This window comes from Streptomyces cinereoruber, from assembly GCF_009299385.1.
GTDB lineage: Bacteria > Actinomycetota > Actinomycetes > Streptomycetales > Streptomycetaceae > Streptomyces > Streptomyces bikiniensis.
The window spans coordinates 401110-457161 of the sequence record NZ_CP023693.1; the positions used below are offsets into that span (position 1 = coordinate 401110).

51 protein-coding genes and 3 pseudogenes (1 of these 54 only partly in view) are annotated in these 56052 nt (G+C 72.9%); 22 read left to right on the forward strand and 32 right to left on the reverse strand.

Features of this window, described 5'->3' with window-relative positions; translation table 11 throughout:
* Positions 1-165, reverse strand: the 5' end (the start) of a protein-coding gene (gene cseB, locus CP977_RS01865) for a two-component system response regulator CseB (protein ID WP_152369485.1). 558 nt of this gene lie to the left of the window's left edge; 165 of the gene's 723 nt are visible here — the first part of the coding sequence; it begins with the start codon at positions 163-165; the stop codon falls past the left edge of the window.
* A gap of 597 nt (positions 166-762) precedes the next feature.
* On the opposite strand from cseB, the gene CP977_RS01870 reads away from it, so the two are divergent.
* The 4 genes and pseudogenes from CP977_RS01870 to CP977_RS34680 all read left to right on the forward strand — a co-directional run bounded on the left by CP977_RS01870 (position 763) and on the right by CP977_RS34680 (position 4441).
* Positions 763-1992, forward strand: coding sequence for a cytochrome P450 family protein (locus CP977_RS01870; RefSeq protein ID WP_152369486.1), 1230 nt, complete (start codon positions 763-765; stop codon positions 1990-1992).
* 738 nt (positions 1993-2730) lie between these two features.
* Complete coding sequence (locus CP977_RS01875) at positions 2731-3003, forward strand: hypothetical protein (protein ID WP_062760991.1); 273 nt, start codon at positions 2731-2733, stop codon at positions 3001-3003.
* A gap of 201 nt (positions 3004-3204) precedes the next feature.
* A pseudogene (locus tag CP977_RS35635) lies at positions 3205-3373 on the forward strand (IS21-like element helper ATPase IstB); the annotation flags it as partial.
* Between the two features lie 180 nt (positions 3374-3553).
* Complete coding sequence (locus CP977_RS34680; protein ID WP_229991506.1) at positions 3554-4441, forward strand: hypothetical protein; 888 nt, start codon at positions 3554-3556, stop codon at positions 4439-4441.
* Positions 4442-4582: 141 nt separating this feature from the next.
* Here the strand turns inward: CP977_RS34680 and CP977_RS01885 are convergent, their stop codons facing one another.
* Both CP977_RS01885 and CP977_RS01890 read right to left on the reverse strand, forming a co-directional pair.
* Positions 4583-5476 carry a DUF1963 domain-containing protein gene (locus tag CP977_RS01885; protein ID WP_152369487.1) on the reverse strand — a complete coding sequence of 298 codons (894 nt, stop codon included), beginning with the start codon at positions 5474-5476 and terminating at the stop codon, positions 4583-4585.
* A gap of 690 nt (positions 5477-6166) precedes the next feature.
* Entirely contained in the window at positions 6167-6886 is a 720-nt protein-coding gene (locus tag CP977_RS01890) for an ATP-binding protein (RefSeq protein WP_079131645.1), read from the reverse strand.
* A 318-nt stretch (positions 6887-7204) separates the two neighbouring features.
* On the opposite strand from CP977_RS01890, the gene CP977_RS01895 reads away from it, so the two are divergent.
* Positions 7205-7558: a hypothetical protein gene (locus CP977_RS01895; RefSeq protein WP_208421841.1), complete on the forward strand. Its 354-nt coding sequence runs from the start codon at positions 7205-7207 to the stop codon at positions 7556-7558.
* A gap of 112 nt (positions 7559-7670) precedes the next feature.
* Here the strand turns inward: CP977_RS01895 and CP977_RS01900 are convergent, their stop codons facing one another.
* Positions 7671-8540, reverse strand: a complete 870-nt coding sequence (locus CP977_RS01900; RefSeq protein WP_062760993.1) for an alpha/beta fold hydrolase — start codon at positions 8538-8540, stop codon at positions 7671-7673.
* 246 nt (positions 8541-8786) lie between these two features.
* On the opposite strand from CP977_RS01900, the gene CP977_RS01905 reads away from it, so the two are divergent.
* Positions 8787-9431: a VOC family protein gene (locus tag CP977_RS01905; protein ID WP_062761265.1), complete on the forward strand. Its 645-nt coding sequence runs from the start codon at positions 8787-8789 to the stop codon at positions 9429-9431.
* 286 nt (positions 9432-9717) lie between these two features.
* Positions 9718-10365: a DUF6518 family protein gene (locus tag CP977_RS34685; protein ID WP_221331369.1), complete on the forward strand. Its 648-nt coding sequence runs from the start codon at positions 9718-9720 to the stop codon at positions 10363-10365.
* Between the two features lie 62 nt (positions 10366-10427).
* Here the strand turns inward: CP977_RS34685 and CP977_RS01915 are convergent, their stop codons facing one another.
* Positions 10428-11069, reverse strand: coding sequence for a 4'-phosphopantetheinyl transferase family protein (locus tag CP977_RS01915; RefSeq protein ID WP_152369488.1), 642 nt, complete (start codon positions 11067-11069; stop codon positions 10428-10430).
* A gap of 160 nt (positions 11070-11229) precedes the next feature.
* Positions 11230-11892: a DUF4097 family beta strand repeat-containing protein gene (locus tag CP977_RS01920; RefSeq protein ID WP_062760997.1), complete on the reverse strand. Its 663-nt coding sequence runs from the start codon at positions 11890-11892 to the stop codon at positions 11230-11232.
* Positions 11893-12134: 242 nt separating this feature from the next.
* Here CP977_RS01920 and CP977_RS01925 point away from each other — a divergent pair, with 242 nt between their 5' ends.
* The 4 genes from CP977_RS01925 (at position 12135) to CP977_RS01940 (ending at position 16048) form a co-directional block, all read left to right on the forward strand.
* Positions 12135-12899: a helix-turn-helix domain-containing protein gene (locus tag CP977_RS01925; protein ID WP_152369489.1), complete on the forward strand. Its 765-nt coding sequence runs from the start codon at positions 12135-12137 to the stop codon at positions 12897-12899.
* Positions 12900-13514: 615 nt separating this feature from the next.
* On the forward strand, positions 13515-14186 hold the full coding sequence (locus CP977_RS01930; RefSeq protein ID WP_152369490.1) for a DUF4097 family beta strand repeat-containing protein: 672 nt from the start codon (positions 13515-13517) through the stop codon (positions 14184-14186).
* 33 nt (positions 14187-14219) lie between these two features.
* On the forward strand, positions 14220-15263 hold the full coding sequence (locus CP977_RS01935) for an ATP-binding cassette domain-containing protein (protein WP_152369491.1): 1044 nt from the start codon (positions 14220-14222) through the stop codon (positions 15261-15263).
* Positions 15260-16048 (forward strand): ABC transporter permease, encoded by a 789-nt coding sequence (locus CP977_RS01940; RefSeq protein ID WP_062761006.1) that lies wholly within the window; start codon positions 15260-15262, stop codon positions 16046-16048. The genes CP977_RS01935 and CP977_RS01940 overlap by 4 nt, the downstream gene beginning before the upstream one ends.
* 101 nt (positions 16049-16149) lie before the next feature.
* Here CP977_RS01940 and CP977_RS01945 read toward each other — a convergent pair whose 3' ends face one another.
* From CP977_RS01945 to CP977_RS01965, 5 genes and pseudogenes are all read right to left on the reverse strand, one after another.
* Entirely contained in the window at positions 16150-16332 is a 183-nt protein-coding gene (locus CP977_RS01945) for a DUF5302 domain-containing protein (protein ID WP_062761009.1), read from the reverse strand.
* 32 nt (positions 16333-16364) lie between these two features.
* Positions 16365-17690 (reverse strand): annotated as a pseudogene (gene hflX, locus CP977_RS01950) (GTPase HflX); the annotation flags it as partial.
* Positions 17691-17910: 220 nt separating this feature from the next.
* The gene (gene abc-f / locus CP977_RS01955; protein ID WP_063915326.1) at positions 17911-19602 is read right to left on the reverse strand and encodes a ribosomal protection-like ABC-F family protein; all 1692 of its coding nucleotides are present in this window, start codon (positions 19600-19602) and stop codon (positions 17911-17913) included.
* Between the two features lie 217 nt (positions 19603-19819).
* Positions 19820-20654: pseudogene (locus CP977_RS01960) on the reverse strand (AfsR/SARP family transcriptional regulator).
* Between the two features lie 191 nt (positions 20655-20845).
* Positions 20846-21466, reverse strand: a complete 621-nt coding sequence (locus CP977_RS01965; RefSeq protein ID WP_062761013.1) for a ScbR family autoregulator-binding transcription factor — start codon at positions 21464-21466, stop codon at positions 20846-20848.
* Positions 21467-21778: 312 nt separating this feature from the next.
* On the opposite strand from CP977_RS01965, the gene CP977_RS01970 reads away from it, so the two are divergent.
* Positions 21779-22435, forward strand: a complete 657-nt coding sequence (locus tag CP977_RS01970) for a ScbR family autoregulator-binding transcription factor (RefSeq protein ID WP_062761015.1) — start codon at positions 21779-21781, stop codon at positions 22433-22435.
* A gap of 80 nt (positions 22436-22515) precedes the next feature.
* Here CP977_RS01970 and CP977_RS01975 read toward each other — a convergent pair whose 3' ends face one another.
* A complete protein-coding gene (locus CP977_RS01975) occupies positions 22516-23439 on the reverse strand; it encodes a serine hydrolase (protein WP_152369493.1) in 924 nt (307 codons plus the stop codon).
* A 209-nt stretch (positions 23440-23648) separates the two neighbouring features.
* Positions 23649-23945 (reverse strand): hypothetical protein, encoded by a 297-nt coding sequence (locus tag CP977_RS34415; RefSeq protein WP_183953291.1) that lies wholly within the window; start codon positions 23943-23945, stop codon positions 23649-23651.
* Positions 23946-23989: 44 nt separating this feature from the next.
* Between CP977_RS34415 and CP977_RS01985 the strand changes: the two genes are divergently transcribed.
* Together CP977_RS01985 and CP977_RS01990 are read left to right on the forward strand one after the other, a co-directional pair.
* Positions 23990-25195, forward strand: coding sequence for a cupin domain-containing protein (locus CP977_RS01985; RefSeq protein ID WP_152369494.1), 1206 nt, complete (start codon positions 23990-23992; stop codon positions 25193-25195).
* Between the two features lie 10 nt (positions 25196-25205).
* Positions 25206-26102, forward strand: coding sequence for a sucrase ferredoxin (locus CP977_RS01990; RefSeq protein ID WP_062761023.1), 897 nt, complete (start codon positions 25206-25208; stop codon positions 26100-26102).
* Positions 26103-26235: 133 nt separating this feature from the next.
* Here the strand turns inward: CP977_RS01990 and CP977_RS01995 are convergent, their stop codons facing one another.
* Positions 26236-27546, reverse strand: coding sequence for a hypothetical protein (locus CP977_RS01995; protein ID WP_062761025.1), 1311 nt, complete (start codon positions 27544-27546; stop codon positions 26236-26238).
* A gap of 232 nt (positions 27547-27778) precedes the next feature.
* On the opposite strand from CP977_RS01995, the gene CP977_RS02000 reads away from it, so the two are divergent.
* On the forward strand, positions 27779-28210 hold the full coding sequence (locus tag CP977_RS02000) for a DUF6003 family protein (RefSeq protein ID WP_109186635.1): 432 nt from the start codon (positions 27779-27781) through the stop codon (positions 28208-28210).
* A 28-nt stretch (positions 28211-28238) separates the two neighbouring features.
* Here CP977_RS02000 and xdhC read toward each other — a convergent pair whose 3' ends face one another.
* The 8 genes from xdhC to CP977_RS02040 form a co-directional block, all read right to left on the reverse strand.
* Positions 28239-29048: a xanthine dehydrogenase accessory protein XdhC gene (xdhC, locus tag CP977_RS02005; protein WP_062761027.1), complete on the reverse strand. Its 810-nt coding sequence runs from the start codon at positions 29046-29048 to the stop codon at positions 28239-28241.
* 1 nt (position 29049) lies between these two features.
* The gene (xdhB, locus tag CP977_RS02010) at positions 29050-31440 is read right to left on the reverse strand and encodes a xanthine dehydrogenase molybdopterin binding subunit (protein ID WP_062761029.1); all 2391 of its coding nucleotides are present in this window, start codon (positions 31438-31440) and stop codon (positions 29050-29052) included.
* Complete coding sequence (locus CP977_RS02015; protein WP_152369495.1) at positions 31437-32960, reverse strand: xanthine dehydrogenase small subunit; 1524 nt, start codon at positions 32958-32960, stop codon at positions 31437-31439. Before CP977_RS02015 ends, xdhB begins: the two co-directional genes overlap by 4 nt.
* A gap of 526 nt (positions 32961-33486) precedes the next feature.
* On the reverse strand, positions 33487-33804 hold the full coding sequence (locus tag CP977_RS02020) for a hypothetical protein (RefSeq protein ID WP_229991505.1): 318 nt from the start codon (positions 33802-33804) through the stop codon (positions 33487-33489).
* Entirely contained in the window at positions 33801-34427 is a 627-nt protein-coding gene (locus tag CP977_RS02025; RefSeq protein WP_109186254.1) for an RNA polymerase sigma factor, read from the reverse strand. The genes CP977_RS02020 and CP977_RS02025 overlap by 4 nt, the downstream gene beginning before the upstream one ends.
* Positions 34428-34663: 236 nt before the next feature.
* Positions 34664-35236, reverse strand: a complete 573-nt coding sequence (locus CP977_RS02030) for an antibiotic biosynthesis monooxygenase (protein ID WP_062761033.1) — start codon at positions 35234-35236, stop codon at positions 34664-34666.
* A gap of 212 nt (positions 35237-35448) precedes the next feature.
* A complete protein-coding gene (locus CP977_RS02035; protein WP_152369496.1) occupies positions 35449-36351 on the reverse strand; it encodes a serine hydrolase in 903 nt (300 codons plus the stop codon).
* Complete coding sequence (locus tag CP977_RS02040) at positions 36333-37307, reverse strand: LysR family transcriptional regulator (RefSeq protein WP_063915311.1); 975 nt, start codon at positions 37305-37307, stop codon at positions 36333-36335. Before CP977_RS02040 ends, CP977_RS02035 begins: the two co-directional genes overlap by 19 nt.
* A 197-nt stretch (positions 37308-37504) precedes the next feature.
* Between CP977_RS02040 and bla the strand changes: the two genes are divergently transcribed.
* Positions 37505-38446 (forward strand): class A beta-lactamase, encoded by a 942-nt coding sequence (gene bla / locus CP977_RS02045; RefSeq protein WP_152369497.1) that lies wholly within the window; start codon positions 37505-37507, stop codon positions 38444-38446.
* Between the two features lie 72 nt (positions 38447-38518).
* On the opposite strand, the gene CP977_RS02050 is transcribed toward bla, so the two are convergent.
* The 3 genes from CP977_RS02050 to CP977_RS02060 form a co-directional block, all read right to left on the reverse strand.
* Positions 38519-38914: a VOC family protein gene (locus tag CP977_RS02050; protein ID WP_062761039.1), complete on the reverse strand. Its 396-nt coding sequence runs from the start codon at positions 38912-38914 to the stop codon at positions 38519-38521.
* A gap of 85 nt (positions 38915-38999) precedes the next feature.
* Complete coding sequence (locus CP977_RS02055; RefSeq protein ID WP_229991504.1) at positions 39000-39710, reverse strand: YoaK family protein; 711 nt, start codon at positions 39708-39710, stop codon at positions 39000-39002.
* A gap of 381 nt (positions 39711-40091) precedes the next feature.
* The gene (locus tag CP977_RS02060) at positions 40092-40775 is read right to left on the reverse strand and encodes an NAD(P)H oxidoreductase (RefSeq protein ID WP_109186258.1); all 684 of its coding nucleotides are present in this window, start codon (positions 40773-40775) and stop codon (positions 40092-40094) included.
* 123 nt (positions 40776-40898) lie between these two features.
* Between CP977_RS02060 and CP977_RS02065 the strand changes: the two genes are divergently transcribed.
* Entirely contained in the window at positions 40899-41828 is a 930-nt protein-coding gene (locus CP977_RS02065; RefSeq protein WP_062761043.1) for an AraC family transcriptional regulator, read from the forward strand.
* Between the two features lie 46 nt (positions 41829-41874).
* Here CP977_RS02065 and CP977_RS02070 read toward each other — a convergent pair whose 3' ends face one another.
* Positions 41875-42696 carry an IclR family transcriptional regulator gene (locus CP977_RS02070; RefSeq protein WP_152369498.1) on the reverse strand — a complete coding sequence of 274 codons (822 nt, stop codon included), beginning with the start codon at positions 42694-42696 and terminating at the stop codon, positions 41875-41877.
* A gap of 50 nt (positions 42697-42746) precedes the next feature.
* Complete coding sequence (locus CP977_RS02075) at positions 42747-42974, reverse strand: hypothetical protein (RefSeq protein ID WP_152369499.1); 228 nt, start codon at positions 42972-42974, stop codon at positions 42747-42749.
* A gap of 425 nt (positions 42975-43399) precedes the next feature.
* Between CP977_RS02075 and CP977_RS02080 the strand changes: the two genes are divergently transcribed.
* Complete coding sequence (locus CP977_RS02080) at positions 43400-44101, forward strand: helix-turn-helix domain-containing protein (RefSeq protein WP_062761049.1); 702 nt, start codon at positions 43400-43402, stop codon at positions 44099-44101.
* A gap of 226 nt (positions 44102-44327) precedes the next feature.
* Here CP977_RS02080 and CP977_RS02085 read toward each other — a convergent pair whose 3' ends face one another.
* The 4 genes from CP977_RS02085 to CP977_RS02100 form a co-directional block, all read right to left on the reverse strand.
* Positions 44328-45254, reverse strand: a complete 927-nt coding sequence (locus tag CP977_RS02085) for a squalene/phytoene synthase family protein (RefSeq protein WP_152369500.1) — start codon at positions 45252-45254, stop codon at positions 44328-44330.
* Positions 45255-45266: 12 nt separating this feature from the next.
* A complete protein-coding gene (locus CP977_RS02090; RefSeq protein ID WP_183953293.1) occupies positions 45267-46562 on the reverse strand; it encodes an FAD-dependent monooxygenase in 1296 nt (431 codons plus the stop codon).
* Positions 46563-46653: 91 nt separating this feature from the next.
* On the reverse strand, positions 46654-47937 hold the full coding sequence (locus tag CP977_RS02095; protein WP_062761055.1) for an MAB_1171c family putative transporter: 1284 nt from the start codon (positions 47935-47937) through the stop codon (positions 46654-46656).
* Complete coding sequence (locus CP977_RS02100) at positions 47930-48517, reverse strand: hypothetical protein (protein WP_062761057.1); 588 nt, start codon at positions 48515-48517, stop codon at positions 47930-47932. Before CP977_RS02100 ends, CP977_RS02095 begins: the two co-directional genes overlap by 8 nt.
* 387 nt (positions 48518-48904) lie before the next feature.
* Here CP977_RS02100 and CP977_RS02105 point away from each other — a divergent pair, with 387 nt between their 5' ends.
* The 4 genes from CP977_RS02105 (at position 48905) to CP977_RS02120 (ending at position 55025) form a co-directional block, all read left to right on the forward strand.
* Positions 48905-49885 carry a helix-turn-helix transcriptional regulator gene (locus tag CP977_RS02105; protein ID WP_152369502.1) on the forward strand — a complete coding sequence of 327 codons (981 nt, stop codon included), beginning with the start codon at positions 48905-48907 and terminating at the stop codon, positions 49883-49885.
* Between the two features lie 200 nt (positions 49886-50085).
* Entirely contained in the window at positions 50086-50619 is a 534-nt protein-coding gene (locus CP977_RS02110) for a DoxX family membrane protein (protein WP_062761061.1), read from the forward strand.
* Positions 50620-50759: 140 nt separating this feature from the next.
* Entirely contained in the window at positions 50760-51332 is a 573-nt protein-coding gene (locus CP977_RS02115; RefSeq protein WP_152369503.1) for an excalibur calcium-binding protein, read from the forward strand.
* A 96-nt stretch (positions 51333-51428) separates the two neighbouring features.
* Positions 51429-55025: a hypothetical protein gene (locus tag CP977_RS02120; protein ID WP_152369504.1), complete on the forward strand. Its 3597-nt coding sequence runs from the start codon at positions 51429-51431 to the stop codon at positions 55023-55025.
* A gap of 31 nt (positions 55026-55056) precedes the next feature.
* Here CP977_RS02120 and CP977_RS02125 read toward each other — a convergent pair whose 3' ends face one another.
* Positions 55057-55941, reverse strand: coding sequence for an aldo/keto reductase (locus tag CP977_RS02125; protein WP_062761068.1), 885 nt, complete (start codon positions 55939-55941; stop codon positions 55057-55059).
* Between the last annotated feature and the right edge of the window lie 111 nt (positions 55942-56052).

The window sequence follows — 56052 nt, forward strand, 5'->3', positions numbered from 1 at the left end:
CCCCTCTCGGAAGAGTTCGAGCCCGGTCAGCCCGTCGGCGGCGGCGAGCACGCGGTAGCCGTAGCGTTCCAGGGCCATCGCGACGGACCGCCGGATCACCTCGTCGTCCTCGACGAGCAGGACCGTCACAGGCGCCGGCGCGGGCGCCGACACGGAATCAGGCATCTACTTTCCTCGGGCACGGGACCGGGCGGGCCCTCCATCATGCCTCATCACCACCGCGCCCCCGGCGGCCCCGGAACACCGTCGGCACGCCCGTGACCTGAGGCGATACACGTCTGATACGCCAGTGCGCGATGGCCGACACACACCCGAGCCGGTACAGACAGGAAGACAGCGGAGGCCTCAGGACGCAGGCGTAGGCGTCGTTCAGGCCGGCGCGGTAGCGGATCGCGGAGTCATCGGCCGGGGGCTCCTGGACGAGCCCGGCGCCCGGGGCGCGAACTCGACTAGGGTGTGTCCGACCCTGATCCGCCGACAGGCCCTAGACCTCAGCGATCGTCGACGCCGCCTCGGTGCGGGCGAAAAGGGGGAGCCCTTCTCATGAATGAGCGGTTCCGGGAGGTCATGGGCTCCCGCCGGACCGCCACTGTCGAATAGAGGGCGCGGCCCGGATGCGTCAAGGCTCCCGAATGCGCCAGCTGTGATCCAAATCCCTTACTCGCCAAATGAGTTGACCTATCACTTGGCCCCTTTCACCGTGTTCCTATTCGGCTTCCGGTCGTCTCCTCCGTCACTGACACAATCTGAAGGAGCCCGCTCATGACGCACCTGCCCAGCACCCCGATCGTCCTTGACCCCGCCGGCGCGGACCGTCACGCCGAGAGCGTCCTGCTGCGCTCCCACGGCGCGGCGGTCCCTGTCGACGTCCTGGGAGTGCAGGCCTGGTCCGTCACCGATCCCGACGTGCTGAAGAAGCTGCTGAACAGCCCGGACGTGTCCAAGGACGCCCGCGCGCACTGGCCGCGGTTCGCCGAGGTCGTACAGACCTGGCCGCTGGCCTTGTGGGTCGCGGTGGAGAACATGTTCACCGCCTACGGCGCCGACCACCGCCGACTGCGGCGGATGATCTCCCCCGCGTTCACCGCGCGCCGTATCGCGGGCCTGTCCGAGGTGATCGACACCATCGTCACCACGCTCCTCGACGACCTCGACGCCCGCCCTGCCGACGAGAGCATCGACCTGCGCGAGCACTTCGCCCATCCCCTGCCGATCGCCGTCATCGGCCACCTCATGGGCATCCCCGACCATCAGCAGGCCGACTTCCGCAAGGTCGTGGACGGGGTGTTCGACACCACTCTCACCGCCGAACAGGCCGGTGCCAATACCGCCACGCTGTACACGGTCCTCGGCCGACTCATCGCCGAGAAGCGGCGTGAACCCGGCGACGACATGACCTCGCTGCTCATCGCCACCCACGACGAGGACGGCGGCACCCTGTCCGACGCCGAGCTGCGCGACACCCTCCTGCTGGTCATCAGCGCCGGCTACCAGACCACCGTCGACACCATCGACCAGGGGATCGTGCTGCTGGCCACCCACCGCGACCAGCTCGCCCACGTCCGCGCCGGACGCGCCACCTGGACCGACGCGGTCGAGGAGACACTGCGCCTCGAACCGGCCGTCGCGCACCTGCCCCTGCGCTACGCCGTCAACGACATCGCCCTGCCCGACGGCCAGGTCATCGTCAAGGGCGAGGCGATCCTCGCCTCCTACGCCGCCGCCAACCGTCATCCCCGCTGGCACGGCGAGAGCGCCGACGCCTTCGACGTCACCCGCCTCTCCAAGGAGCACCTCGCCTTCGGTCACGGCGTCCACTACTGCCTCGGTGCGCCTCTCGCCCGCATGGAGGGCACCACTGCGTTGCAGGGCCTGTTCGACCGTTTCCCCGACCTCGAGCTGGTCGTCCCCGCCGAGGAGCTGGAACCGGCGGGCTCGCTGATCAGCAACGGCCACAAGGCCCTGCGTGTCCGCCTGCGCCCCAACGCATAGCGGGCCTGCGTCACCGTGCCGCGTGAGCGGTGGCGTGATCTCGCCGAGGCCGACGAGGACACCTCGTCCCGGCGCACTCACCCTTGTCTGCCGTGACCTCCAGACGCCCTGGACCGAGACCGTCCGCTCGAGCGAGTCGTGGGCGCGACAGGTCGTGGGGGTTGTCGAGCGGCTGGTGCCGGATGAGCTGTGGGAGCTGTTCCAGGGGGTCGTGCCGGAGGCGCGGGTGCGGGCCGAGCGCCACCGCGTGGTGCTCGACGGGCGCGGTCCCCGCGGCAAGCCGGACCGGCCCCGCTGCGCGATCGGCTCGGCGAACATGCGAGCCCTGGAAAAGGAGGACCTGACAGGCCCGATTCCTGTGGACCGGGGCGAGTACGGTCCGAACTCGGCATCTCTGTTCTCGTGCCCGGTACCTGTTCCTGAAGGCTTTCCGATCTTGAACAAACTTTCGGGTAGGGTGGCGCGACAGTTCGCAGGGGGACGGATGACGAAGCGGCAAGTGCTGCGAGCGGCGGCCGTGGTGGGTCTGTCAGGGGCAGTCATCACGGGATGCAGCGGTTCCGAAGGGGCGGATCGTACGGATCAGTCCTCGGCTTCCTCCTCCCCCTCCGTCGAGCCGGTCTCGGCGAAGGCGCAGGCTGCCCAGAAGGTGAAGCTCGTCGTTGAGGAGCGCATCTCGGTGGATGAAGGACAGTTCGGTTCGGGCACGAACTCGCCCTGCTCGACGTCGTCGCCCCAATGTTCACCGCGAAGTGCAAGGTGGCAGCCGCTGCCACCTCCGAGGCTGCCGATCTGGCCTTGCGCGAGATCAATGGGCGCCGGGGATTCGCGACGCTCGATTCCGTCGCCCGGAAGCTCCAGGACGCGGTTCGAACCTACGGGATCCTCGGATGTGCCACGAGCCCGACGGCAGCGGACACGCGCAAGGCATGCCTGGAGCCGGCCGCTGTCATCGCGCAGGGGTTCCCGGACCTGCGGAGCGGGGCCAATTTGGGGCTGGCGGGCAAGTAGCCCCGGCAGAGACGCGGGGAACCGCCGGTCAGCGGATCCCGGGCCGAGGTGGTCCGGGGGACGGAACACTGCATCTCGCGGATGAACTCTCGCGGATGAACATGGAATCCGTCGGGCTGTGCGGCGGAATCAGGAACTGCGAGTCCGGCCCGGGACCTCCGTTGTCGCTCCCTTCCACCCCGTCCAGGAGTGGTGTGCCGCCTGCTGATCGCGCCGGGTACCGAGGCCGGGGCGGCCTGATCCCGGGTCAAGTACGTCCTGACGGCAAGGCCGGCCGGTGAGCTGGTCGGGACCGCGGCCGAGAAAGCAGCCGACCGAGACCATCGCCCGCTACGGCCGCGTCGACCTGCTCTATATCGATGAGCCGGGCCGCCCCGGACCTGACGCACTCGACACGGGGTAAGGGGCGCTCTCAGAACTCGACAACGTTGCAGATCGCGCGTGCCCCGGCCGCGAAGACGCCGGGTCGAGCACGGGTCCCGGGCGACCACGACCGCGAAGCAGGTTCGGCAACCGACTGAGTCTCATTCGGCTGGTCTAACCTGCCTCCATGACCTCGGACGGGACGGCAAACACATCTTCTGATGAAAGCGCGGTCTCGGCGGCCACCTCTGCGATGATCCTGCCCGGACGTCGGCGTGGCTTCGAGGCCCGGCTCGACCAGGACACGCTGATCCTGGAGACACCGGCTTCCAGCAGACGCATACCGATCACCGCGATCGAGCGGACAGAGGCCTCGAAGTCCGGCGGGCGCAGCTTCGTCGTCGTGCTCACCGCGCCGCGGACGGCCCGTCCGGCGTCCTGGACGGTGCACGGCCGCAGCGCCGCGTCGGTGCGGGCCTTCGCCGACGCGCTCCAGCGGAAACTGCCCGTACGTGACGCGGCCGAGCCCAGGGACGACGGCACCCTGCTGGTGACCGAGACACCGACTGCGAAGCCACCCGTCGACCGGCGCCGGGTCGCCTCGCGTATCGGCGTGTCCTTCTACCTGCTGGCGGCCGCGGCGATGCTGACCGCCGGCATCCTCGGCACGTACGAGTGGTACAGCGCGCTGCTGTGCTGGCTGTTCGGTTCCCTCGCGATACCGCTGCGTCACGGCGTGTACGCGGGATGGGAGATGACCAGGGAGACATGGCGGTTGCGCAACCGCGGTGTCCTCGTCGAAGGCCGGCGGCTGTATGCCGGTGCCTACGAGTTCACCGACCTGGAGGGCCGGACCCGCAAGCTCACGGGCACGTCCACATACGCAGAACGGGCGGAGATCCTTTACGACCCCGAAGGCCGGGTAGAGGCGCAGGTCGGCCGCGGCACCACCGGCACACTGATCTTCGCCGTCCTCGTCTTCTTTTTGTGCCTCGCCATGACGACAGCTCTAGTAGCCGTCGCTCTGGCAGGCCCACTCGTCGCCTCACAACTCGCGTCTTTCAGTCTCTTCTGAGCGACGCGGAAGCCCTGGTGTCGTCACAACGGTGGGCGGGTGCGGGCCGGGCGACACACCTGCCGCACATGGCCGAAGCCTGCCGGGTTTACCGTGCACGAGTTCGCCAGTTCAGCAGTTGTACAGGTGCGTCGAATCTGGTTACGGCGCCTCGAAATTGGTCATGGCCAGCGCCTTGTCCACTTGAGCGGCGGCCAGGTCGTCGTGGCGGATCACAAAACTCGTGTAGTACTCCTCGTAGACCCGAACCTCGCTGGCGAGCGATATCCATTCGCTCTCCAGTCGGTGCTTTTCCTTCTCCAGGCGGGAGTACCATTTCGCGATCGGGATGGTGGGGATCTCGCCTGCCTTCTCGCGTCCCGCGAGGGTCTGCTCCGCGATGCTGTTGATCACTTCGTCATCGACATATCCGCCGATGACGAGGCCGGCGCCAGACGGCCAGAGGTCGTAGGCCAGAGCCCTGAGTTCGTCCAGGTGCGGCAGCTCGTGCTCCATGTACCGGAACAACTGCTGTTGGAAGGGCGACATGTCCTCCCAATCGAGATCCTCCCAGTACTCATGCCAGTCCTCGTCCTCGTCGCCCTCCTGGAGCCAAAGGGGGAGTTCGGCTCTGAGCTCGGCGCAGACGTCGAACTGCTCGCGGACGCATACGGGGTCGGGGGATTTCGCGACCGCGGTTTCAGCACCGTCCGGTACATACACGACTTGCGCGTACCTTCCGGAACTGTCCTCATGGTCCCTCTCCTGGTTCACGAAGAAGAGCAGCGTCCCGTCCGCAGGCAGGTCGAAGCCGTCGACTCTCGGCAGCGCCGCACAATCGACGGAAAAGAGCAACGGCAACGGAACGTCCCCGGCAGACGGCCACTTCATGCCCACCGGAAGCCGGGGCAACCCGCCGAACTGCCCGACCGGAGAACCACCGCTGCCCCCGAACAACCCGATCGACAAACGAAGGTGCCGGCTGAACCTGCTGATCTCGTCGTCCGGGATGCCCAACTCGAGCGCTGCCCGACGAAACTCCCCCTGATGATCCATGTCCAAGAAGATAAACTCTTTCCACCCGGCTGCGCCATCAGGGTGTTGGCGGGCATGGGCTGCATGCGGTGGACACATATGGATGGTGCAGCCTTCATGTCCATTGGGCATGAGGTCCCGCCCCGTCCGGGACAACATTCCCGCTCCGCCTCACCGCCCGACCAGGCGTCCGCTCAGCCGGACGACACCGCGGCCACCGAGCCGTCCGGCACCATACCGGCCCAGCCGACGGGCCTCGCACCTGCCGCGCAGCAGGTGACCATCGATACCGACGCCTTCGTCAAGGGGCACCACCAGGTCGAACAAGAGCAGCTCCGCCGGGCCGGGAAGGAGCAAGTGCTACCACTCGCCGTACTGCGCCCGAAGCCAAAAGCAGCGCCGAAGCGGCGCGGCCGGCGCTCACGTCCGGGCCGAACCGCACGCCTGTGGTGAAGCCCAGGAGCGCCTTCACATCGCGGGGATCCAGAACGGGAGCACGCTCGAATCCCCACGGGCGGCGGTCTCCCCATCGACCTGGTGTTCGTAGTGCTCGGCGGGGAGGTCGTCGGCCGGGGTGGGGCTCCGCGTTGGTGACAGCCTTGCCTTCTGGCAGGAAGCCCCGTCGGCGTACCCGAGTTCTTACCGTGCACGAGCTCGTAGAGCGCGTTGGGGACGCTCGTGGAGAGGTGTCGCCGGGTAGGGCTGGTCGCGTCAGGCGAAGGAGAAGTGCGCGGCGGCTTCGGAGGGTGTGATCGTCTCGCGGCGTCCGGGGACGTCGTGGACGGCGGTTGCGCCCTCGGAGCGGAGCTGCTCGGCGCCGGCCTCCCGGGTCATGACGGCGGCGTAGGCACGGACATCTGCGGCGGTGAGGTCGGTGCGGCCTCGCTCGGTGTACTGCCGGAGGAGATCGGCGACGTCCGGGGCGAATCGCAGCATGGTCACCGGGGCGTCGAAGCGTCTGGCGAGGGCGACGAGCCGTGCGCGGGCCTGCGGCGTGACGTTCGTCGACTCGGCGACCGCGCTGTGCCCTGCGGCGAGTCTTACGGCGATCCTGCGATCACGTTCCTCGAAGATCCGCGCGTCCGCCGCATCGGATTCCGCTTCCGCGGGTGAGGTGCCGAAAAACTCCGCGCGGATCTCGTCGCTGGACACCACGGCTTCCACATCGATCTGCCGACGCGCGATCAGTGCCCGGACGAAGCTGGTCTTGCCCGAAGCCGGCGGTCCGACGAGGACGACGAGCCCTGCCGGTACCCGGATGGCCGGCGTGTGAGAGCCGAGGTGGAGGCCGCCTGCGCGGTCGCGGGAAGCCGTCTCGCCCGTGCGGTGGAAGCGGCAGGCGGTGCCCGGCCCGGCGTCATGCGCTTCGCCGGGGCTCGGGGCGTCGTGGTCGTGGCCCCTGCCACGCAGCAGTTGTTCGTCACCGTCCATGCCGGCCAGCCTCCCAGCCGTCATCGGCAGCCGGAAGACGCCGGGCTCGGCGCTCCTGCGCGTCGGACGGTTGCGGAGTTCGCTCCCGAGGGTCAGTGCGCTCAAGAGATCGGTGCCGGTTTTGAATCGCCGCCGTGTCAGGTCCGGTGGCAGCGCGTTCAGTCGGTGTTCGTAGGGCTGGACGGGCTTCAGGAGCGACCGGGCATTTGTACCGGCTTCCTCCCTGCCCGTGGTGCCTGAAGCCGGTGTTGTGTCGGTCGGGGGCGGGTATGCCCCGCTCGGGCGGCACGAAGTAGGCGCAGCAGGGGGGGAACGGCGATGAGTCGCGGGAGTGTGGACAAAGGCTGTCTGGCCCTCGGGCTGGTGTTCCTGCCTTTCGGCCTGGGGCTTGGGTACGTGCTGCTGATGATGGTCTGGCGGCTCGGTCGCTTCCTCTGGACCACGGGCGGGCCACGACTTGCCGAGGGCGATCCGATGGCGTGGACCGTCCTCGGCATGGTCCTCTTCTTCGTCGCGGTCGTGGTCTTCATACATTGGGACGCGGGCCGGGACGGCCCGAACCCCCGGCCCGGCCGGGCGGTCCACCAGGGGGAGGACTGGTACTGGGAGCCTGATCGGATCGAGTACCCGCCGAAGCCGGAGGGCGGTTCCCGGCGCCCGCCCTCCTCCTGACCTGCCCCCCCCTGGGCTCCGGATCCGGATCCGGCTCCGGATCCTGCTTCCGGCCCGTGGGGGGACAGTGGCGTCGTTCGCCGAGGTGGGGACTACGCGGTCAGTGGCCGGTTTACGAGGGGGCGTCCAGGACCTGGCGCAGTCGGTGGGCGAACTCGTCCGGCTTTCCCGGGTAGCCGAACTCGCCGTCGCAGAAGCCGGCGTGGTGGCTCGGGAAGACGGTCACCGGTTGTCCGAGGAGTTCGGCGGTCGCGGCGGAGGTGCGTCCCGTCTGAAGGTTCTCGGACTCCTCGCCCACGGCGATCACGACGCGGGTCGGCGCGGCGGTGATCGCGTCGGCGTCCGGACGGTAGCTGCTGACCGCCCACGAGCGGTCGGACAGGAGCGGGTCGTCGCGTGAGCCGTCGTCCTGCGTGGGCAGGCCGAACGTGGCGGGATCGGGCTGCGGTCGGGCGAAGTACGCGTCGGTGAACTCTCCCTCCCACGAGGTCATGGCCACGAACGCGGCCATCCCGGCCCCCCAGCCGTGCTGCTCGTAGGCCTCCCGGACCGCGGCCCGTGCCCGCACGGCCGCCTCCCGGTCCGGGGTGAGGGTGATCAGCGGCGGTTCGTGGGCGACCAGGGTGGTCACGTCCGCGGGGTACGCCGCCACGACCGCGAGCGCGGTGATCGCTCCGCCGCTGCTGGCGAACATCTCGACCGGTCCGGCCCCGAGGGCCTCGATGACGGCGTGCACGTCGTCGGCCTGGGTCTGCGGCGTGTGGTCGTGCCGCCCGTCCTCGCGGGTGCTGCGGCCGAGCCCGCGCGGGTCGTAGGTGACGACGGTCCGCTCGGGGAAGCGCGCGGCGAGCGCGGCGAAGCCGCTGGCATCCATGGGCTGCCCGATCATGAGCAGCGGTGGGCGTCCGTCTGTGGTCGGCAGCGGTCCGCGAACGTCGTAGACGAGGTTCGCGCCGGCTGTTTCGAGCGTGTGGGTTTCCATGTCTGTGCAGACCGGTTCCGTTCCGGAAACTCATCGGTGCGGGCGATGTGCGCTGTGCGGGCGGTGGGGCGGTCCCCCGGTGCGCCGGAGGTCGACCAGGGGTGTCCCGTGGCGGTGGCGGCCGTCGGCTGACCGGCCGTGCGTATGACCGGCCCCGGGGCCGCGGTGGAGGGGTGGCGGAGCTGGGCTTGAAGCGGTCAGGAATCGAGAAGCCTCCGGCCACGCCCCGCTCCTACCGTGGAGGGCATGGCAACCACCACTTCCTCAGCAGCCGGCCTGTCCCTCGCGTCGGTCACCCTCGACGTGGCCGATCTCGAAGCCGCCCGCCGCTTCTACCGCGCCTTCGGTGTGGACGCGTACGTACGTCTGCGGGCGTCCGAAGCGCCTTCCACCGGTTTCCGCGGCTTCACCATGGCGCTCACGGTGGCCAATCCGGCCACCGTCGACGCCTTCCTCGGTTCCGCCGTCGACGCCGGGGCCACGGTGCTCAAGCCGGCCGCGAAGTCGCTGTGGGGGTACGGCGGTGTCGTCCGGGCCCCGGACGGGGCGATCTGGAAGGTGGCGACCTCGGCGAAGAAGGACACCGGGCCCGCCGACCGCGAGATCGACGAGGTCGTCCTCCTGCTGGGCGTCGAGGACGTGAAGGCCGCCCGGCAGTTCTACGCCGACCGGGGCATGGCCGTGGCCAGGAGCTTCGGCGGCAAGTACGCCGAGTTCGTCCCGGGACGGTCCGGCGCGGTCAAGCTGGCGCTGTACAAGCGTCGCGGCCTGGCCAAGGACCTCGGCGTCCCCGCCGACGGCACCGGCTCGCACCGCCTCGTCCTCGGCGGCACCACCGGCGCCTTCACCGATCCGGACGGATTCGTCTGGGAGGCCGCCGCGTCGTCCTGAGCCCCGATCCCGTACTCCCCGGCCGACGAGGAGCGGATCCGTGCCCTGGTCGAGAGGGCGGTGGGCTGAGCCGCCCCGGTCTTCCCTCCGCTCGTCGGATCCCGGGGAGGCGACGGAACAGGTCCTGCTCGGGCCATCCGCTGCTTCGGTCCCCGGGGTGTCCCGCTGCCGTCCGGCACGGTCGGGTACGGCGCGCGGGGAACGCGTCGCCCGTCTTCCGCATCCTCACAGCTGCACCAAGGGGCGCGGGCCCCGCAGCCTTCGGAAGAGACGGTGAAGCACCACCATGAACGCCTCCCCCGCCATCGTTCCTGTGCCCGGCCTCAGCGGAAGGGGCCGGGCCGGCGCAACGGCCCTGGCATTCGCCGGAGGGCTCCTGCTCGGGGTCCTGACCAATCTGGCCCAGGGCTGGCTCCCGGGGTCCTGGAACCAGATCGCCAACTCCGGGGCGATCTGGTCGGTCGCCGCGTTCGCGGCGGGCGCGCTGCTGGCCGGGCGGGTCGGCCTGCCCGTGGCCGCCGTCGCGGGGCTGTGTGCCGAGGCCGGTCTCGTCGTCGGTTACTACGGCTACGCGGAGGTCGCGCGCGACGGCGTGGGGTCGCTGTTCGCTCCGCTGGTCTGGCTGGGCACGGCGTTCGTCGCCGGGCCTCTGTTCGGGGTGGCGGGCCTGTGGTGGCGGGGCGCCTGCCCGCGGCGTCGCGTCGTCGGCATCGCCGCGCTCGGGGGCGTCTTCGGCTCGGAGGCCATTCACTACGCCTGGGTCCTGCACTACGCCGCGCAGGCGTGGACCTGCCTGGCCGCCCTGGTCCTGGTGCCGCTGCTCATGGGCCGCACCTTGAAGGAGCGGGCGTCGAGCCTCCTGGTCGCCGCCCTCTTCTCGCTGCTGGCCTACCTGGTCCTCTACGAGCTGGTCCTGTCGACGCTCCTCGACTGAGACGGCCTCGTGGCCCGGGAGCCCGCCGCTCGTCCCGCCGGTCGCCGGTCGCCGGTCGCCGGTCATCCTGTCGGGAGCGTCCGGTGGATGCGTACCCCGTGCGGTACCGGGGAGGCGACCGCGACGGCGGCCGCGTGGTCAGGACCCACAGGCAGGTCGGTGAGCTGCCATCCGGGGACGGCGCGGCTGACGTCGTCCGCGTCGAGGTCGCGGCCGAGACCGGTGCCCAGGCCTTTGAGGTACGCCTCCTTGCGTGCCCACAGGCGGGCGAAGACCGCCCGGCGGGCGTTCTGGGGCGCTGCCTCGATCTCCGCGCGTTCCGCCGGATGCAGCGTCCGCGTGAGTTCCTCCACCACCTCGGGCCCCGGGAGGACCTCCGCGTCGACGCCGATCGGGGTCGGTGCGACGCCGATCAGGACCAGGCCCCGGCTGTGGGAGAGGGAGAACTCCAGTGGCGCGGGGGTGAGCACGGGCCGCCCGTGCTGCTCCGCGCAGCACGGGCAGGGGGCGCGGGTGAAGCGCAGGTCGCCCGGCGCCACGCCGGTCAGGCCGGACAGGACCGTGCGGAGCGCGACGTGGGCGAAGCCGTAGAGCGCGCGGACCCTGTCGTGGGCGAAGGCGGCCATGCGCCGGCGCTCCGTCTCGTCCAGCACGGTCAGGTCCGATACGGCCCGTGAGGTCTCCGGGGCGCGGAGGATCCACACCTGTACGTCCTCGGTACCGGGTGTTTCGTTACCGGGTGTTCCGTCACCGGGTGTTCCGGTGTCCCTCGGGGAATTCACTGCCGCTCCATGCCGATCATGTTCCCAGACCGCGCTCCTGCGGGACGCCGCGGGCCCGGGAACCGCGCGGGCTTGCGAGCTTCTACAGACTGCGGGCGTTGATGTCGCCCTTGACGGTGGTGGCGTGGATGGTGAGCGTGGCCGTGCCGTCGTTCCTCAGGTCGTTGCCGACGCGACCGTGGGAAGTGCCGGCGTCCAGCGAGGCGGAGACCCCCCGGGCGGCGGCGACCGAGATGTCGCCCTGCTGGGTGCGCAGGGTGACCGTGCCGCCCAGGGCCTCGGCGATGCGCAGGTCGCCCCTCGTCGTGCTGATCTCTGCGGATCCCCTCAACCGGCCGACCTCGACGGTCCCGTCGACCGCGGTGAGACGGACGCCCGCGGCCTCGTCGATCTTGATCCGCCGGTACGCGCCGTCGAAGACGACCTCGCCGAGCCGTCCGACGCCCCGGAACTCGGTGGCGGCGGCCTTCCCCTCGACCCGGGAGCCGACGGGGAGCCGGACCGTCACCTCGACGGAGCCGGAGGAGGTGAAGTACTGGTTCTTCACCGGCACCACGACCCGCAGGACACCGTCGGCGTACTCCACCGAGGCCTGTTCCGCGGCCTTGGCGTCACGGCTCTTGGAGGGGTTCATCGGCAGCACCTCGACCACGGTGTCGGTCCGGGTGGCGGCGATGACCTGGACGCGGCCCGCAGGGACGTCGAAGACGGCGGCGATCGGGGTGGGGGTGTCGAACTTCTGCATGGCATGCTCCCGCTTCTGCACGGCGCGCTCCCGGCGACTCTATGTTTCGTATGACTGAAAGGCTACGTTGCGTTCGAGCGTGCGGCAACGAATCGATTGCTTGGTGGGGGTGTTTTTGCAGCACAGGACCAGAAACTCATTGCGGTGGCTTGGATTTAATGCAACGCTGCCCCCTGCGCGCGTTGCAATGCATTGACGGTTAACGCTACGCTGACGATCTCGGGGAAACGAAGGAGGCCGCGGTGCCGGGAGGCAGGCTCACCCAGAAGGACCGTCAGCAGATCGCGCTGGGGCTGGCCGATGGGCTCGCGTACGCGGAGATCGCCCGGGGGCTCGGGCGTCCGACCTCGACGGTCACGCGCGAGGTGATGCGCAACGGCGGCCCCCTCGCCTACCGTGCGGACCTGGCCCACCGCGCCACGGAACAGCGCGCCCACCGGCGCAGGCCCGCCCCCTCGCGGGAGCCGGAGCCGGCCCGTCGTCCGCGCGGCGGCGACATCGAGGCCGTGCGCGCCTACGAGGAGCTGTTCACCACCGTCATGATGCAGTCGGGCATGCCCAGGATGATGGCCCGCGTGATGGTCGCCCTCCTCATGACCGACGCCGGCAGCCTGACGGCGTCGGAACTCGCTCAGCGGCTCCAGGTCAGCCCCGCGACCGTCTCCAAGTCGATCGCCTTCCTGGAGAGCCAGGCCCTCGTCCGCAGAGAACGGGACGAGCGCCGTCGCGAGCGCTACGTGGTCGACGACGACCTCTGGTACCAGTCGATGATCGCCAGCGTCCACTCCCTCGTCCAGCAGGTCGAGGTCGCACGCCAGGGCGTCGACGTCCTCGGCCCCGGCACCCCGGCCGCGGTCCGCCTGGAGAACGTCGCCCGCTTCCTCGACTTCGTCGCCGAGAGCCTCGCCCGCGCCGCCGAGCAGGCCCGCGAAGTCCTCTTCACCGAAGCCGCCGGGACGACTGCGGAGGACGACGACGCCGCGCCCGAGCCCGGCCACGGCAAGTAAGACGCCATAACACCCCCTCCCCCGTGACCGGACGGGGCTCGGCAATACGGATCGAGCCCGCCCAAGCCCACCGGCGCCTGGGAGTGGGTAGGGGTGATTTCACGCCATAGAAAACCGTCGAGCCGGTTTTTCGCCCTCCACCCCCCAGACGCCGACATCTCCCCCGGAGCACCCGAATCCACCTGATCCCGTCCGGATCAGAGTGCACATCTCCCGTTCCGCATGGCGCACTTCGGGGCCGGTATGCCGCATATCTCTGCCACATGCCATGGGCTTCAGGGTGGCGGAAAGCGGTCACTACCCATCATAAACCGGGCGCGCGGTTTGTTAATCTTCCAGGGCTCACCACCACGGCTGCGACCTCTCCGCGGAACGGGCCGTCCCGCGCCCCGGAAACGAAAGGGAGCCATAGCGTTCACCCTCACATCATTGCAATGAACGGAGCACCGACCATTGCATTCATCTTGAGGTCGTCGCAATGATTTCACGTCAACTACCTGCTGTTTCGCATTTTTTACGCAACAAGTGTGTTGCCAGCTCAGTGAACGCAACGTAGCTTTTCTCGTGTCGGAAACGACAAGGGCACTACAGGGAACGACTTCAGGAGCAGACACCATGCAGACCTTCCAGACCCCTGCCGCGATCACCGCCGCCGTCGAGATCCCCGTCGGCCGCATCCGTCTCGTCGCCACCGACCGCGCCGACACCACGGTCGAGGTCCGCCCGGCCGACGCCTCCAAGAGCCGGGACGTGAAGGCGGCTCAGGGAACCACGGTCGCCTTCGCCGACGGCGTCCTGCGGATCGAGGCCCCCGAGGCCAAGACCCAGCTCCTCGGCCCCTCCGGCTCCGTCGAGGTCACCGTCCGGCTCCCGGCCGGCTCCAGCGTCGAGGCCAAGGCCGCCGCCGCGGACCTGCGGAGCACCGGCCGGCTCGGCGACGTCGCCTTCGACAGCGCCCAGGGCCCGGTCGAGCTCGACGAGACCGCGAGCGTCCGACTGACCCTCCAGGACGGCGACATCACCGTCGGCCGCCTGGACGGATCGGCCGAACTCACCACCGCGCGGGGCGACCTGCGCATCACCGAGGCGCTGGGCGGGCGGCTCGTCCTGACCACCCGGTCCGGCTCCATCACCGTCGGCGCGGCCCCCGGGGTCTCCGCCACCCTCGACGCCGGCACCACCCACGGCCGGATCTCCAACTCCCTGCGGAACGCCGAGGGTTCCGAGGCCGGCCTGACCATCCGCGCCACCACCGCCCACGGCGACATCACCGCCCACGGCAACTGACCGCGCCCCCACTCTTCCGAGGAGCACACGCCCATGTCCGACCTGGCGATCGCGGCGCACGGACTGCGCAAGTCGTACGGCGACAAGACCGTCCTCGACGGCGTCGACCTGACCGTCCCCACCGGCACCATCTTCTCCCTGCTCGGGCCGAACGGGGCGGGCAAGACGACGGCCGTGAAGATCCTGTCCACCCTGATCGGCGCCGACGGCGGCCAGGCCTTCGTCGGCGGCCACGACCTGGCCGCCGACCCGCAGAAGGTCCGCGCGGCGATCGGCGTCACGGGGCAGTTCTCCGCCGTCGACGGTCTGATCACCGGCGAGGAGAACATGCTCCTCATGGCCGACCTGCACCACCTGTCCAAGGCCGAGGGCCGCCGGGTCACCGCCGAACTCCTCGAACGCTTCGACCTGGTGGAGGCCGCGAAGAAGCCCGCCTCCACCTACTCCGGCGGCATGAAGCGCCGCCTCGACATCGCCATGACCCTGGTCGGCGGCCCCAGGATCATCTTCCTCGACGAGCCCACCACCGGTCTCGACCCGCGCTCCCGCCACGACATGTGGCAGATCGTCCGCGAGCTCGTCGGCGGCGGCGTCACCGTCTTCCTCACCACCCAGTACCTGGAGGAGGCCGACCAGCTCGCGGACCGCATCGCCGTCCTCGACAAGGGAAAGATCGCCGCCGAGGGCACCGCAGCCGAACTCAAGCGCCTCGTCCCCGGCGGACACGTCCGCCTCCGCTTCACCGACCCCGCCGCCTACCGCAGCGCCGTCGAGACGCTGCACGAGGCGGCCCGGGAGGAGGAGTCGCTGTCCCTGCAGCTCCTGAGCGACGGCAGCCAGCGCGACCTGCGTTCCGTCCTCGACCGGCTGGACCGCGCCGGCATCGAGGCCGACGAGCTCACCGTCCACACGCCCGACCTCGACGACGTCTTCTTCGCCCTCACCGGCACCGACGTCCCCGCTCAGCCGAACCAGCCGAACCAGCCGAACCAGCCGAACCAGCCGAACCAGCCGAACCAGCCGAACCAGCCGAACCAGCCGAACCAGCCGAACCAGCCGAAGGAGGCTGCCCGATGAGCTCCCTGTCCCTCGCCGTGCGCGACTCGACCACGATGCTGCGCCGCAACCTCCTGCACGCCCGGCGCTACCCCTCCCTCACGCTCAACCTGCTGCTCACGCCGATCATGCTGCTCCTGCTCTTCGTCTACATCTTCGGCGACGCGATGGGCGCGGGCCTCGGCGAGGGAGCGGGCCGCGACGCCTACATCGCGTACGTCGTCCCCGGCGTGCTGCTGATGACGATCGGCTCCACTCTGGTCGGCACCGCCGTGTCCGTCGCGACCGACATGAACGAGGGCATCATCGCCCGCTTCCGTACCATGGCGATCCACCGCGGGTCGGTGCTCTTCGGGCACGTCGCCGGCAGCGTGCTGCAGGCGATCCTCGCCGTCGTCCTGGTCGGCGCGGTCGGTGTGGCCATCGGCTTCCGCTCCACGGACGCGGGCTTCGTCGAGTGGGTCGCGGCGTTCGGCCTGCTCGCCCTGTTCGCCCTGGCGTTCACCTGGATCGCGGTCGGCATGGGCCTGGGCAGCCCGAACGCGGAGGCCGCCAGCAACAGCGCCACGCCGCTGATCCTGCTGCCGCTGATCTCCAGCGCCTTCGTGCCGATCGGCTCGATGCCGGGCTGGTTCCAGCCGATCGCCGAGTACCAGCCCTTCACCCCCGCCATCGAGACCCTCCGCGGCCTGCTCCTGGGCACCGAGATCGGCAACAGCGGCTGGATCGCCGTCGCCTGGTGCCTGGCCCTGACCGCGCTCGGCTACCGCTGGTCGAAGTCGCAGTTCGACCGCGACCCGAAGTAGCCGGCCCGGACGTACGTACAGCACCACAGCACGCAGGCAGCACAGGCCGCCACGGTCCCTCTTCGGAACCGCGGCGGCCTGTGCTCATTCCCCTGCGGAGGTCAGCCGGCCTTGCGCCGGAAACCCCGGTTCTGACGGCTGGGGCCGGCGGCGCCGTTGATCTTCAGCCGCGCCTCGTGGTGGGCCTGCTGGGACCTGGCGTTGCGGGTCTTGCGCTCCAGGGCCTCCTGGAACTTCCGCTTGGCGTCGCTCTCGTCGACGTTGTTCTCCGGCGTCTCGGCCATGTGTTTCCTCCTGAGCGTGTTTCGGATCGATTTCAGTACGTGTAGGCGGTCAGGTCGGCGGCGAGGGAGGCGTCGACGTTCGCCTTCAGGCGGGTGCCGTTCTCCTCGTGCGACTCCTGCAGGACCTCGCCCGAGGCGTGGACGCGGGCCACCAGCTGCCCCTGCGTGTAGGGGACGAGCACCTCCACCCCGACGTCGGGATGCGGCAGTTCCTCCGCGATGCGGGCAAGGAGGTGCTCGATGCCCTCGCCGGTACGGGCCGACACCGCGATCGCCGTCGGCTCGGCGCGCTTGAGCCGCTCCAGCGCTTCGGGCGACGCCGCGTCCGCCTTGTTGACGACGACGAGCTCCGGCACGCCCTGCCCGCCGATCTCGCCGATGACGGTGCGTACGGCCTCGATCTGGGACTGCGGGTCGGGGTGCGAGCCGTCGACCACGTGCAGGATGAGGTCCGCCTCGGCGACCTCCTCCAGGGTGGAGCGGAAGGCGTCGACGAGCTGGTGCGGCAGGTGGCGGACGAACCCGACCGTGTCGGCCAGGGTGTAGGCCCGGCCGCCGGCCGTCTCGCTGCGGCGCACGGTCGGGTCGAGGGTGGCGAACAGGGCGTTCTGTACGTGGACCTCGGCGCCGGTGAGGCGGTTGAGGAGCGAGGACTTGCCCGCGTTGGTGTAGCCCGCGAGGGCGACCGAAGGGACCTTGTTGCGGCGGCGTTCCTGCCGCTTGAGGTCGCGGGCGGTCTTCATCTCCTCGATCTCCCGGCGCATCTTCGCCATCTTGTCGCGCAGCCGGCGCCGGTCCGTCTCGATCTTCGTCTCGCCGGGACCGCGGGTGGCCATGCCGCCGCCCGCGCCACCGCCGCCGCCCATCTGCCGGGACAGCGAGGCGCCCCATCCGCGCAGACGCGGCAGCATGTACTGCATCTGCGCGAGCGCGACCTGTGCCTTGCCCTCGCGGGAGGTGGCGCGCTGGGCGAAGATGTCGAGGATCAGAGCGGTCCGGTCGACCACCTTGACCTTGACGACCTCCTCCAGGCGGACGAGCTGGGCGGGGCTGAGCTCGCCGTCGCAGACGACGGTGTCGGCGCCGGTGGCCTCGACGAGGTCGCGCAGCTCCCCGGCCTTGCCGGAGCCGATGTACGTGGCCGGGTCCGGCTTGTCGCGGTGCTGGATGACGCCGTCGAGGACGAGGGCGCCCGCGGTCTCGGCGAGGGCGGCGAGCTCGGCGAGGGAGCTCTCGGCCTCCGCGACCGTACCGGAGGTCCACACGCCGGCGAGGACCACGCGCTCCAGGCGGACCTGGCGCTGCTCGACCTCGACCACGTCCCGGAGTTCGGTGGACAGGGTCGCGACGTGGCGCAGGCCGGTGTCCCGGGTGGAGTCGATGGCGTCGGCGGCGCCGATGCGGCCGCCGACGGGGGTGGGATCGTGTTCTGTCGCAGTCATGCGTTTCCTCTCGCTCGGATGGGGTGGTTCAGGGGGGCGGGGCGGGGGTCCGCCGACCGCCGGGCGGCGGCGCTGCCGCCCTTTCTCCGTGAGGAGTCACGGCCGCAGGGAAGGACCCGCCCGGCGGCCGGCCGGGTCAGCCGCTGAGGGTGGCCGACCCGCGCAGTTCGAGGTGGGAGCCGGAAAAGGCCCTGCGCATCCGCCGGTCGTGCGTGACGGTCACCACGGCGCCCGTGTAGTGCGCCAGGGCCTGTTCCAGCTCCTCGACGAGCAGCGGGGAGAGGTGGTTGGTGGGCTCGTCCAGGAGCAGCAGGTCCGCGGGCCGGGTGACCAGACGCGCCAGGTCGATGCGGCGGCGCTGGCCCACGGACAGGGAGCCGACCGGCAGGTCCAGCTCGGACTCGCGGAACAGGCCCAGGGACAGGAGCTGTTCGGCGTACTCGTCGGCGTGGCCGGGGCGGCCCTCGGCGAATTCGGCGAGCACCGAGCGCCGGGGGCGTTCGGGCAGTTCGTCCTGGCGCAGCCAGCCGATCCGCCCGGCCCGCCGCACGGTGCCCGCGTCGGGCTCCAGGTCGCCGGCGAGCACCCGGAGCAGGGTGCTCTTGCCTGCCCCGTTGGGGCCGGTGATCAGCAGCCGCTCGCCGGGGGCGAGGGACAGCGAGTCGAGTGCGAGCCGGCCCTCGACGCGCAGCCCGGAGACCTCGGTGAGCGGCCCCTCGGGAATTCCGGGGGTCCCGGTGGCTTCTGCGGCCCCGGTGGTCCTGTCGGGCGTGTCACCGGTCTCGATGGCGGCGGTGAAGCGCAGCGGCTCGGGCGGCTTCGGCACCGGATCGGCGCGGAGCCGGTTCAGCCGTTCGTTGGCGTTGCGGGCCTTGCTGGAGGTCGAGGACGAGGAGGAGCGGGCCCGGTGGTGCTCGGAGCCGCTGAAGGCCCAGGGGCCCTTCTTGGCGATGGTGGCCAGCATCCGGCCCGCGTTGGCGGCACGGGTCTCCTGCCGTTCGATCTCGGCGAGGTACTCCTCGTACTCCCGTTCCCAGCGGGCGCGGGCGGTGGCCTTGGCCGTGAGGTAGCCCTGGTAGCCGTTGCCGTACCGGGTGACGGTCCTGCGGTCGGGGTCGACCTCCAGGATGGCGGAGGTGACGGCCTCCAGGAAGGCGCGGTCGTGGGTGATGACGACGACGGTGCCGCGGTGGCCCCGCAGCCGCTTCTCCAGCCAGTCCACGGCCTGGTCGTCCAGGTCGTTGGTGGGCTCGTCCAGGAGCAGCAGTTCGGGGGCGGCGGCCAGGACGGCGGCCAGGGCGAGCCGGGAGCGCTCGCCACCGGAGAGGGTGTCCACCGGGCGGTCGCGGTCGAGGCCCGGCAGGCCGAGGCCGTGCAGGGCCGCGTCCGCGCGGGCGTCGGCCTCGTAGCCGCCGCGGTCCTCGAACTCGGCGAGCAGGTCGCCGTACTCGGCGAGGAGCCGCGGGTCGTCGTCCACCAGCGCGTCCTCGACCTCGTGGAGCCGCTTCTCCAGGGCCCGCAGGTCCGCGAAGGCGCGGTCGAGCACGTCCCCGACGGTGGCTCCGGCCGGCATGTCCAGGCGTTGCGACAGGTGACCGACGCCGCCGGGGGCGGTGACGGTCACCTCGCCGTTGTCCGCGGCCTCGGCTCCGGCGATCAGCCGGAGCAGGGTGGACTTGCCGGAGCCGTTGTCGCCGATGACGCCGGCCTTCTCGCCGGGCTTGACGGTGAGGGACACCCGGTCGAGCACGACGTGTTCGTCGTACCGTTTGGTGACCTCCTCCAGCGTGAGCTGGGAATGCACCCGTGATGCCGCGGGTGAGGACATGCGCATATGCGTACTCCTGGTGGTGCGGGGTCGAAGAGCGGGGGCCGGATTCCGCGCGAACTGCTGGGCGGGGCCGGGCGTTCGTGGTGCTGCTGCGGCAGGGCGCCTCCTTGGCACGGGTACGGGGCAAGCCCGGCGGAGGTCCGGTGCTTGCCGTGTCGCCCGTACGGCCTTACCTGTCCGCGCGGTTCATCGCGGCCCGCCGTTCCGGACGGGCTCAGCCTGCGCGGACGAGCCGGTCGTCGGCGCTCCGCGCCGTCGTGGCGGCGCTCCCGGGGCCGGCCGTGAACGTCGCGCGCTGCAGCCGGCGCAGGGCGGCGGAGGGTTCCAGGCCCAGCTCGCGCACGAGGGTGTCGCGCAGCCGCCGGTAGACGCCGAGGGCCTCGCCGCGGCGGCCGGAACGGTGCGGGGCGAGCATGAACTGCCCGTGCAGGTTCTCGTGCGTGCGGTAGCGGCCGGCCAGGAAGGTGAGTTCGGCGAGCAGCTCGCGGTGGCGGCGGAGCCGCAGGTCGGCCTCGATGCACTGGTCCAGCGCGCAGAGCCGGGACTCCTCGAGCCGCCGGGCCTCCTTGCCGAGCCGCACCCCGCTCCGGACGTCGTGGAAGGCCGGGCCGGACCACAGCGACAGCGCCTCGCGCAGCAGCCGGGTCGCGCCCGGGAGGTCGCCCGAATCCATCGCCCGGTACCCCTCGCCGACGAGCCGGTCGAACGCGCGGACGTCGACGGTGCCGCCGCCGCTGTCGAGCAGGTGACCGCCCGGCAGCGTCACGAGCACGTCCTCGGTGGCGCGCCGCCCGGCGGAGGCCTGCTCTCCGCCGGACGCGGCCTGCTCCAGGACGGTGGCGATCAGGGCCCGCAGCTGCTGCACATGGGTCTCGGGCGCTGCGCGGCGGCGCGTCCGCCCACAGCTCCTCGATCAGCGCCGGCACCGGGACGACCTGGTCGGCGTGGAGCGCCGGCAACGCCAGAACCTGCCGTGGTTTCCGGGCCGTCGGCGTGATGGAGAGTCCCCGCTCCCGCGCCGCCAGTGCGCCCAGTACTTCGGTGTCCACGCGTCACTCCCCTGTCCGCGGCTGAAGCCACGCTCAGTAAAAAACAGCACGTGCGGTTTGTCAATATAAAACCGGCCGTGCTGTTTTAAATGAGGAGAGGGGGCTCCAGGTTCCAGGAAAACCCCCTGTGACCTGCGGATTCATCACCTCGCCGCAGCCGCCGCGTCCACTCGCCGGGCCCGGCGCGGGCTCTACGAAGGCCGCGCCTCCTCGACCCTGACGCCGTGCAGGGCGTCCTCCGGCACGAGCGTGGGCAGCAGCAGCCGCCAGAACCGTCCGACCGCGGCCGCCGAGAGCCACTGCGCGTCCCGTACGCCGAGCACCTCGAAGCCCACGGTCGCGGCCACCACGGCGGTCACCACGTCCTGCGCCGCCGCCTCCGGGCGCAGTTCGCCCTCCTCCTCGGCGCGCTCCACCGCCTCCTCGACCCAGGACCGCCAGTGCTCCCGCAGGCCGGTGCGGACCGGACGGACCGGTCCGCCGCTCAGCGCGAAACCGGCCCGCAGCACCACGTCGCGGCGCAGCGCGCCGGCGAGCCCCTGGGTGGCGTCGACCAGGAACTGCACGCGGCCCGCCCCGACCGGCGGGCCGACACCGGTGACGACCCGCAGTCTGTCCAGCGCCTCCGCCTCGACGGCGTCGGCGAGGGCCGCCTTGTTCTCGAAGTGGAAGTGCAGCGCCCCGTTGCTGACACCGGCCAGGGAGCTGATCTGCGAGAGCGACGACGCGGAGAAGCCCTCCCGGTCGAACACCTCGGCCGCGGACCGGATCAGGGTTTCACGCGTGCGCGCCGCGCGCTCCTGCTTGACCATCGACTGCTCCGTCACTGCAGAGGAAGCCGCGCCCGCCGAGGAGCAGGCCGGCGGGGTGCACCGTGGGGCCTCACGGGAGAAGGCGCGTCCGGCGCCGCCCGGTCCCCCCGGCCACCGCACCCCGACCCTCCGCAGGCACACCCCCGCGCAACCCTAACAAACCGCTTAAGCGGTTTCTATTGCATGACGATCTCACACCCTGCGCCGTACGGCACCGGAGGCGGAGAGTCGGCCGAGTGGCACCAGAGGTAAGATACGAACTGGGCGGTTTTTTTAATGACACCCGAGGATTACCGTACGAAAGAGGCGAAAGTGGTCAAGCAGGACCGGTCAGTCCGCACACGGCAGACGATCCTCTCGGCAGCGGCCAGGGTCTTCGAGGAGCGCGGCTACCAGATGGCCACGATCAGTGAGATCCTCACCGCCGCCGGAGTGACCAAGGGAGCCCTGTACTTCCACTTCCCCTCCAAGGAAGACCTGGCCCGGGGCGTCATCCACGCGCAGGACCAGGTGCTCCCCGTCCCGGCGCGCGGCTACAAGATCCAGGAACTCACGGACACCGTGATGCTGCACGCCTACCGGCTGCAGACCGATCCGATGGTCCGGGCCGGTGTGCGGCTCTCCCTCGACCAGCAGGCCCAGGGCCTCGACCGCAGCGGTCCCTTCGCCTACTGGGTCGAGGTCGTCGGAGCCCTTCTCGACGAGGCCCGCACCAAGGGGGAGCTCCTCCCCCACGCCGTACCCTCCGAAGTCGCCGACATCCTCGTCGGTTCCTTCGCCGGCGTCCAAGCCATGTCCCAGGCCGTGTCCGACTACCAGGACCTGCTGACCCGCGCCTCGAACCTCCTCCGCTACGTGCTCCCCGGCGTGACCGCCCCCACCGTCCTCGCCGCCCTCGACCTCACCGAGAACCGCGCCCACGCCACCGCCGCCGAACTCGGCCTCACCCCCCACGCGCCCACCCCCTGACCTGCGACACAACCGCCGGGCACACGCGCGGGGAGTCCGGCCGGCTGCTTCCGTCCGCCCTCTCCCCGTGATCCCGGGTGTCAGCCCCGGGGCACCGCGATGTACGCCTCCTGGGGTGTGGTGGTCGGCGTGTAGCGGGACGCGGCGGGCGCGGCCGGGATCAGGTCCCGGTGGATCACCTTGGCGACGGCCTGGATCGTGCTCACGCCGTAGTTCATCGTGCTGTTGCCGTCGGTGAGCACGGAGACGGTGTAGTCGTGGCCGCCGCCCTTGAACGTGCCGACGCTGTGCACGCGCCAGCCGCGCGTGGCGCGCTGCAGCCAGCCGTTCTTGACGTGCACGGACACGGAGGCGGGCGCGCCGGCCGGGGTCCCCCACTTCTGCGAGGTGACGACGTTGCCCATGAGCTTGAGGATGTAGGCGCGGGCGTTGTCGCTCAGGACGGTGTTCTTGGCGGTGATCAGCGAGAGCAGGCGCTGCTCGTCGGTGACGTTGATCTGGGTGAGTCCCCAGTAGCCGCCCGAGCCCGGCACCGTCCGCGTCATGCCGGCGGCCGTCAGGAAGCCCTTCACCTTGGTGACGCCGAGCTGCTTCCACAGGGTGGTGGTGGCCGCGTTGTCGGACTTGGTGATCATGGCGGTGGCGAGGCCGGCCTCGCGTGAGGTCAGGTACCGGTTGGTCTTCTTGGCGTCCCACAGGAGCGTGGCGAGGACGGTCACCTTCACGATGCTGGCCGAGTCGTACGAGGTCGTGGCGCGCAGGGTGCAGGTGGTGTTCGTGGTGCGGTCGCGCAGGCCGACGGCGACGGTGCCGGCGCGTCCGGCGAGGGCGGTGGTGATGTCCTTCTGGAGCTTGGCGGCGAGCCCGGCCTTGCCCGACGTGCAGCTGACCTGCGGTGCGGTGGCGGCGGAAGCGGGCGCCGCGCCCGCGACGACGGGCGCGAGCACTCCGGCCGCGGCCACGGCCGGAAGCACGCGGGCGCGCAGGGATGTGCGGTGAGTCATGTGGGTCCCCCCTGGAAACGGACGAACGCGCCTGTGGCGTGTTCGCCCTACACGACTCCTGGGCGTGCGAATGGTTGTACGGGAGACCGGCGGGGCCGGGGTGCCGGGCCCCCGTTCCGCTCCGGTTGCCGCTCCGGGCCGCGTGAGTGAGCTTGTAAGGGGTACTGGGAGGTTCCGAGTGGGACCACCGGTACCCGGTCGTTCGATCCTCAGGAGGAAACATGGCTTACCCCGAGCAGGACCCGAACCAGCAGGAAGGCCCCGCTGACGGCGGCGCGGCCGGTACGCCCGGCGTACACGACGGCGGTGCCGACGGCGGGGCAGAGGGTCCCGCGGACGGCGGCGCGGCGGGCACGCCCGGCGTACACGACGGCGGTGCCGACGGCGGCGCGGAAGGCCCTGCTGACGGCGGTGCGGCCGGTACGCCCGGCGTACACGACGGTGGTGCCGACGGCGGCGCAGAGGGTCCCGCGGACGGCGGCGCGGCAGGCACGCCCGGCGTACACGACGGAGGCGCCGACGGCGCGGCCGACGAGACCGGTCGCGGCGTTTGAGCACGGCCCCCACGACGCTTCGGGACACCGCCGCCGACACCGGCCGCGGTGTCCTCGAAGCGCGTCTGACGAGCCTCAGCCGCGCGGAGTTCGCCCGGGACGTCTGGGGGCGCGCTCCGCTGCTCACGCGCGGGGCCGGTGACTTCTCCGACCTGTTCTCGGCGTCGGCCGTGGACGAGCTGGTCTCCCGGCGCGGGCTGCGCACGCCGTTCCTCCGCGTCGCCAAGGACGGCTCCACCCTCCCGGAGGCCTCGTTCACCTCTTCCGGAGGAGCCGGCGCGACGGTCTCGGACCAGCTCGACGACACCGCCCTGTGGCGGAGCTTCGCCGACGGCGCCACCCTGGTCCTGCAGGCGCTGCAGCGCACCTGGGAGCCGGTCGCGGACCTCGCGTCGCGGCTCGGTACGGAGCTGGGGCACCCGGTGCAGGCCAACGCGTACGTCACCCCGCCGCAGAACCGCGGGTTCGACGCCCACTACGACGTCCACGACGTCTTCGTCCTGCAGATCGCCGGGACCAAGCGCTGGATCGTCCACGAGCCCGTGCACCCGGACCCGCTGCGCGACCAGCCCTGGACGGACCACCGCGCCGCCGTCGCCGACGCCGCCCGGGGCGAGGCGTACCTCGACACCGTGCTCGAACCCGGCGACGTCCTCTATCTGCCGCGCGGCTGGCTGCACGCAGCCGAGGCGCAGGGCGCGGTGTCGATCCACCTGACGCTCGGCGTCCACACCTGGACGCGGCACGCCCTCGCCGAACAGCTCACGCGGGCCGCCCTCGCGCTGCTGCGCGACGACCCCGAGATGCGCGGCTCCCTCCCCGTGGGCGTGGAGGGACCGGACGACGAACTCGCCCTCGTACGCCGGCGTCTCGCCGAAGCCCTCGCCGAGGCCGATCCCGCGCCCCTGTTCCACCGGGCCCGTCGCGGCCAGGCCCGCCCCGGCGCCCTGGGGCCGCTGGCGCAGCTCGCGGCCGTCGACGGCCTCTCCGCCGGAACGCCGGTGCGGCTGCGCGAGGCGCTGGAGGCACGGCTCGACGGCGGGCGGCTCTCCACCCGCGTCGGCTGGCTCGACTTCCCGGAGACGGACCTGCCCGCGGTGCGCCGGGCCCTCGACGGGGAGGTACACCACGCCGGTGACCTCGGTGTCCCCTTCGTCGAACGACTTCTGCGGGCGGGCGTCCTGGTGCCTGCCGGGCCGTGAAGCGGGCGGCATGACGGCTCCCGCGCGCTTCTTCTGCGCCGACGCCGCCCGGCTGCGCGGCGACGCGCTCGCGGGCACCGCGCCGTACGGCTCGGTCTGGATCCTCATCGAGTACCGGGCCGGCTGGCCGGTCAACGGATTCGACGGCCTGGACCTCGAACCGGAGGTCAGGGCGCGGGTGTACACCGCCGCCCAGGCGCTGCGCGCCCGCATGCTGCTGATCAGGCGCCACGGGCGCCGCAGGCCGGACGAACCGCCGCGCTGGGCCGTCCTGCGGTACGACGGGGACGGCGCCCACCGCCAGAGGTGGGGCGTCTGGCGGAACGACAAGGACCTGGCGGAGATCGTCGACGCCCTGGACTCGCCCGGCGAACGGGACCGTCCGCCCGTCGTCCTCGTCTGCGCCCACGGCACGCACGACGCCTGCTGCGCCGTCCGGGGCCGTCCGGTGGGGCGCGCGCTGAGCGACCGCTGGCCGGAGCTGGTGTGGGAGTGCACCCACGTGGGGGGCGACCGGTTCGCCGCCAACGTCCTCGTCGCGCCCGACGGCGTCTACTACGGCAACCTCGACGCCGCCTCGGCGGTGACGGTGGTCGAGGGGCACCTGGCGGACCGCATCGGCGCGGACCACCTGCGCGGGTACACCGACCTCGTCCCGGCCCAGCAGGCCGCCCTGTCCGCCGTGCTCCGGCACGCGGGGCCGTCGGGGCGGCACGACTACGCGATCGAGGAGACGGTCCGCGAGGGCGACCGGTGGCGGATCCGCGTCACCGGCCGCCCCGCCGGCCTCTCGGCCTTCGAGGTCGAGGTCCGCGCCCACCGGTCCCCGCCCCTCCGGCTCACCTGCCGCGGCCTGTCCCCCGCCTCGGCGGTGTCGTACGAGGTCGTGTCGCTCCACGTCGGCTGACCCGGCGTCCGGTCCGGCCGGGACGAACCATCCGTCCGGCTCATGTGGGTGGACCGGTACGGGGCCACAACCGCATTCGAGGTTTCGGGCGCCCCCGCATGATCCACCGAGTGTGTGCGCGCGCTCCTGGGGGCTACGCGGGCAGCGCGGGGAACACGACCACCGAGCCGTCCTTGCCCCGGGCGATCTCGATCGCCACGTCCGTCGCACGGCTGTCGGCCGTGACACCGTCACCCAGCCGGTGAATGCGGTGTGCCGCGTTCATGAGGCGATCGACTTCACCGGTCGTGAAGACGGGTCGCAAACCGTTCGGACGCGCCAGTTCCAGTGCCGACAGGCGTACCAGGACACCGGCGATGCCCGTCTCCAGTTCGGCGAGGCGCCGCTGATCGCGCTCGAGTGCGCGGGTGAAGTTCTCGAACGGGTTGCCGGGGTCGCTCTGGGCGTGCTCGACGGCCTGGAGGACGACCACCCGCCGCTTCAGCGCGATGGCCAGGGAAGCGAGTTCGAGATGAGTGCGGAACGTGCCGCCCTGGTCGTCGATGCCGGGGAACGACTTGGTCAACGTGCCGAGTTCGACGGCCTCGCCCTCGGGCAGTCCGTCGAGCGCGTTCCGCCAGCGGGCGAGACGACGGTCGGCTTTGCCCAGCGCCGTGTTGATGGCGTGTACCGCCGAGTCGAGCCCCAGCGAGACCCCGAGCTTGCCCTGGTCGAGCAGGAGGGCGGTGGCTTTGTCGATGGCGTCGCGGCAGCCGTCTAGTTCGCTGTGCTCGTCGTCGAGTTTGTCCTCCTGGAGTTGTTCCAGCAGTTCCGTGATGTACCCGATGGCTTGCTGGCGCTTCTGGTCGGCGTGCGCGCTCACTCCCACCGCCACGGCCATGAGCACGAGTGGCGCAGCCACCGTGAGCGCCGCGCCGCCGGCGGCCGCGACACCGGCGGTCGCACCGGCCCCGCCGACCGTGCCCGCCGCTGCCGCTCCTCCGACCGGCACGAAAGTCGCCTTGGCGGCGATCCGACCCGTCGAGTTCACGAATTCACCGTAGATGCCACTGGCACCCCCCTTCGGCACCATCGAGCGAACGACGCCCTGCCCGAACTGGGCGGCGACCTTAGCCGGGACCACCATGCGATACAGACACTCGCCGGAAGCGGTCGCTCTGGCCACCGTGAGGGAGCTTCGCGCCGATTGCGTGACGAACTGTGACAGGTGCTGTGCCAGAGGACTCACGGCGTCGAGTGGGATGCCGCGGCTGCGGTCGATCTTCTCGGACAGCGGATGTACTTCAAGCGTGACGATGGGCTCGTCGGCCAGGACGGCCAGCACTCCGCGCAGTTCAGCCAGGCGCTCGGCCGTCATCGGCTCGCCTGCGGTCAACCCCGGCACCCGGACATCGGCGGTCGCCAGCGTCCACACGGGCACGGTCGTCTTGTGGTTGTCGGTCATCGTCCCCCCTCGTTCTCCGACAGCAGCCTACGTCCGACGTCAAACGCGAGCGGCGCCCAGTCGACCGTTCGTATTCGGTGGAGGAAAAGGTCCCGGTGCCGGCCGGGCCGCCCCACCGGCGGCAGCGTGAGCGGGGAAATCCCGTCCCTCGTGCAAGTGGTCATGACGGAGCCGGAAGGGGGTAGGCAGAAGCGCAACGAACGCCACAGCACGCCCCTCGGAAGTGACCGCCATGACTGACGACGCCTACCTCTTTCTCGTCGACACCGGCCTCGGCCCGGGTTGGCAGGGCACGCCCGTCTCCCTCGTCGGGGAGCTGGAATGTCTGGGGACCCCGGCCGTGCGGGCCTGGCTCGACGCCCACGGGACCGACGTGAACTCCCCGGCGCTGCGCGTCGTGCCGCCGGAGCAGACCGGGATGATCCCCGGGGAGGCCGAGCGGCTGCCGGTGCCGCTGGACGGGGAGGAACTGGAGCGGGTGCGCCGGGCCGGTGCGACCGATCCGGTGGCGGCCGTCGAGGAGGAGCTGCTGGCCTACCGCGACAGCGAGGAGGGCCGCGACGCCCTGCTGCGCAAGGCGTTGGCCGCCGGCGTGCCGGCGCACCGCATCGTGGAGCTGTCCGGAGTGGATCCCGCCTCCCTGCCGTCCGCGCCCCGTTCCTGAAGCGCGGCTCTCTCTCGGCGGCCGGGCTTCAGTTCCCTTCGTTCTCGAAGGTGCGCAACAGGTCGGCGGCGACGCTCACGGCGATGGTGGCGGGTTCCTTGCCGGTGATGTCGGTCAGGCCGATCGGGGTTTTTATGCGGGCGACGGCGGTCTCGTCGTGGCCGCCTTCCGTGAGGAGGCGTGTGCGGAAGCGGCTCCATTTGGCCGCCGAGCCGATCAGGCCGATGGAGCCCAGGTGGGGTGTGCGCAGGGCCGCGTCGCACAGGGCGGCGTCCTCGGCGTGGTCGTGGGTCATGATCAGGACGTGGGTGCCGCGCGGCAGGTGTTCGAGGACCTCCTCGGGCAGCAGGGGCGTGTGGTGCACCCGTACCGCCGCCACCGCGTCCGCGAGGACGGCGAGCCGGTCCTCGGCCAGGACGTCGGAGCGGCTGTCGATCAGGTGGAGGTCCAGGTCCTGGCGGGCCAGGATCCGCGCCAGTTCCATGCCGACGTGTCCGACGCCGAAGATCGCCACCGCCCTTACCACGGGGAGGGGTTCGAGGAGTACCGAGACCGTTCCTCCGCAGCATTGCACGCCGTGCCGGTTGGTCACCTTGTCGTTCAGGGCGAAGTCGATCAGCTCCGGTTCGGGCGAGGGGGCGTCGATCAGCTCCCGGGCCCGGTCGATCGCGACCGCCTCGACGTTGCCGCCGCCGATCGAGCCCCACGTCCCGGTCCGCCCCACGACGAGTTTCGCGCCGGCGTTGCGGGGGGCGTGGCCGCGCACGGTCGCGACGGTCACGAGCACGCCGGCCTCCCGGCGTGCTCGCAGCCGCGCGACCGCGGTGACCCAGGTCATGTCAGACACGGTGCGACGCTTCTGCCCCGGACCGGGCGGCGGCGCCGGCGTCGTCCTCGCCGGCCCGGCGTGCCGCCTCGATCGCCCAGTACACCGCCTCCGGTGTGGCGGGCGAGGCGAGTTCCACGCTCGCTCCGGCGGGGCCGAACGCCGCGGCGGCCTGCCGCAGTGCCTCCCGTACCGAGAACGCGAGCATCAGCGGGGGTTCGCCCACGGCCTTGGAGCCGTAGACCGCGCCCTCCTCGGTGGCGTTCTCCAGGAGGCGGACGTGGAACTCCTCGGGCATCTCGGAGAAGCTGGGCAGCTTGTACGTGCTGGCCGCCCGGGTCAGCAGCCGGCCGCGGTGCGGTCCGTCGCCGGTGTCCCAGCGCAGGTCCTCCAGGGTCAGCCAGCCCGCGCCCTGGACGAAGCCGCCCTCGACCTGGCCGATGTCGATCATCGGGGAGAGGCTGTCGCCGACGTCGTGGACGATGTCCACCCGGCGGATGCGGTACGCGCCGGTGAAGCCGTCCACCTCGACCTCGGCCGCCGCGGCGCCGTAGGAGAAGTACTTGAACGGCGAGCCCCGGAACGTCTTCGCGTCCCAGTGCAGGCCCTCGGTGCGGTAGAAGCCGGCCGCCGACAGCTGGACCCGCTGGAAGTACGCGGTGCGCACCAGGTCGTCCCAGGCCAGTTCCCCGTCGCCGCCGAGGACGCGGGCGACGCCCTCGACGATGCGTACGTCGGAGGCGTTCGCGCCCAGGTGGGTGGCGGCCACCCGGGTCAGGCGTTCGCGCAGCTGCTCGCAGGCGTTCTTCACCGCCCCGCCGTTGAGGTCGGCCCCGGCGCTGGCGGCGGTGGCGGAGGTGTTGGGCACCTTGTCGGTGCGCGTCGGGGCGAGGCGCACCTTGTGGAGCGGGATGCCCAGGGTGGTCGCGGCCACCTGCAGCATCTTGGTGTGCAGTCCCTGGCCCATCTCGGTGCCGCCGTGGTTGACCAGGACCGAGCCGTCCTTGTAGATCAGCACGAGCGCGCCGCCCTGGTTGAAGGCGGTGAGGTTGAAGGAGATGCCGAACTTGATGCCGGTGACGGCGAGTCCCCGCTTGGTGTGCGGGTGCGCGGCGTTGAACGCGGCGATCTCGCGCCGGCGGTGGGCGACGTCGCCGTCGGCCCGGACCTGCCGCCAGACGGTGGAGATCCGTTCGGCGTGGGTGACGGGCTGTCCGTACGGTGTCGTCTGGCCCTGTCCGGGGCGGTAGAAGTTGCGCTCCCGCAGCTCCGTGGGGTCGAGGCCGAGCAGCGGCGCGCACCTGCCCATGATGTCCTCGATCACGAGCATGCCCTGGGGGCCGCCGAAGCCGCGGAAGGCGGTGTTGGAGACCTTGTTGGTCTTGGCGACGCGGCCGGCGACGCGGGCGTTGGGGATCCAGTAGGTGTTGTCGATGTGGCAGAGCGCGCGGGCGACCACCGGCTCGGACAGGTCGAGGCTCCAGCCGCCGTCCGCGGTCAGGGTGGCGTCCAGGGCCTGGATGCGTCCGTCGGCGTCGAAGCCGATCCTCCAGGCGGCGTGGAAGCCGTGGCGCTTGCCGGACATGGTCAGGTCCTGGGTCCTGTTGAGCCGGACCCGGACCGGTCGGCCGGTCAGCCGGGCGCCGAGCGCGGCGACGGCCGCGAAGCCGTGCGGCTGCATCTCCTTGCCGCCGAAGCCGCCGCCCATCCGGAGGCACTGCACGGTCACCTCGTGACTGGGCAGTCCGAGCACGTGGGCGACGATCTCCTGCGTCTCCGAGGGGTGCTGGGTGCTGCTCTGGACGAACATCTGCCCGTTCTCGTCGACCAGGGCGAGCGCCGCGTGCGTCTCCAGGTAGAAGTGCTCCTGGTCGGAGAACTGGAACTCGCCCGAGAACACGTGCGCGGAGTCGGCGAAGCCGGCGTCGACGTCGCCGGTGAGCATCACGGGCCGGGCGCCGTGGAAGCTGTCGGCGGCGATCGCGTCCCGCAGCGAGATCAGGGAGGGCAGTTCGTCGAGTTCCACCTCGACGGCCGCCGCTCCGAGGCGCGCCGCCTCCGCGGTCTCGCCGAGCACCCAGGCGACCGCGTGGCCGTGGAACATGACCTCGTCGGGGAAGAGCGGCTCGTCGTGTTTCATGCCGGCGTCGTTGACCCCGGGGACGTCGGCCGCGGTCAGCACGCGGACCACGCCGGGCACGGCGAGCGCGGGCCCGGTGCGCAGCGCGGTGATCCGGCCGCGGGCCTTCGCGGCCTGGACCGGGTGGGCGTGCAGGACGTCCTTGGTGCGGTGCACCAGGTCGTCGGTGTAGAGCGCGGCGCCCGTGACGTGCAGGTGGGCGCTCTCGTGCGGCATCGAGACGCCGACGACGGGCTTCTCGGGACGCTCGGACAAGTGGCTCATGACGACACCGTCCCGGTGGTTCGCACGTACAGCTTCCTCAGGCTCTGGCCGAGCATCTCGGCACGGTAGGCGGCACTGGCCCGGTGGTCGTCCATGGGGGTGCCCTGGGTCCGCAACACCCGGGCCGCGGCCTCGACGGTCTCCTCGGTCCACGGCCGGCCTTCGAGGGCCGCCTCGGTGGCGAGGGCGCGGATCGGGGTGGCGGCCACGCCGCCCAGGCCGATGCGCGCCTTGCGGACCGTGCCGTCCTGGATGTCGAGCGCGAAGGCGACCGCGACGCTGGAGATGTCGTCGAAGCGCCGCTTGGCGATCTTGTGGAAGGAGGTGACCGGTGACAGGGGCAGCGGGACGCGCACCGCGCGGATCAGCTCGCCGGGGCGGCGCACGCTCTGCCGGTAGCCGGTGAAGTAGTCGGCGAGCGGGACCTCGCGTTCGCCGTCGGCGTGGGCGAGCACCACCGACGCGTCGAGCGCGAGCAGGACCGGCGGGCTGTCCCCGATGGGGGATCCGGTGCCCAGGTTGCCGCCGAGGGTCGCGCCGTTGCGGATGAGCCGGGACGCGAACTGGGGGAAGAGCTCGGCGAGGAGGGGCACTTCGCCGTCGAGGCGGCGTTCGATCTCGGTGAGCGTGAGCGCCGCCCCGATCTCGATGTGGTCGGACGTGGTCCGCAGCTCGCGCAGTTCGGGCAGCCGGTCGACGGCGACGACGCAGTCCGCCCGCCGGGCGAGGATGTTGACCTCCACGCCCCAGTCGGTGGATCCGGCGATCACCACCGCGTCGGGCCGCTCCCGCAGCAGCCGCAGCGTCTCGTCGAGGGTGTTCTTCCGCAGGAACGTACGGTCGTCCCGGGTGTACTCGGTGGCCACCGGTTCCGGCGGGGACTGCGCGCGGCGCCGGGCCAGGGGGTCCTCCGCCGAGGGCGTGCCGACGGCGAACGCGGCGTCCCGGATGGGGCGGTAGCCGGTGCAGCGGCACAGGTTGCCGCTCAGCGCGTGCAGGTCGAAGCCGTTGGGGCCGTGCTCGGGGTCGGTGCAGGTTCCGGTGCCGGTGGGTCCGTGTTCGGGGTCGGTGTCGTTCGGGCCGTGCTCGGAGCCGGCGGTCGGGTCCGCGTGCGGTCGGCGGTCGGGCCGGTAGTACTCGGCGGCCATGCTGCAGACGAATCCCGGTGTGCAGTAACCGCATTGGGAGCCGCCGCGGACCGCCATCTCCTCCTGCACCGGGTGCAGGACGGGCGGCGCGCCGGCCTCACCGGCGGTGGCGAGGCCCTCCGAGGTGACGACTTCCTGGCCGTCGAGCGCCGCGACCGGGAGCAGGCAGGCGTTGACCGCCACCCAGTCGGTGGGCTCGTGCGTCCCGGGGCGGGCGACCAGGACCGCGCAGGCTCCGCACTCGCCCTCGGCGCAGCCTTCCTTGGTGCCGGTGAGGCCGCGTTCGCGCAGGAAGTCGAGGACCGTGGTGTGGGGGGCGGCAGGCGCGATCGGCGCTTCGTCGCCGTTGACCGTGATGCGCGCCGCCGTCACGACAGGCCCGCGTTTCGGCGCGCGGTGGAGCGGTTCGTCATGTTCGTCAATGTTCAGGCAGCTTTCTGTGCTCGGACGCGCCGCGCGCGAGAAAGGGGCGCAAGGAGGCGTGCGTCAGCGAGGTGCTGGGAAAGGGGGGCGGGAAACCACGAACCCGCGAGGTGCCGTGGACGGGCACGGAGGAGAGGACGCGTTCAGCAGCCGTGTGCGATCTGGCCCGGGGCCCAGGCGGTGCGTGCGGCGAGGCGACCGAGGTCGGAGTGGGTGGACATCCGCGGGTCGCCTCCTTCCGGGAGCTGTGGGACGACGTTGACCGCAAGCTAGTGTCCGGAGCCGCGGAGGTCAAGAGAGGGACGTCGCGGAGCGGCGGTCGTCGTTCCTCCTCGCGGGACGGCGGGTCCGGCCGGGGAGGTCGGACGACCGCCGTGCGCCCGTCCGTCGCACGGGACAGCGGGTTCAGCCCGGTAAGCCCAAGTGCCGCTTCGTACAAGCGTGTTCAGGAAGCGGTCGGCTCCCGGCACGATCGTCAGGCGCGTCGCAGTGTGCAGCTCCCCTCGGTGCAGGAGCGGCGCAGCCGACCGGCGGAAACGGTCTCCACGAGGCCGACGGCCCAGCACATCGGGCAGCCGCGCAGGGCGACCAGGCCGATCGGGGCGAGCAGCAGACTCGCGGGTCCGACGGCCCGGAGCAGCACCAGTGATCCGGCGAGCGCGCCGAATCCGATCGCGCCGCGGACCAGGTGGCGCGGGACGGTGGCGCTCGCGAAGCCGCCGCGCCGTGGCGCGCGGTCGCCGTCGGGGGCGCCGGGCGGGGTGGCGTTCGCCGTGGTGGGGCCGGGTGTCATCGTCCTCCTCCTTCCGTGGGCGCCGGCTCTTCGCGCAGTGCCTCGCGTATCGCCGAACGGGCCCGGTGCAGACGGGACTTCATCGCGGCGGTGCTCAGCCCGAGCCGGCCCGCGACGGTACGGCCGGGCAGGCCCTGGACGTCCCGCATGATCAGCACCTGTCGCTGGTCGGCGGGCAGGGCGGCGATCGCGGCCCCGACGCGTTCGGCTTCCAGGAGCAGCAGGGCTTCCTCCTCGGCGGACCGCGCGGTGTCGCCGGACGCGTGGTTCCCGTCCGCCGGCCCGTGGCGGCCCGGGTCGTCGCGGTGTCCGGGCCCCCCACGGCCCGGGTCGGCCGGGCCGTGGGAGAGCAGGGCGCGGGTGCGGCGCAGGCACTCGTTGCGGACGATCCGGAACATCCACGACGCCAGCGCTCCGGAGGCCCGCAGCATGCCGATCTTGCGGTAGAGGATGAACAGCGCCTCCTGGGCGGCGTCCTCGGCGTCCTGGGGTGTGGCGCACAGCGTGCGCGCGAACCGGTGCACGTGCGGGTACGAACCGTGCACCAGGGCGGTGAGCGCCTCCGTGTCGCCCCGCTGTGCCGCGGCGATCAGGGTGTCGCCGGGCCAGGTGCGGTCAGCCACGCCGACGCCTCCGGCGGCGCAGCACCGTGACGGTGCACGCGCACAGCAGCAGCGCGGCGGCCGCGGCGATGACGACGGTGGTCATGGGTTCCTCCCGGTGGGTCGTGGAGCGGACGGGGTCGTCCGCACACGTATGAGAGGCGGGGGCGGGACGAAAGGATTCACCACCCCGCCCGATGCCGGGTCCGGCCCTGCCGAGCCGCCGGTGGGGCCGGACCCGGCATCGGGCACGGTGCCTACGGGGTGAGCCAGCCGCGCAGGAGCCTGCTGACGGCCGGCATCGCCACGTACGTCATGAGCACGTTGAAGACGCAGGCCGTGACGGCGCTGCTGAGGAGGAGGGGGAGGGCGGCCAGGTGGGGCAGGAGGAAGAGGGCGCCGAGGACGGAGATCGGGTAGACGGCGAGGGTCGCGCCGATCGCCATCTTCCACCGGGGCGGGGCGGGTCGTACGGAGCCCGGTTCGGCGAACCAGGTCTCCATCCCGGTCAGTTCCCGCCGGGCGACCTCGGTGTGGTGGTGTCCGTCGCAGTCCGCGAACCAGGCCGCGCGCTCGGGCGACTCCTGCCAGGTCCGGCATGCCCCGGCGTCCCGGAAACGGTGGACGAGGAACCACGGGGCGTCGCCTCCGGAGGAGCGGAAGAACCCGTATCCGAGGTGGCCGGGGAAAGTGGCCGCGGTGTCGAGGATGCCCTTCGCCCACCGTTCGAAGGCGGCTTCGTGACCGGGGTCGACCCGGCGGGCTATCAGGAGGGTGACCTCGCCGGTGTCGGCGGGAACGGTGGTGTGCTCAAGACTGGCCGCGGTCAAGACGGACTCCTCGTGATCTCGCCGCGCCCCCGGTACTGTACGCGCCCTGCGAGGCGGACGTCGGCGTCCGGGCCGAATGCGGACCTCGGGGGCGTGCTTCTTCGGGACCGTCGGCCGCGTCGGCTCCGGCCCGTCCGGCTCCGTGACGGCCCGGGAACGCCGTGCCGTCGGGCCGCTGCCGTGTGCCGCGCCCGGTGCGGGGGCCGGGTGGGTCAGACGTGGCGCAGATGGTCGCGCAGCGCCCGGGCCGCCTGGCCCATCAGCGCGTCCGCGCCGGGCTGGACGGCGGCCGGTACCAGGGATTCGGTGAGCGCCGCGACGGCGTAGGCGCCGCCGTCGGTGTGCTCCACCACGCCGATCTCGTGCCGGAGGTTGAGCAGGGTGCCGGTCTTGGACCACCAGGTGGTCGCGTCCGAGGCGAAGTCGGGGGTGAGGCGCTGGCGGAGCATGTTGTGCAGCATCAGTCCGCGTACCGCCTCCGCGACCTGCGGGTGGAGGGCTTCGGGCGCCCAGAGTTCCTGGAGCAGGTCGACCCAGGCCCTGGCGCTGCCGGTGTTGGCGCGGGTCGTGTCGAGCTGCGGCACCCGGTGGCCGCGTCCGCCGGTGCCGGCGTCGATGGCGAGCGCGTGCGCGAGGTGCGCCTGGGTGGTGTCGAAGCGTTCGACGGGGGTGTTGCTGAGCTCGTCGACGGTGTGGCGCACGGAGATGCCGTGGATGCCGAACTCCCGCAGGAGGGCGGTGACCCGGGCGGGCGGGGTGAGGCCGAAGAGGGTGTCGGCGGCCCGTTCGTCGCTCAGGCACGTACTCAGGTAGAGCAGGTCCTCGACGGCGATCCGCGCGGGATGGCGGAAGCGGGTCAGGCCGGTGGGCCCGGGAGTGGTGCTGCGTCCCGGAGCGACGTCGAGCGGGGTGGAGCCGTCGAGTTCGCCGCGCCGGATGCGTTCGAAGGTGGCCACCGCCAGGGGGACCTTGACCAGGGAGGCCGAGGGGAGGGCGGTGTCCGGGTCGACACCGATCTCCTGGCCGGTGCGAAGGTCCCGGACCAGGAGGCAGCCCCGCAGCCCGCCGTCCGTCAGCCGCCGCTGCACCTCTTCGATCAGTGTGCCGGTGCGCACGTGCCCGCCTCTCGTTCCCCGTCCGTTCCGTTCCCGTCCCCGCCCGCGTCCGTGTCCGGGTGTGCGTCCCCTGCCGGGGTGCCGTCCGCGGCCGCGCCCAGGCAGCGGGCGAGGGCGCGGCCCAGGCGGCTGACCGTTCCGGCCGGGTCCCCGTCGTCCGCCGCGCGGAGCGCGAATCCCCGGACCGGGGACAGTTCGCCCAGCGGGCGCCAGTGCAGGCCGAGTCCGGTGGCCTGCGCCGGTGAGCAGAGCAGCAGGTCGTCCCCGTACAGCACTTCGGCCACCGCGTCCGTCAGGTCGGTCGCCGCGGCGAACTGCGCGGGGCGCAGCCCGATCGCGTCCCTCAGCCGTGCCAGCGGGTCGCGGACGTGCGGGACGTCGTCCTCGGGCTGGATCCACAGCCTCCGCGCCGGGCCCCGGTCGGCCCGGCCGACCCGCAGGGTCTCCAGCCAGACGCGGCGCGTGCCGGGGTCCGCGGCCGTGGCGACGCCCAGCGGCACCGACCAGACCGCCTCGTCGGACGGCACCGCCAGCACCGCGGCCCGCACCTGCCGGGCCCGTACCAGGTCCAGGCGTTCGGCGGGCGGTGCGATCCGCAGGTCGAGGGCGATGCCGAGGGTCCGGGCGTCGGCGACGAGGCGCGCGAGGGCCACCGTGCCGCAGACGTCGGGCACGGCGATCCGCCACGGCCTGCGCCGTGCCGTCTCGGCCTCGTGGAGCAGGACGTCGGCGGCGCGCACCAGGGCCCTGGCCGAGGGCAGCAGGTCCCGGCCGAACGGAGTGAGCACCGCGCGGCGCGACGTGCGTTCGAAGAGCCGCTCCCCCACGTGCTCCTCCAGCGCGGCGACGCGCCGGCTGGCCACCGGCTGGGACATGCCGGCCGCGGCCGCCCCGACGGTGAAACTGCCGTGTTCGCTGACGCCGACGAAGGCTCGGCTCGCTGCCACCAGATCCACACCCCGCACCCTATGCGCCGCCGCGTTCCATGCGGATTCCGCATGGAACGGCACGTGTCGGCATTGGACCGCATGGCGGCGGCGGGCGAACGTGGTCGGGTACTCGTGACGGGTACCCATGACACGCACCGGGCCGGTGCCGTGCGGGACCGGCCCCTACGCGCCCCTGCCCGGGGCGCACCGGAGGTCCGGAGACCATGCAGCTCACCCGCGTCAGGCGCGCCCTCACGGGATTCGCCGCCGCGCTCGTCCTCGTTCCGCTGACCGCCTGCGCCGAGCAGAAGGCGCAGGCCTCCCCTCCCTCCCCCGCCCCGCCCTCCGTCGGAGTGACGTCCGGACCGGATGCGGCCGGCTCGTCCCACCGGCGTGAATTCCGCGCCCTGGAGGACGCGTTCGACGCCCGGCTCGGGGTCTACGCGATCGACACCGGCACCGGCCGCGAGGTCGCCTACCGGGACGGCGAGCGGTTCCCCTACGCGTCCACCTTCAAGGCCCTGGCCGCCGGGGCCGTGCTGCGGAAGGAGAGCCTGAGCGGCATGGAGCGCGTCGTGCGGTACACGGAGGACGAGCTGGTCGACCCGTCGCCGGTCACCGAGAAGCACGTCGGTACGGGGATGACGCTGGACGCCCTCGCCGACGCCGCCGTCCGCCACAGCGACAACACGGCGGGCAACCTGCTCTTCGAGGAACTGGGCGGCCCGAAGGGCCTCCAGGCGGTGCTGCGGTCGATCGGCGACGACGTGACGCGGATGGACCGGATCGAGCCGGAGCTCGGGGACTGGAGGCCGGGCGAGGTCCGGGACACCAGTTCACCGCGGGCACTCGCCCGTGACCTGCGTGCCTTCGTACTCGGTGACGTCCTGCGGGCTCCCGAGCGGGAGCGGCTCACCACCTGGCTGAAGACCAATCTGACGGGTGACGAGACCATCCGCGCCGGGGTGCCCGACACGTGGGTGGTCGGGGACAAGACGGGGACGGCGACGACGTACGGCGGGCGCAACGACATGGCCGTGGTCTGGCCCCCGGACGGGGCGCCGATCGTGATGGCGATCCTGTCGACCCGCTCCGACCGGGAGGCGAAGCCGGACAACCGGCTGATCGCCCGGGCCGCCTCCGTGGTCGCCGGGGCACTGCGCTGAGCGAGCGCTTCGGGCCCGGAGCGTCCCGGCCGTCCCGGCAATCCCGAAGGTCATTCCGCGGTCCTTCCGCGGTCACTCCGCCGGGGGTTCCGACGGGTGAATGATCCTGCTGAGCAGTTCCGCGTTCCATTCGACGTACTCGACGCCCGCTCCGTCCGCGTGGCGGGCGTAGAGGAACCTCCCGGTCGGGCCCTCGGTCGCGGGGGTGGTGATGGCGGCGCCGGCCGCCTCCAGGGTTTCCTGGAGGGCGTCGAGGTCCTGGACGACGACCGTGGCGGAGGCGTGGGCGTACTTCGCGCGCTCCTCGGCCGGCCCCGCGATGACCAGGAAGTCGCCGATGGCTCCGAGGCCGACTCCGTGGAACTCCAGTCTCAGGTGCGGCCGTTCGCCCGTGAGCCGCTCCAGGAGCGGCAGGGCGCGGTCGAGGTCGTCGACCCACAGGCGCGCGTAGGTCTTCAGGATGGTCATCGCTGCGCTCCTCCGGTTCTCTTCCCGTCGGCCGCCAACGGTAGGTGAGTCCGCTCCGGTACGGGAGAGCGCGCCTCCCTGCCCCCTACTCCCGCTCCGGCGGCGGCCCGTGGCCGCCCGCGGGCTCGTCGTCGTACCGGTGGCGCGCGGCCGGTACGACGGCGAGCAGCAGCAACAGGGCCAGGGCCGCGACGAGGACGCCCTCCACGCCCGCGTGGGCGTGGAGAAGACCTCCGGCGAGCGCCCCTGCCGCGAGCACGGCCACCGACGCCCCGCGCCGCACGGTGCCGGGTCCCGGGCGGTCGACCGCGAGCCCGGTCAGCGTCCGCGTCATCACGGTGGTGGTCAGGTCCGGCACCCCCAGGCGGTGGACGAGGGCGTTCTGCAGCCCCATCCCGCAGGCCAGCGGCACCAGGACCGGGTACCGGCCCCAGTCGGCCGCCTGGCCGGCGAGGGCGAGCGCGACCAGCAGGGCCTGGGCGGCGACCAGCGGCGCGAACAGCCTTCCCGGCTCGGCTTCCCTGTGCCACGCGCCGCCCGTGGCGGCCCCGGCCAGGAACCCCGCCAGCGCCGCCGCCGAGGCGGGGGCCGACAGCTGGGCCGCCCCCGACAGGGCGAACCCGAGGAAGACCACGTTGCCGGTCATGTTGGCCACGAAGACCCGGCCGAGGCCGAGGAAGCTCGCCGCGTCCACGAGCCCGCTGACGAACGTCAGTACGAGCAGCGGGGGGACGAACCGCGCGTAGCGGTGGCCGTCGGGGAACATCCACCGTACGACCGCCCCTCCCCCGCTCACCGCGCCCCCTTCCAATCGGTGCGGTCCCGGCTCCCGCGGGCCGGCCCGGGCCGGCGGCGACCGCCGCTCCCGCCGATGGCTCGTGTCCGTTTCACCTCTCCACTGGAACAGAGGCGAGGAGAAAGGGCGCGCGTCCCACGCCGGGCGGGAGCGCCCCTTCGCCCGTCACGCCGCCGCGCCGGCCGGTCCGGCACCGGCCACGGGCCGTTTCGTCCGCCCCGTTCCCGACCACCGGGGCGCCCGCGTCCTGGAGGCGGGGAACGCCGGCCGGGGCGGCGTCTCCCCCGAAGCGGTCGGCTCCGCCGTGGGCATTCCGCCGGGAAGGCGCGGGACCGAGGAGCCCCCGGGCCGGGTGCCCTCGGTCCCGCGCCCCGTTCGCGGTCAGACTCCCACGCGCTCCTCGGCGACGAACTTCTCCACGAGCTCCCGGGCGCGCCGGTCGAAGTCGGCGTACTGCGCCTCCCGTTCGGCGCCCGAGACCGCCTCGCCGACCAGCAGGTTGCCCTCGGCGTCGACGCGCTGCGGGCGCTCCTCCGCGTCGGTGAGCAGGCCGACGGTGGACTGGGAGAAGCCGCAGTAGTAGGCGATGCCCTCGCTCAGGTTGGTTTCGAGGACGGCCTGCATCCCCTCCACGACGGGGTCGTCGGAGGTGGCGCCGGCCAGGGCCAGCCACAGCATGCGCTTGCCGGCGAGGCGGGGCTTGCTGCGGCCGTAGGCGAACCCGTAGTTCCACACGCGGTCGATCCAGCCCTTGAGGAGGGCGGGCACGCTCTGCCAGTACACCGGGAAGACGGCGACGACGACGTCGGCGTCGAGGATGCGCCGCATGTGGGCGTGCGCCTCGTCCGAGTACGGCTTCTCCCTGTCGCCCCAGTCCGGCTGGTCCGACGTGTTCATCCGCGGGTCGAACCCCTCGGCGTGCAGGTCGAGCAGGTCGACGCGGTAGCCGGCGGCTTCGAGCCGGGCGGCGGCGCGGCGGGCCGTGTGCGCGGTGAGGGAGTCGGTGCGGTGGTGGGCGACGACCACGAGGGCGGTCCTGGAAAGGCTGTTGTCGTGCTGTGTCACGGTGTCTCCCGGCTGGTGTCTGTCGGTCCCTGTCGTTTCGGTGGGTCCAGTACAGCCATGGCGATGTGGATGATCCATGGGAGAAACGCTCCGGAACATAGGAGATCGTCTACGGTGCCTCCCATGGATCCCTTGAGTTCGCTCCTGAGCGGCATCCGGGCCGAGGGCTCGGTCGTCAGCCACGCCGTACTGACGGCGCCCTGGACCATCCGCTTCGCCGACGACGCGCCGCTCACCATGATCAGCGTGCTGCGCGGCGGAGGGACCCTGGTGCTGTCCGACGGCACCGAGCGGGCGGTCGGCGCGGGCGACACGGCCGTCGTGACCGGGTCCGCGCCGTTCCGTCTCGCGGACCGCCCCGCCACGGTCCACGGCCCCCACGCCTCCTACGAGATCGCCTGCTTCACCGCGGAGACCGAGTGCACCGCCCAGGAGATCGGCGGTATCCGCTGGGGCGCCGACTCGGAGGAGGCGACCGTGCTGATCGTGGGCGCCTACCGCGCCTCGGGCCATCGCCACGAACGGCTCCTGCGTGCCCTGCCGCCCGTCCTGGTGGTCAAGGAGGACGCCGAGGCCTGTGCCTGGCTGGAGGCGGTCGCCGTCGACGCCGCCCGGCTCTCGGCCGGTTCGCAGGCGTTGATGGACCGGCTCCTGGACTGGGCCCTGGTGTGCACGCTGCGCAGTTGGTTCGACGGGGCCGGCGCCGACGCCCCCAGCTGGTACCGGGGCCTGGCCGACCCGGTCCTCGCCCCCGCCCTGCAGGCCTTCCACGACCGGCCCGCCGAGGCGTGGACGGTGGCGTCGCTGGCCGCCCGGGCCGGCGTCTCCAGGGCACTGTTCGCCAAGCGCTTCACCCTGCTGATGGGCTGCCCGCCCCTCGCCTACCTCACCCGGTGCCGCATGGACGAGGCCGAGGCGCTGCTGACCGACACCGACCTCAGCATCGCCCAGATCGGGAGGTCGGTCGGGTACGCCGACGCCTTCGGCTTCAGCGCCGCGTTCAAGCGCCACAGGGGCCTGAGCCCCAGCACGTTCCGCACGGCGGCGGCCTGAGTTCCGGCCCGGTCTCGTCCTCCCGGGGGCGGACCGGGTGCGCGGCCTACCAGTCGGTGGTGCCGTACGGCGTTGCGGGGCGGTCTTCGGTCCGTCGCGGTGAGCGGGGCGGCGGGGATGGCGCGAGGTCGGTGTCGGAGACGCGGAGGGAGAGCTGTTCGGCGGCGGCCGTCGTGGCGGTGACGAGGAGGGAGAGGTCGCGGGGCATCAGCGGGGAGGGCTTGAGGACCGTGACGGCTCCGTAGACGGTGTCGCCCCACAGGACGGGGGCGGCGAGCGCGTCCCAGCCGGGGATCTCCTCGCGGGTGACGGCGTATCCGGTCCTGCGGACCCGTTCCAGGGCGGCGGTGAAGCCGGCGGCCCCGCGCGGTACGCCGGGTCCGGCGCCGGCGGGGACCGGTGCGGTCAGGACGGCGGCGATCAGCGGCCGGGGCAGGTGGGCGGCGATCGCGTGGCCGGAGGCGCCGGCGCGCAGGGACTGGCCGATCTCCACCAGCTGGGCGGGCGTCAGGCCGAGGGCGTCGAAGCCGTACCGGCCCGGTGCGCTGGCGGCGTGCGTCTTGGACGGCCCGCCGTACGGGGAGAGCACCCAGAGGACGGTGAAGGCGTCCAGGAGGCGGCCGAGGCGGTCGAGGACGGGCCGGGCGGTCCGGGGGCCGGGGACGGTGGCCATGGCGTGGATGCCGACGCGCGCGGCGCCGGGCCCCAGGCGGTACCGGCCGGGGGCCGCCTCGACGAACGTGGAGCCGGAGAGCCCGGAGCGCAGGATCCGGTGGACGAGCGCGGTGTCGAGGTGCGCGGCCGCGGCGAGTTCGGCGGGGCCGTGGACGGTCCCGGGCAGCTCGGTGAAGGCCTGTGCGACGCGCATGACCCGTCGCACGTGGGCGGTTTCGGGCGGACGCGCCGGTGTGCTCTCCGTCATCGGCCCTGCCCCTCGCGGCGGCCGGCCCGTTCGACGGGCCGGATCGGCCGGTGGTCCTCCTCGACGGCGCGAGCGGCGCCGGCCGGTACGGGTCCGACGGACGACGAGGCGCGGTGGGGGGTCTTGCGCAGGGGGCGGCCGTCGTCGTCGCCGTGCGGTGCGACGACCGCGACGGTGCCGGGGGCCGGTCGGCGGGTGGAGAGGGCGTCCGGTGCGCGCGACATGACAAAGCTCCCTCTGGCGGGCAGGGTTCCGGCCGGGTCGGGCCGCGGCCGGGGGCCCTGCTGTCCGAGGCAGTGGTCGACAGTTCTTCCGGGGTCGGCGCGTTGCGGCCACGCCTGCCCCGGAACACCCCTGCGGTTCGGGTCGGTTTCCGTACTGGTGGTGCGGACTCGGGCGAGTCACCGGTGGCCGCGCCCTCTTCCCGGGGTTCCACGGCCGGCCCGCGCGCTGTCGCACGCGGTCGCTGACGAAGTCCCCGCGGGGACTGGCACGTTCACCGATCTTGCTGTACGGGCTCCAGCGGTGTCAACAATTGTGAACTCCGCGGCCGGGCCCGCCTCCGGGGGGCAGGCGATCGTGACGCGGGGGCGGCGGGCGGTTAACCTGCACCCGTCCGCACCCCCCCTTCCGCTGGAGACCGCCTCGCATGAACGGCGCCGACCCGCCGCCGGACGACCTCGCGGCGCTGATCACGGCGATCAACGGTCTGCTCCCCTCCACGGGGATGACCCACGAGGACCTGGAGCTCGACTCGGTCGCCCATCGGACCGGCATCCCGGAGGACGTCGTCCTCGCCCTCCTCCGGGGCGAGCCGGTCCCGGAGGACCGGCTGAACCCGGGCTTCACCGAGCGGTTGGCCTTCCTCCTCGACACGCGACGCGCACCGGACGGGAAGCCCTACAAGCAGGTCCACATCGCGGACGCGCTCGGCCTGTCCCGGGGCATGGTCTCCGCCCTCTTCTCGGGCAACCGGGAGGCCGGCAGGGCCGTGACGGCCTCGTTGGAGGAGTTCTTCGACGTGGACCCGGGGTTCCTGAGCACGAGCGGCCGGCGGGCCCTCGCCCGGGCGCTGCGCCCCGTCCACGCGAGTCTCTTCACGCTGAGCACCCTCCGCGGGGAGCACGTCAGCCACCTCGCGCTGCGCAGCAGCATCGACGTCGCGGACATCAGGCTCGCCGACCAGCTCCAGGAAGCCCTCGCCGCGGTCCTCACCCACTCCCCGCCGGAGCCCGCTACCGACCCTCAGGAGCAGGAGCTCCGGGAGATCACGGACCGGGTCCGCGCCCTCGCCCCGCCCTCCCGCACCCGCCTCATGGGCAAGATCCGGGGGTTGCTGCGGCAGCCCTAGGGCGTGTCCGGCGGATCAGGGTCGGGCAGGTCGCGGCGTCCGGTGCATGGGGTCTCCCCGGGCCCGCAAGGGCCCGGGGGAAGGCTCGCAAGGCGCCGGAGCGGGTCGATGGCGGAGCTGTCGGGGCGTTTCGGCAACGCGGCGTGGGGGCACCTCCCGTGCCCGAAGGGCTACGGGGGAGCCGTGCCGGGCGTCGCGGCCCCGGCCATGATCCGCCGGACACGCCCTAGCCGCGTGGTCGGGGCGGGGAGAGGCTCCGGCGGGTCAGTTCCCGGAGCAGTACGGCGCCGCATCCGACCGGTGAGGGACCGCAGGGGCGGGTCGCGAGCGACGGTCCGGCCTTCCGTACGGCCGCCGAGCGCAGTTCCTGCACCCGCAGGACGGTGCGCAGGAAGGGACGGTGTTCCCCGGCCGCGAGGCCGGGGAGGGACCGCGCCGTCCTCAGGGAGGCGGCGGCGACGTCCGTCTGGTCGGTGACGAGCCGCGCGACGCGGTCCGCGGGCGCCGTCCTCGCCCGGAGGTCCCGGAGCGTCAGGCCGTGCCGGGCGAGGGCCTGGTCCGAGACGCCGACCCTTCCCTCCCGGACGTCCTGCGCGAGGTCCTCCAGGAAGTCGAGCCGCTGCATGGCCGTGATGAGCGCCAGGCAGGCCCGTTCGAACCCGGCCGACGCCGGATCGCCGTCGGGCGCCAGCAGGCACATGGACAGCATCAGGGCGGGCAGCGAGTACCCCTCGACGTACCGCTCGACCTCGGCCTCCGTGCCGAACCGCTCCCAGGCCACCTCCTGGGCGGCGCCGTCGAGGAACGCGTCGACGCGGCCGCGCAGCACCGGGTGCCGCCGGACCGTCCGCGCGAGGGTCCGGAGCACCGGGTGCGGGGACGTGCCGGTGGTCAGGGCCTCGTCCGTGAGCTCCCGCCACCGCCGGAGCGCCGCCTCGCGCTCCGGCAGGGCGCCGCGGTCGATCCGGTCGTCGGTCTCGTGCATGAAGGCGACCAGGACGACGACGTCGGGCTGGAGCGGCGCCGGCAGCAGCAGTCGCGCCGCCGTGTACTCGGCCGGTGCGAACCGGCGCACCGCCCGGCGCTGTGCCGTGTATTCCCGGCGGGCGTCCGGTTCCCGGATGCCCGCCCGGTCGAGGACGCGTTCCCACATGTCCGGTTCCCGTCAGCCGCTGATCAGCACGCGGGCGGCGCGGGCGAGGAGCCGGACGTCGGTCAGGGCCTTCGGCGGCAGTTCCATGTTCACGACCCCCATGTAGCGCGTGTTCACGACGGAGTCGAGCACGGACGCCTCGGTGAGCCGGTCGGCGACCCACTTCTGCGCGCGGTGGCCGCGGGGGTACGGGCCGGTGACGTGGGGCTGGGCGAGGTCGGCGGCCGTGGAGAGCCGCCAGGCCGCCTCCACGACGGCTTCGACGAGACGGAAGTAGCCCCGGGCCGGGCCCCGTGGGGAGGGGGTGGAACGGAGGTGCGCGCCAAGGGCGTTGGCCGCCAGGGCCGCCAGCGTGAGGCCCTGGCCGTAGACCGGGTTGACGGCGGCCAGGGCGTCCCCCACGACGGCGAGTCCGCCGGGGAACCGGTCCAGGCGGGTGTGGACCCGGCGGCGGCTCTCGACGAAGCGGTACGTCCTGACGTCGCCGATCATCGGGGAGGCGTCCGCCACCGTCCGGAGCGGGGCGACGCAGCGGCGCATCCGCCGGAGGAACTCGTCGGGGCCGGGTCCGGGGCGGTGGTCGGCGTAGCCGGCCAGGACGACCGACCAGCGGTCGCCCTCCACGGCGACGAGGGCGCCGGGCTCCGTCACCGTGGGCAGGTAGCCGCTCGCGGGTCCCGGGCTGGAGTGGGCGACGACCGTGCTGCCGAGTTCGTCGCCGCGCCGGAACAGGGCGGTGGCGTATCCGAGGTCGATCCTCATGCGGTCGACGGGCGCCCCGTCCCAGCCGTGCCGGACGAGCCAGTCCTCCAGGGGGCTGTTCCGCCCCATCGCGTCGACCACGAAGTCGGCGTCGAGCACCTCCCCGGGCCCGTCGTGGGGGGTCGCGGTGGCCACGCCGGCCGCGCGGCCGTCCCGGAGCACGAGGTCGGTGGCCCGTGCCCGGTGGAACCGTACGTTCGCGAGCCCTTCGACCCGGCGTCGCAGGTGGTTCTCCAGGAACGGCCGGGTGGCGCCGAGCATGCGCGCCCCGGCCACCGGGGCCTTCAGGCGCCCGTCGAGGTAGAACCGCACGTCGTCGCCCTCGCCCAGGAGCGCGCCGCCCTCGACCAGGTCGTCGGTGATGCCGGGGAACCAGCGCTCCAGCTGGATGTGCCCCATGGACAGCAGGGCGTGGAGCTGGTGCCGCTGCGGGGTGTGCCGTCCGAGACCGTCGGGGCCCGGTACGTCCGGTTCCACCACCACGACGTCCTCGGCGTGGTCGCTCAGCACGCGGGCGGCGAAGAGCCCGGCGTAGCTTCCGCCCATGACGACGGCCCTCTTCACGTGAACCCCCCGTCCCGGCGCGACGGCCGGGTGTGCGAACGCTGTCGGTGGCGCCGTGCCCGGCGCCGGCCGGTCAGGACACTACCGTGCGGTCGCCGGAAGTCCCCCGCGGGCCGGCGTCCCCGGCGCGCAGCTCGCGCAGCGCCGAGGTGACGAGCGGGTGGTCCAGATGGGCGGCGACGAGCAGGAGCCGTTCCCGCTCGTCGGACGCGGCCGTGTCGTCCCCGGGGAGGCGGGCGACCGGGGTGTCCGGTGGAACCGGGCGTTCCTGCCGGGTGCGGGCCGCGTGGGCCCGTGCCGCCCGGAGGCGGAGTCCGGCGTCGCGCAGGACGGCCGCCGTCACGACGGCCTGCCGCTCCGCCGCCGGGAGGGGCGGGACGGCCGCTTCCACGTGGCGCCCGATGGCCCCGGCCGCGTCGGCGGACGACCAGGCCCGCAGTACGCGCATCCCGTCGAGGATCTCGACCACCCGCCGGTGCAGCGTGAACCGTACGTGGGTGAGGCACAGGCCTGCGCCGCCCGGGTCCAGCGCGAGCCTCGCGTCCACGTCCTTCACCGCGAGCCGCCACAGCGGCTGGAGGGTTTTGACGTCCCGTCGCTCCCGCAGCCACGCGCCGACGGCGGCCCCGGTCATGCCGTAGCCGGTGAGGACCGCCGCGACGGTGCCGAAGAGCGAGCCCAGGGTCCCCACGTCGTCGAGGGCGTGGTTGCCGAGGCTCGCGAGGAGGACGGCCGGGGCGTTGCACACCACGTACCCGAAGCAGATCACCATCGACACGCCGAAGTACCGGACCGCGTGCCGGAGGTTCGGGTCCTCCGGGACCGTACGGCGGGCGAGCCGCGCGGTGTTGAGCGTGGCGCAGGACAGCGCGGTCAGGAACAGGGTCAGGAAGACGAGGACGAGGGGCCGGCCCTCGGCGAAGTCCGTGTTGAAGCGCAGGGGGTCGGCGGGGTGCCCGTCCAGGTCCGCCGCCCCGAAGGCGACCGCCATGGCCACGATCGCGCCGGCGTACGCCCCGGCCCACGTCCGGGCGCGCCTGTTCACCTCGGCGCGCTCGCGGGGTGACGGGGTCGTGGCCCAGAGCACCGTGAGCACGTGCGTGATCGCGTAGCACACGACGATCCCGGAGTACACCGGGAGGGTAGCGGCGCTGGGGCGCCCGGTGGCCTCGCCGAGGCCGCGGTAGCCGGCCGGGCTGGCCGCCGCGTACACCAGGACCGACACGGCGAAGCTGAGGGTGATCAGGGCCAGTGTGGCCGTCCGCTCCCGCAGGAGGGCCATGCCCTTCCACACGGTGATGAGCAGGTTGATCGCCGCCACGGCGAGGTAGACCGCCGTGGTCGTGTGCTCAGACACCGGCGCTCCTGTGCGCGAGGGTGGAGGAGACCGGTCCGTCGCCGCGCGTCCCGGAGAGGCGCAGTCGTTGCAGCATGACCGTCGCGAACGTCTCCGCGCCCAGCTCGGCCCGCTCGGTGTAGTGGGACCTGGTCAGGGCTTTCCGTACGGCCTCGGGTCTGATGCCGGGCAGGAGCAGCCGGATCGCGGCCTCGTCCATCCCCGGGTCGTGGCCGCCGTCCTCGGCGGGGTGCTCCTCCCAGAGGTGGAAGAGTTCGTGGAGGGTGGCGTGCGCCCGGGTCAGTTCACCGGCCCGCGCGTCGACGACGACGTACTCCCGGTCGTGGCCGCGGACGCAGAAGGCGGAGACCTCCGGCGGAAGCGGGACGTGGACCAGGACGATCCGCTTGCCCCGTTTCTCCTCGACGGCCCTGACCACCGCCGCCACGTCGTCGGCGTCCTTGAGGCCCGCGTCGTGGCGGACGAGCCGTCCGGCGCGCCGTGTCGCCGCCAGCAGCCGCCCCCGTTCGCGCAGGGCGGCCCATCCGCCGGCCGCCCGCCGTCCGCGCGCGTCCGGATGGCGTGGCTCCTTCAGGGGCATCGTGGAACTCTCCCGGTGTCTGCGTTGGTTGCGGCGCGGCCGGACCGCCGTGCCGCGGTGATCGGCCCCGTGGGAGGCCCGGGCGCCGGCGGTCCCGTCGGCGGGGGCGGCGCGCCCCGTACGGCTCCGCCGGGGCGGCGGGGACGGCGGCTTCCGCGAGCCCGGTGACGATCCTGCTCGCGGTTCGCGCGAAGCGGCTTCTTCGTCCGGGTCGGCCCGAGCCGCTTCGCGTCGCTCCGCGGACGGCACGGTTTTCCGCACCGCCCCGCGGGTTCGATCCCACATGTCTCATCGACTCACGGAGGGTTAGGCTTCCGTACCGGTTCGGCGCCCGCAAGGAATCGAGGGCGCCCATCGGCGCATTGCGCGGATGGGCAGGGGGAGATTGTGAACGAACGCGGCGAAGTGGTCCCCGAGGCCGGTGATCCGAGCCTTTCCGATGACGACGTACGGCTCTACTGGGAGATCCGGCGCGGAGACGACGACCTGAGCGCGGACGATCCGCGGCTGGAGAACCTCCGGAGCCTCGGGGTCGTCTTCACCGAGCCCCTCACCGGCAGGCCCGGCGCGCGGCCGCCGCACCGCGTCGAGCGGGAACTGATCCGCCGGGAACTCGACGAGGTCGAGCGTCGTCTCCGGCGCATCAGGCGGATTCCGTCGGTCCTGGGCGCGTTGGACCAGGTCGCGTCCGGGGGCCGGTGCGACACCGACGCCGTCGAGATCGTCAAGGCCCCGGCGGTCGTCGACCACCTCCTCCACAACGCGATCGAGGCGTCGAGCGTCATCTGGTCGTCCCAGACGCGGCCGAGGCACGCGGAACGCCTGGCGGTGTCGGCGGTCCGCGACGTCGCCATCCTGAAGGCGGGGGGCGTCCGCTACCGCAGCCTCTACCCGGCGAGCGCCCGGAGCCGGGCTCCCGAGGCCGACTACGCCAGGATGACGGCCGAGACCGGGGCCGCCGAGAGCAGGACCTCCTCGCGCAGGTTCCCCCGCATGATCATCACCGACACGCTGGGGATGATCTCGGACCGCCGGAGGGGCGAGGGGGGCAGCGAACCCGCCATCGTCGTCCGGGACCCGGCGCTGCTCGCGTGGCTGCGGGAGGAGTACGAGCTGCACTGGGAGGCGTCGGACCCCTGGTTCCCGGCCCCGGAGGACAGCCCCAGCAACCGCGAGCTCGTCGAGCGCGACATCCTCCGGATGCTCTCCGGGGGCAGCACCCGCGAGGCCATCACCCGAACGCTCGACATCAGCCCGCGCACCTACACGACCTACATGGCGGCTCTGCGCGAGCGCTTCAGGGTGCGGACGAACGAGCAGCTCATGTACGAACTCGGCAGGCGACGGGACACGGCCGCCGACGGATGATCCCGCGAGCCGACCGGAGCGGACCGCGCCTCCGGGCGGGGAGGCCGGGGGGCGGTTCCGCCCGGTGCCGAATGGCGGCGCCCCTTCGGGGCACCCGATACTTCCAGCAGACACCGCGTTCCGTGCCGTTCATTCCGTTTCGCTTGTTCCACTTCGTGCATTCCGTTTTGTTCGTTCCGTGTTGTTCCGGAGGCATCGTCATGAGTCTTCTCCGTATCGCCGGCCGTCCTCTGCTCGCCTCGATGTTCATCGCCGGTGGCATGAACTCGCTGCGCAATCCGCAGGCCGTGGCCCCGGTGGCCGAATCCGTCGTCCGGCCCGCGACCGAACGGATCTCCGCGCTGCCGGACGACACCGAGCAACTCGTCCGGCTCAACGGCGCCGTGCAGGTGGTCGGCGGCGTCCTGCTCGGGCTCGGCCGCTTCCCCCGGCTGTCCGCGCTGGCCCTCGCCGCGACCCTGGTGCCCACCACGCTGGCGGCGCACCGCTACTGGGAGGTCGAGGACCCGTCAGGCCGGGCCCAGCAGCGCATCCACTTCTTCAAGAACATGTCCATGCTGGGCGGTTTGCTGATCACCGCCGACGACACCGGCAGCGCCCCCTCGCTGCTGTGGCGCGGCCGCCACGCCGCTCGGGACCTGCGGCACGACGCGCGGCTGGTACGGCGCTCGGTCCGGGCCACGGCGCGCCCCGCGGCGGCGATCGGCGGCGGCCGGGCCAAGCTGGGCGTCTGACCTCGCGCGTCCTCGGTGCCGTACGGGCGCGGTGCCGTCCGCCGGTTCTCGTTCGGGCTATCGCCGCGCGCTGCGGTCGGTGGGTCGCCCTTAGCGTGGGGTGACCGCTTGCAGAGCGCAGAGCGCCGAGGAGGCCTTCGATGAGCAGTCGCAGTGTGGTGGTCGGCATAGCCCTGGCCGTCGTTTCTGTCGCCCCCTCGTCCGGGGTCGCGCACGCCCAGGACCTCAACTGCTCGGACTTCCGCTTCCAGGAGGACGCCCAGGCGGTGTTCGACCTGGACAGGACCGATCCGCACGGGCTGGACGAGGACCAGGGCCCCGACGACGGCATCGCCTGCGAAGAACTGCCCGGGCGCGGTACGGGCGCCGTGCCGCCGCCGAGCTCGAGCCCTTCGGCGACTCCGAGCACCACCGCCTCCCGGCCGGCGGTCCCGCCGAGTGCCACCGCTTCCCGGCCCGTGACTCCGAGCACCACCGCTCCTCAGAGTGCGACCCCGAGTGCCGCCGCTCCCCGGACCGTGGCCCCGGGCACCACCGCTCCTCAGTCGGCGGCCCCTGTCATGCCGACGCGCGGCACCCGGGCCGGCGTCGGCGGGGCGTCCGGTCCCAGCGATCTCGCCGTGGGCGCGGGCCTGGCCCTGGCCGTCGGGTCCGCCGTCGCGGGCGGTTGGCTCGCCGTACGCCGCCTGGGCCGCGGACCGGGACGGGCTTGAGCCCGAAGTCGCGCCCGTGGTCCCGGACATGCGAGGCCGCGGGCGCGTAGACGCGGCGGCCCCTCGGTGTCAGTGCCGTTGCCTAGCATGGCGATCATGACGAAGACGCAGGTGGGGGCGGCGGGAGAGCTGCTGCGCGAGATGGTCGGGGCCGACGGGGACGCGGAGGGCGCCGGCCCGGTGAGGGGCGCCGCGCTGCGGGCGGTGGAGCGGGCCCGGCCCGCGCGCTCGGTGGCGGCCGAGGTCGCCGCCGCGGGAGGAGCCGACGACGAGGCGGCCGCGCTCCTCAGGGAGTTGACGGGACGCCACCTCGGCGCGGACGCGGCCCGCTGGCTCGGGTTGCACGACACGCTGGCCGGGCACCGCGGCGGTCTGCCCGAGTTGCTCGCCGCGCCGCCCGTTCCACCCGTGCCCGACGAGGTGTCCGACGGCGCGCTCCGTCCGCCCGCGCCCCGCAGCGTCCACCGCACGCTCGGCCTGCTCCTCGAACACGCGGAGCCGCGACACGCCGCGGCCGCGTTCGCCGCCCTGCCCGAGCGGGTGGCCACGGAGCTGCTCGCCGGCGGGACGCTGCCGGCGCCCTCCCTCGTCGCCGCCGTCGTGGACCACGGCGACAGCCGCACCCGGGCCGCCCTGGCCGGCCACCCCCGGCTCGACACCCGGGTTCTGGCCCGGCTGGTCGCGGTCGGCGACGCCCGGGCCGCCGCGGCCGTCTACCGCAACCCGCGCACCACCCAGTCCCTGCGCCGCACCATTGTCGAGCGGTTCGACGCCGTGCCGCTCGACGACGTGCTGCGGGCCGAGCTGACGGCGCCGCAGGGCCGGGCCCCGCGCACCTGGCTCGCCCCGCTGCTCGGCTCGGGCGACCCGCAGCTCGTGGTGCCGGCGCTGCGGTGGGGCGTGCGCCGGGTCGCCCAGCGGTACGCCCTGCTGAGGATCTGGGAGCGGACCGGCCCGGACGCCGTCCGTTCCCTGCTCGGCGATCCCGCCGCGGCCGCCTGGCTGAGCCGGGACGTCGTGGACGCGGTCACCGAGGCCCTGGCCGCCCCGGACGGCGACGGGCCGCGCCGGCTGCGCGCGGGGGGCGAGCCGTACGAGGACCCCGCCCGGCTGCCCGCGCTGCTCGCGACCGCCCGGGGCACCAGCACCCTGCGCGACCTGCTGTCCGAGCCGTACGCCCATGATCTCGACGCCCTCGCCGCGGCCCACGCCGCGACCCCGTTCATGCCGAAGGCCTGCGAGGAGCTGGCCCGCCACGAGGCGGCGAGCGACGCGCAGCGCCACGCGTTCCGGCTGAGCGCCCTGAACGAGCCGTGGCGGACCGGGGGCCGGCGCGCGGGGAGCACCGTGCCGCCCGCGCGGCGCCTCGCGGAGGAGGAGCTGGACGGCAGCGCCGCCGTCTGGGCCGAGGGCATGGTCACAGCGGGGCTCCTCGATCCGGTCGAACTGGTCGGCACCGCACGCCCCGCCGCCCGCGCCCTGGACGCACTCGCCCGCCTCGCCGAGCGGAAACTGCTGAGTACGGCGGCGGTCGCCGAACTGCGTGCGCTGACGGACGCCCACCTGGGGAAGCGGGATCGGGCCTGGGCGGCGCTCGACGTCCTGCTGCCCGAACACGGGGGGACGGTCGCGGAGCTGATCGCCACGGCGGGGGCGATTCCGGACGGGACCGCCGAGACCGGGGTGGTGACGAACGGGGCCGTCGAAGCCGGGACGGTGGCCCATGAGACCGCCGAGACCGGGACGATGGCGGACGGGACCGCCGAGGCCGCCGTCGCGCCCGGGCCGTCGGGCTCGGAGGGCCCGGCCCGGCGGGTCCTCCGGCGGTACGAGCGCGTGCACGCGCTGGCCGCGCTCGACCTGTTGTACTCCCTCGCCCCGGACGGTGCGCCCCGGCCGGAGGATCCCGAGGTGCTACGTGCCCTGGCGGTGTACGAGCCGGCGACCGCGCCCGGCCTCGCCACCCCCGGCTGGTTCGCCGCCGCCTGCGCCGCCCGGGACGTCCCCGTGTCCGAGGACGGCTTCGCGTACGAGGCCCCGAGCCTCGCGCAGGTGCGCGCGCGGCTCCCCGAGTCGTACGGCTCCAGCACACATCGCTTCGAGAACGCCTACGTACAGGGCGTGTTGCCCGCCGAAGAGCTGCTCTCCCTGCTGCCCGCCCGGCAGCTGCTCCTGCTGCCCCACGACTGGAGGCGGCTCGCGTTCGCGGAGGCGTGGCGGGGCGTGCTCGCCCGCAGGCTGCGCGCCGAGCTCGGCACCGATCCCGACGCCTGGCTCCGTCTGGCCTCGACCGTGGCGGCGTCCGAAGCCGTCCCGGAGGGGCTGACCTGGACGCAGCTGCTGGAGCGCGCGCGGTCCGGTGCCGGTCCGGCGGCGAGCGCGAGGGTGGTCATCGGCAGGGCAGGGCCGGGCACGCCCGACGAGGCGATCAGGCTGCTGGAGCGCGGTGACCACCTGTGGGGCTGGCCGGAGGGCACCCTGCTCTGCCTCGCCGACGCCGAGGTGGTCGACGCCGTGCTGCCCCGGCTCGGTCCCGACGGGCCCTGGCTGCTCGCCGCGTACCTCCTGCGTCACGAGCGCACACCGCGCGTCGTTCTCGACCGGCTGCTCGCGGGCCGCGACCGCGACGCGCTGCGCGTCCTCGCGGCCCAGGCGCGCTGGATGAAACGGAGCGGTGCGATGGAGCGCCTCGTCGACCTCGACGACCCCGAGATCGACCTCGCCCTGCTGCGACAGTGGGCTCCCCCGTCCGTCTGCCACCGGATCGTGACCCGGTCGCGGCCCGGCGGTGGAGGGGCGTCCCTGGGCGCGCGGGTGCTGGCCGACTGGCGCGCCGAGGGCTCCGCGCGGCCGGCCGGCGGCCTGATGTGGCTGTGCTCCGCCGAAGCCGGCCTCGTGGAGGAGCTGCTCGAAAGAGAGGGGACGCGGCTCGACCTCGGACATCAACTGCTCGGCTGCCTCAGCCTGTTCGAGCACGGTGGCGCCGACCGGCTGGCCCGGCTCGCGGCGCGGGACGCGTTGGGACGCTCGGCCACCACGGTGTGCGCGAAGGCGCTGGCGTCCGCCGATCCCGCCGCCGTCCTCCGTGCCCGGCTCGACCGCGAACTGGCGCCGGACAAGCTCGTCCGGAAGCTGCGGCGCGCCCGGCACGCCGCGCACGCCTGCGGTGCGGTCGCGTCCCTCCCGCCGGGTGAGCCCGTGGACTGGGCCGCCCTCGAAGCCGTCCATGCCCGGGATCCGATCCCGCACTGGGAGGACATCGTCAGCCTGGACGGCGTTCCCGAGGACGTACGGCTGCGGCAGGCGGCGCTGCAGCCCGAGCCGGGCCCCGACGGCCTGCCCGGCAGTGCGCGGCTCACCCGGGAGCGGGCCCGTCACGGTCTCGGCGGCCTGTTCCACTGCGCGCCCACCACCCAGCTGGACGGGCTGCTGACGGCGGGACTCCTCACCGGTGCGGACCTGGTGCGCCTCGCGGCCCCGGCCGGAGCGCTGCTCGCCTACCTGGGCGCCGCCGCCCGCCGTACGGACGCCCCGCCCGGGGCCGCCGAGGCCCGCGCCCTCCTCGCGGACCTCGTGCGCTCCGGACTCGGCACGGACCCGGCGGCCTGGCGCCGGGTCGCCGAGCGGCTGACCGGTCTGGACGCCGGGTGGGACCCGGGCTCGACGGTGGAGGCGCTGCTCGCCGTCCGGTGACCGGCGGTGCGGGGCTGCCCGTGGGCGCCGGTCAGGGGCGGCCGGCACCCCGGTCGGGTCCGGTCACGCGGTCGAGGAGCCGCCGCTGGGCGTCGGTGAGCCGGAGGTCCGCCGCGGCGAGGTTCTCCTCCAGGTGGGCGAGGGAGGCGGTGCCGGGGATCGGCAGGACGACCGGGGAGCGGGCGAGGAGCCAGGCGAGCAGGACCTGGGGGCCGGTGGCGCCGAGTTCGGCGGCGACGGCGGCGAACTCGGCGGAACGACCGGTTTCGGCCGCCGCGGCGACGGGTCGCCAGGGCAGGAAGGCGATGCCGGCGGCCTCGCACGCCTCCAGGACCGGTTCGTGCTCCCGGTCGAAGAGGTTGTAGCGGTTCTGCACGCTCGCGATCACGGCGGCCTGCCGGGCCTCGGCGAGCTCCGCGGCGGTGACCTCGGACAGGCCGATGTGGCCGATCTTCCCTTCCCGCCGGAGGTCGTGGAGCGCGCCGACCTGTTCGGCGACCGGCACCTTCGGGTCGAGCCGGTGCAGTTGCAGGAGGCCGACGCGCTCGGTCCGGAGCCGGCGCAGGCCCTCCTCGACCTGTTCGCGCAGGCTCTCGGGCCGTGCGTCGTACGCCCACCCTTCCGGACCGCCCCGGACGACCCCGACCTTGGTGGTGATCAGCAGGTCGTCCGGGTACGGGTGCAGGGCCTCGGCCAGGAGTTCCTCGTTGGCGCCCCAGCCGTACAGGTGGGCGGTGTCGATCAGGGTGACGCCGAGTTCCACGGCGCGCCGGGCGACCGCGACGGCGGCTTTCCGTTCGGGGCCGGGCTCGGTCGGCAGGCGCATGGCGCCGAAACCGATCCGATTCACCCGGTATTCGCCCCCGACGGAGAACGTGCCCGCCGCGCCCGGCGTGTTCGACGTACTCGAAGTCATCGGTTCTCCGCTCATCGGCCCGACGATACCCGGGCCGGTTGCGGTCCGGACCAAGTCGGTGCCCGCATATTCGAAAGCACCATTCGGAATGCCCTCGATTGGAGATACGGC

Bases quoted from the DNA above. Each gene is read 5' to 3' on its own strand.
- CP977_RS01945 (WP_062761009.1), bottom strand. From the start codon at position 16,332: ATGGCCGAGACGCCGGAGAACAACGTCGACGAGAGCGACGCCAAGCGG.
- CP977_RS01975 (WP_152369493.1), bottom strand. From the start codon at position 23,439: ATGACTCACCGCACATCCCTGCGCGCCCGCGTGCTTCCGGCCGTGGCC.
- CP977_RS02020 (WP_229991505.1), bottom strand. From the start codon at position 33,804: ATGACACCCGGCCCCACCACGGCGAACGCCACCCCGCCCGGCGCCCCC.
- CP977_RS01920 (WP_062760997.1), bottom strand. From the start codon at position 11,892: ATGCAGAAGTTCGACACCCCCACCCCGATCGCCGCCGTCTTCGACGTC.
- CP977_RS01995 (WP_062761025.1), bottom strand. From the start codon at position 27,546: ATGACCGACAACCACAAGACGACCGTGCCCGTGTGGACGCTGGCGACC.
- CP977_RS01990 (WP_062761023.1), top strand. From the start codon at position 25,206: ATGACGGCTCCCGCGCGCTTCTTCTGCGCCGACGCCGCCCGGCTGCGC.
- CP977_RS02090 (WP_183953293.1), bottom strand. From the start codon at position 46,562: ATGGGCGGAAGCTACGCCGGGCTCTTCGCCGCCCGCGTGCTGAGCGAC.
- CP977_RS02070 (WP_152369498.1), bottom strand. From the start codon at position 42,696: ATGCGCGTCGCACAGGCCTTCACCGAGCTGCCCGGGACCGTCCACGGC.
- CP977_RS01965 (WP_062761013.1), bottom strand. From the start codon at position 21,466: ATGGTCAAGCAGGAGCGCGCGGCGCGCACGCGTGAAACCCTGATCCGG.
- CP977_RS01895 (WP_208421841.1), top strand. From the start codon at position 7,205: ATGAGTCGCGGGAGTGTGGACAAAGGCTGTCTGGCCCTCGGGCTGGTG.
- bla (WP_152369497.1), top strand. From the start codon at position 37,505: ATGCAGCTCACCCGCGTCAGGCGCGCCCTCACGGGATTCGCCGCCGCG.
- CP977_RS02125 (WP_062761068.1), bottom strand. From the start codon at position 55,941: ATGACTTCGAGTACGTCGAACACGCCGGGCGCGGCGGGCACGTTCTCC.
- abc-f (WP_063915326.1), bottom strand. From the start codon at position 19,602: ATGTCCTCACCCGCGGCATCACGGGTGCATTCCCAGCTCACGCTGGAG.
- CP977_RS01885 (WP_152369487.1), bottom strand. From the start codon at position 5,476: ATGGATCATCAGGGGGAGTTTCGTCGGGCAGCGCTCGAGTTGGGCATC.
- CP977_RS01935 (WP_152369491.1), top strand. From the start codon at position 14,220: ATGTCCGACCTGGCGATCGCGGCGCACGGACTGCGCAAGTCGTACGGC.
- CP977_RS01940 (WP_062761006.1), top strand. From the start codon at position 15,260: ATGAGCTCCCTGTCCCTCGCCGTGCGCGACTCGACCACGATGCTGCGC.
- CP977_RS02110 (WP_062761061.1), top strand. From the start codon at position 50,086: ATGAGTCTTCTCCGTATCGCCGGCCGTCCTCTGCTCGCCTCGATGTTC.
- CP977_RS02120 (WP_152369504.1), top strand. From the start codon at position 51,429: ATGACGAAGACGCAGGTGGGGGCGGCGGGAGAGCTGCTGCGCGAGATG.
- CP977_RS34680 (WP_229991506.1), top strand. From the start codon at position 3,554: ATGACCTCGGACGGGACGGCAAACACATCTTCTGATGAAAGCGCGGTC.
- CP977_RS02115 (WP_152369503.1), top strand. From the start codon at position 50,760: ATGAGCAGTCGCAGTGTGGTGGTCGGCATAGCCCTGGCCGTCGTTTCT.
- xdhB (WP_062761029.1), bottom strand. From the start codon at position 31,440: ATGAGCCACTTGTCCGAGCGTCCCGAGAAGCCCGTCGTCGGCGTCTCG.
- xdhC (WP_062761027.1), bottom strand. From the start codon at position 29,048: ATGACCTGGGTCACCGCGGTCGCGCGGCTGCGAGCACGCCGGGAGGCC.
- CP977_RS02080 (WP_062761049.1), top strand. From the start codon at position 43,400: ATGAACGGCGCCGACCCGCCGCCGGACGACCTCGCGGCGCTGATCACG.
- CP977_RS02075 (WP_152369499.1), bottom strand. From the start codon at position 42,974: ATGTCGCGCGCACCGGACGCCCTCTCCACCCGCCGACCGGCCCCCGGC.
- CP977_RS01875 (WP_062760991.1), top strand. From the start codon at position 2,731: ATGTTCACCGCGAAGTGCAAGGTGGCAGCCGCTGCCACCTCCGAGGCT.
- CP977_RS02085 (WP_152369500.1), bottom strand. From the start codon at position 45,254: ATGTGGGAACGCGTCCTCGACCGGGCGGGCATCCGGGAACCGGACGCC.
- CP977_RS01870 (WP_152369486.1), top strand. From the start codon at position 763: ATGACGCACCTGCCCAGCACCCCGATCGTCCTTGACCCCGCCGGCGCG.
- CP977_RS01905 (WP_062761265.1), top strand. From the start codon at position 8,787: ATGGCAACCACCACTTCCTCAGCAGCCGGCCTGTCCCTCGCGTCGGTC.
- CP977_RS02050 (WP_062761039.1), bottom strand. From the start codon at position 38,914: ATGACCATCCTGAAGACCTACGCGCGCCTGTGGGTCGACGACCTCGAC.
- CP977_RS02100 (WP_062761057.1), bottom strand. From the start codon at position 48,517: ATGCCCCTGAAGGAGCCACGCCATCCGGACGCGCGCGGACGGCGGGCG.
- CP977_RS34685 (WP_221331369.1), top strand. From the start codon at position 9,718: ATGAACGCCTCCCCCGCCATCGTTCCTGTGCCCGGCCTCAGCGGAAGG.
- CP977_RS01930 (WP_152369490.1), top strand. From the start codon at position 13,515: ATGCAGACCTTCCAGACCCCTGCCGCGATCACCGCCGCCGTCGAGATC.
- CP977_RS02000 (WP_109186635.1), top strand. From the start codon at position 27,779: ATGACTGACGACGCCTACCTCTTTCTCGTCGACACCGGCCTCGGCCCG.
- CP977_RS01890 (WP_079131645.1), bottom strand. From the start codon at position 6,886: ATGGACGGTGACGAACAACTGCTGCGTGGCAGGGGCCACGACCACGAC.
- CP977_RS01900 (WP_062760993.1), bottom strand. From the start codon at position 8,540: ATGGAAACCCACACGCTCGAAACAGCCGGCGCGAACCTCGTCTACGAC.
- CP977_RS02065 (WP_062761043.1), top strand. From the start codon at position 40,899: ATGGATCCCTTGAGTTCGCTCCTGAGCGGCATCCGGGCCGAGGGCTCG.